Raw genomic sequence first — 57048 nt, forward strand, 5'->3', positions numbered from 1 at the left:
AGACTCTCTGCGCCGATGGTACTGCAGGGGGGACCCTGTGGGAGAGTAGGACACCGCCGGACTTACTTTGGAAGAAAGCCACCCCCCAGGGGGTGGCTTTCTTTCGTTAAGCACCACCGATTGCGGGCGTGTCAGCTCGCCCGACCACCAGCCACCCGCCCGGGTGGCTTCGTGCGTTAACCCGCCATCGCCCGGCGGTGCGTAGACTCTCAGGGTGATACTTCAGGGCTTGTCTCGTGCGCTTTCGCGCGCCTCCACATTCGAAGCGGCCCTCGGGGAGTACGCTCGCGACGCCGATTTCTCGCTCGCGGAAGGTCTCAACCCACCCCTGCTGGCAGCCCTGCTCGAGCGCCGTCGCGAGGCGGGGAAGCCACCCGTGCTCTTCATCGTCACGGCCACAGGACGCGAGTCTGAGACGCTCCACAGTAACCTCGCCGCTTACCTACCGGACGCCGAGATCATCGAGTTCCCCGCCTGGGAGACGCTCCCGCATGAGCGGTTGAGCCCGAGCGCCGAGATCGTCGGCCGCCGACTCTTCGCATTGCGCCGGATGCGCAGCTGGCAGCAGGAGTGGCAGATGGCCGCCGATGCGGGCGGGACCCCGCCGCATCCGCTGGTCATCCTCGCATCGGTCCGCGCCGCGCTGCAGCCCGTCGCCGACAATCTCACCGACTTCGAGCCGATCGAGCTCGTCGCCGGTGGCCGCGGTTATCGTCTGGACAAGCTCGCCGCGCAGCTCGTCGATCTCGCCTACACCCGGGTTGACATGGTCACCAGGCGGGGCGAGTTCGCCGTGCGCGGCGGCATCCTCGATGTCTTCCCCGCCGTGGCGGAGCACCCCGTTCGCGTGGACTTCTTCGGCGACGAGGTCGAACAGATCCGTGCGTTCTCCGTGGCCGATCAGCGCTCGCTGCCCGACGCCGTCAGCCGGGTGCTGCTGCCGCCCAGCCGTGAATTGCTGCTGAGCGAGCCGGTGCGCCAACGCGCCCGCGAGATGTTGCACGAGTTCCCGAGCCTCTCCCAGATGCTCGCGAAGATCGCCGAGGGCATCCCGGTCGAGGGCATGGAGAGTCTGGCGCCGGCACTCGTGGACAAGCTGGTGCCGATGACGAACTACCTGCCGGACGGAGCCGCGGTCGCCGTGCTCTCACCGGAGCGCGTCGCCAGCCGTGCGGTGAGCCTGGCCGAGACGAACCGGGAGTTCCTCTCCGCTGCGTGGAGTGCTGCGACGTTCGGCGCCGAGGCTCCGATCGATCTGGCATCCGGCGACTTCCTCACCCTGAACGCCGTCCGCGATGCCGTGCGGCTCGGGGCGCCGGGCCGAAAGACCCCCGATCACCCGTGGTGGACCCTCTCGGTGTTCAACGCCGGTGACGCGCTGGCGGCGATCGCGGAGGCCGAGGGCACGAGCATCGCCGAGCTCGTCGCCGATCTCGAGGTCGGCAGCGCGGTGCGCGTGCAGAGCCAGGTCGTTCCGAGCTTCCAGGGCAATGTCAGCGGAGCGATCGACCACGTGGCAGCGCGTCTGCGCGAGGGGTGGAGCGTGGCTATCGTGGCCGGCGGTCACGGCCTCGTCGAACGTGCCAACGATGTCCTGGCGGAGCGTGGCCTCGCCGCGCGGATCGTCGACTCCTTCCCCGAGGAGCCCGCCGCGGGCCTGGCCTACATCCTCCAGGCCGAGGCGGCCCACGGATTCGAGATCGAGGAGGCCAAGCTCGCCCTGATCAGCGAGAGCGAGTTCTACGGCCGGGCGGTCGGCTACGACTCCCGGCAGGTCAAGAAGCTCGCCAGCCGCCGCAAGAACGTCGTCGACCCGTTGCAGCTCGAGGCCGGCGACTTCGTCGTGCACCAGACCCACGGCATCGGCAAATTCATCGAGATGACGCAGCGCACCGTCGCCGCCGGCAGCCGCCCGAAGGGGCCGTCGCGCACGGCCGGGATCGCCGCGGCTCCGACGATCGTGCGTGAGTACCTGGTGCTCGAGTTCGCGTCGTCCAAGCGCGGCCAGCCGGGGGATCGGCTGTACGTGCCCACAGACCAGCTGGATCTGCTCTCGCGCTACGTCGGTGGCGAGGCTCCTGCGCTCAGCAAGATGGGTGGCAGCGACTGGAGCAACGCCAAGACGAAGGCCCGCAGGGCCGTGCGCGACATCGCCGTGGAGCTGGTCAAGCTCTACTCGGCGCGGATGTCGGCCAAGGGACACGCCTTCGGGCCGGACACCCCGTGGCAGCGGGAGCTGGAGGAGGCTTTCCCGTACGCAGAGACGCCCGACCAGCTGCAGACCATCGACGAGGTCAAGGCCGACATGGAGCAGCCGATCCCGATGGACCGCCTGCTCTCCGGCGACGTCGGCTTCGGCAAGACCGAGGTCGCCGTGCGCGCCGCGTTCAAGGCGGTGCAGGATGGCAAACAGGTCGCGATGCTCGTGCCGACCACGCTGCTCGTCAAGCAGCACTTCGAGACCTTCCAGGAACGTTTCGCCGGCTTCCCCGTGCACCTGCGCGCGCTCAGCCGCTTCCAGAGCGACAAGGAAGCCGCCGACACGATCGCGGGCTTGCTCGACGGCACAGTGGATGTCGTCATCGGCACGCACCGGCTGTTCTCGTCGTCGATCATCTTCAAGGATCTCGGGCTCGTCATCATCGATGAGGAGCAGCGCTTCGGTGTTGAGCACAAGGACTCGCTCAAGAAGATGAAGACCAACGTCGACATCCTCGCGATGAGCGCGACACCGATCCCGCGCACGCTGGAGATGGCGGTGACGGGTATCCGCGAGATGTCGACGCTCGCGACACCGCCGGAGGACCGGCATCCGATTCTCACCTTCGTCGGGCCGTACTCCGACAAGCAGGTGAGCGCCGCCATCCGCCGCGAGCTGCTGCGCGAGGGCCAGGTGTTCTTCGTGCACAACCGGGTGTCGAGCATCAACAAGGTCGCCGCCCAACTGGCCGAGCTCGTTCCGGAGGCGCGGATCGCCGTCGCGCACGGCAAGCTCTCCGAGGCCGTGCTCGAGCAGGTCGTCGCCGACTTCTGGGAGCGCAAGTTCGACGTTCTCGTTTCGACCACGATCATCGAGACGGGCCTCGACATCGCCAACGCCAACACGATCATCATCGACAGGGCCGACAAGTACGGACTCAGCCAGCTGCACCAGCTGCGCGGCCGCGTGGGCCGCGGTCGGGAGCGTGCATACGCCTACTTCCTGTACGACGAGAACACCCCGCTGAGCGAGACCGCGCACGACCGCCTGGCGACGATCGCCGCGAATAACGAGCTCGGCAGCGGCATGCAGGTGGCACTGAAGGACCTCGAGATCCGCGGTGCCGGCAACCTGCTCGGCGGAGAACAGGCCGGCCACATCGCCGGTGTCGGCTTCGACCTCTACCTGCGCATGATCGGCGAGGCCGTCTCGACGTTCCGCGGCGACGTCGCGGAGGGGCAGACCGAACTGCGCCTCGAGCTCCCGGTGGACGCCCACATCCCTGAAGAGTATGTCGACAGCGAGCGTCTGCGTCTCGAGGCCTACCAGAAGCTCTCCACGGCCAGCTCGCTCGCGGCCAAGGACGAGAACATCGCCCACGTGCTCGAGGAGCTCACCGACCGCTACGGCGAGCCGCCGGCCCCCGTGCAGACGCTCATCGCGGTTTCGACGCTGCGTCGGCAGGCTCAGCGCGCCAGTCTCAGCGAGGTCGTCGCGATGGGTGACAAGCTGCGCGTCGCCCAGGCGACGTTGCCGGACTCGATCCAGGTGCGTCTGCAGCGCATGTACCCAGGCTCGCGGTACTTCGCGCAGCAGGGCGTGCTCTCGGTGCCGCTGCCGGATCTGAGCGACGACGCGAATCCGGATGCGGCGCTGATCGCGTGGGTCAGCCAGCTGCTCACCGCGATCTTCCCGCCGCCCGTCGTGGTGAAAGAGAAGGCAGCGCCCGCCGAGTAGGCTTGGCAACCCGACCCGCAGACACGCTCGGGGCTTCGCGTGCGTCGCTGCTCCTTCGTCGCTGCGCCGCTCGCTCGAGCCATCGTGCAGTCCCACGTTGGCTTGAGGGAGCAGCCGAGGAACGAGGCCGCCCCCGAAGCCCTGACACACGCGGAAACCCCGCTGGTTGAGCCACACAGTTAGTTGAGCCCTCACCCCGCTGGTTGAGCCCTCACCCCGCTGGTTGAGCCCTCACCCCGCTGGTTGAGCTTGTCGAAACCCTGATTTCGACAGGCTCATTCAGCGGGAGTGGTGCGCTCAGTCAGCGGGCGCTGCTCAGCTGATGTGACCCCACTCGGCGAGGAACTCGCCGACCGTCATGGCCTCGAGGTCGAGTTGGATCTGCTGCAACAGGGTGTCGGCCTCGATGAGGTCCCCGGCACTGCTGCGCAACACCTCGTTGCCCGTCGCCGTGCGCACCACGATGATGTCGGCCACAGACGGGCTGCCGAGGCTGAGGCTCGTGCCGACGAGATAGGCGACCGTGTGGACAACACCGCGGATCCCGCGCGGCGTCTCGCGTGGGCGCAGCTCGGCCGAGAGATGGTGCGAGGCGGGCTCGGTCGAATCGGAGTGGTCATCGGGAGTATGCATGTCCATACGAGCTTAGAAGAGCGGAGCCGTCTCGGGGTCCGGCTCCTCCGCGGCGGAGGCCGAGATCTTGCCGGACCGGTACTGGGCGGCACGCCAGCTCACGAAGGCGGCCGAGAACACCATGGCGATGCCGGAGCCGACGAGCACGGCGATCGTTCCCTCGTCGACAACCTCGTGGTTGCTGGCGAAAGCGAGCTCGTTCATGAGCAGCGAGACGGTGAAACCGACTCCGCCGAGCGACGCGACGACGAGAAGATCGCCGATCTTGAGCCCGACGCCGGAGCGTTTGCCCGCGAACAGCCCGCCAAGCCACCCCGCAAGGGTGATGCCGAGGAGCTTGCCAACGGGCAGCGCGACAAGGATGCCCCAGAAGGCAGGGCTCAGCTCGCTCACGCTCACCGCGGGGATCGCGACGAGGGCGGCAGAGAACGCGAACAGCGGAAGGATGATGCCGTTGGAGTACGGCTCGAGGGTGTGCACCGCGCGACCGCCGGGACGCCGCGCCATGACGAGGCCGAGCAGAACACCCGCGATCGTGGCGTGAACGCCGGACTGGAACACGAAGTACCAGGTGAGCACGGCGAGCACCCACATCGCGATGATGAGGGGCCACTGCGGCTTGCGCGCAAGGATGTAGCCGGAGCGGGGGCGGAGCAGCCGGCTCACGCCGGAGAAGAGCAGGAGCGTCACGGCGGCGAAGCCCAGGTAGTTCAGCTCGACGCTGCTGGTGAAGAAGAACGCGATGATGAGGATCGCCACCAGGTCATCGAGCACGGCAAGCGCCATCAGGAACACGCGTACCCGGGTCGGGATGCCCTTGCCGAAGATGGCGAGCAAGCCGAGAGCGAATGCGATGTCGGTCGCGGTCGGCACGGGCCAGCCGTTCTCCCACCCGGAGCCTGCGGTGATGAGCAGGTAGATTCCGGCCGGAACGACAACCCCGCCGAGCGCGGCGACGGCGGGCAGGGCCGCCTTGCTCAGGCTGTTCAGCTCGCCGATCGCGAGTTCGCGCTTGAGCTCGACAGCCACGATGAAGAAGAAGATCGCGAGCAGTCCGTCACTGACGAAGTGCCCGGTCGAGATGTCGAGGCCCAGCCACGGCAGTTCGAGATGTTCGCCCTTGAAGGCCAATAGCGCGGGGCCGACGGCGCTGTTGGCAAGCACGAGGCCCAGCACGGCAGCAGCCAGCAGCAGCATGGCTGCGTAGCGTTCGGAACGGAAAATAGCCACGAAGGGCCCTCCTGATTGGGTTCGGTCGACGTCATTGAGCATTGCTGCCCGCCGACCAGACTTCCCGGCTCACCACTGACGAGTTTAGCGGGGCGGTCGGCGGATGCCGGCTCCGACGTGCAGCTCAGCGTCGAAGTGAACGCCCGCCGCCTAGGCTGGATGCATGACTGAGACGATCGCCGCCACCCCACTCGACGAGTTGATTGCAACGGTGGCGAAGCTGCGCGGACCGGGCGGATGCCCCTGGGACGCCGAGCAGACCCACGCCTCGCTCGTGCAGTATCTCGTCGAGGAGACACACGAACTCGTCGACGCCATCGAGGCCGGCAGTCGTGAGGAGATGATCGAGGAACTCGGAGACGTGCTCTACCAGGTGATCCTGCACAGCGACATCGCGGCAGCCACAGCGGGGGAGGACTTCACGGTTCAGGATGTCGCGGCCGCCCTCAACGCGAAGCTGATCGGTCGGCATCCGCACGTCTTCGGCGATCGGGTGGCCGAGACCTCCGCAGACGTCGTGGCGTTCTGGGACGACCTCAAGGCCGCGGAGAAGCCGGAGCGCTCCAGCGTGCTCGACGGGATCCCGCAGGGCATGCCGTCGCTGGCCCTGGCCGACAAGCTGCTGGGCCGGGCACAGAAGATCGGACTGATCGAGGACGCCGACGGCGGGATCCCATTCACCAGCGAGGACGAGCTCGGCCCCATGCTGCTCGCCATCGTCGCCGGCGCCAAGGCGCGCGGACTCGACGCCGAGCGCGCGCTGCGCAGCACGCTGCGCGACTTCCAGGACGAGATCCGCGAGGCCGAGACCACGCTCTAGCGTGACGCGAAGCGTCACGAAAGGCGGCAGCCCGAACCAAGGCAACCTCAAGAACCGCCGGCGATGCGGGCCGAGATCCTCCGGTCAGGCCACGCGGCTGCCCGTCGGCAGGCGCTTCGCCGGGGTGTCGGTGCGCGTGAACGCCCAGAACAGTGCGCCGGCGCCGAGTAGCAGGTGGATGCTCAGACCGACGAACCACGACGGGACGGCGTCGTTGTACATCTCCTCGGCCGTCGGGTAGTCGCCGCCGCTGCCGTTGAAGTCCTGCGGCGATCCGCCGTCCGCACAGGCGTCGTAGACGGTGTCGAGCTCCGGGGAGTGCTGCGCCGAACGCACGCCGGTGGCGATCCACCCGAACAGGTCGGTGGGGTTGCCGAGCTCGTCGAAACTGCCCGGTGCGGCATCCGCGACGACGACGTAGGGGTTGGCGGCCAACACGCCCCAGTAGTAGTCGAAGCGCGGCACGCTCGACTCGTGGACGACGGGATCGGTGCACGTCCAGCGCCCGTTCGCCTCGTCGGCCGGCGGGTTGTTCCAGTCGAAGTCGCTCGACGTCGTCGTCACCGTCGACTGCGTCGCGAGTCCGGCCAGGCCGAACAGGATGAGCGTGCCGACGCTGAGCGCGGCGATCACCAGGTAGGTGGTCACGATCGAGAACAGCGGCCGGGTCTGGATGCCGCTCAGCCCGACACCGATCGCGGCGATCACGCCGAGTTCCAGGGCGAGCACGAGCGTCGAGATGGCGACGGTGCCGAAGGAGACCTCGCCGAGCACCACCGCCACGAGCAGGAACGGCAGCGCGGCCACGAGGAACGCGAGCGCCGTCAGCCAGGCGGCCACGAACTTGCCGAGCACCAGCTGCCAGGTGGTGATCAACGTCACCTGGGTCGTGGCGAGCACGCCGGAGTCACGGTCACCGTTGATCGCGTTGCCGCTGAGCGCCGGCGAGACGAGGCTGCCGAGCAGCAGCACGAAGAAGATGATCGTGGAGAACATGCCCCCGCCGCCGGATTCGAGGGCGTTCGTGGCGAACCAGAGCAGCACCGTGACGAGGCCGACGATCACGAAGAACACGCCGAGCAGCACGTACCAGGCCACGCCGCGCACGCGCTGGCGCAGCTCGAGGGTGACGATCAACCGGAGGCCGCTCCAGAAGGGTGGGCGGGCGGATGCCGCGACCGTGGCGCTCATGCCTGACCCTCCTGTCCGTTGGTGCCCGCCCGGTTCAGGTCGAGGAAGGTGTGTTCCATCTCGCCGACGGCCGGCCCGAAGTCGCTGATCTGTGCGCCGGCCGCGACCAGGCGCCCGAGCGTCTCGGCCGCTTCCGCCTCATCGGCGAAGGCGATCAATGTGCCGACGTTGTCGACGGCGACGCGCTCGGCGCCGAGTCCGACCGCGCCGATGGCCGCGGCGAGCCGCGCCGGGTCGAGTGCACGCACCCGCCACTGCCGTCGGCTGTTCTGGGCTCGGGCGATCTGCTCGGCGCTCGCCGTGACCCCTCCGGCCAGGTACACCGCGGAGTCCGCCATCTCGTCGAGCTCGGAGAGCACATGACTCGAGACGAGAATCGCCGTGCCCTCACCGGCGAGCCGGCGCACGAGTGCCCGCAGATCGGCGCGCGCCGCTGGATCAAGGCCCGATGCCGGCTCATCCAGCAGCAGCACCTGGGGGTCGTGCACGAGTGCGCGCGCCAGGGAGAGTTTCTGCTTTTGCCCGCGCGAGAGCACCCGCGTCGGCTGCTCGGCCAGGGGCGTGAGGCCGGTGATGGCGAGCAGTTCGACCGCCCGCACGGCGGCCCGCTCGCGCGGCATCCGGTAGAGCCTGCCCGTGGTCTCGATGGCCTGCCGCACGCTGAGCGTCGGCCAGGCTCCGAGGACATCGGGCATCCATCCCATGCGGGCGCGCACCGCGGCGGCATCGGCGAGCGGGTCGTATCCGGCGATGCGGATGCTGCCGGCATCCGGCGCCAAGAGGGTGGCGAGCATCAGCATCAGCGTCGTCTTGCCCGCGCCGTTCGGTCCGATCAACCCGGTGACAGAACCGGGGCGAACCTCGAGCGACGCGTTCCGTACCGCGTGCACGTCGCCGAAGCTCCGGCTCACCCCGCTGACGTTGATCCCCGCCGTGCCGTCGACTGTTGTCACGATCCGCGTACCGCCCCGATGCTCGCCTGACTGAAAGTGGTCTCAGGCTAGCCTGTCCTGCCTAGCCAGCGGGCGTTTGCGGCGCTAGCGTCACAGTTATGAGCGAGAAGACCTTCAACGAACTCCTGACCATCCAGATCGGCAACGAGTTTGCCGCGTCGCAGCAGTACATCGCGATCGCGGTGTGGTTCGACGCCCACGACCTGCCGCAGCTGGCCGCGCATTTCTACCGGCAGTCGGTGGAGGAGCGCAACCACGCCATGATGCTCGTGCAGTACAGCCTCGACCGTGGCGTGCCGATCACGATCCCCGGAATCCCCGCCGTGCAGAACGACTTCGCGAACGTCGTCGAGCCGGTGGCGCTGGCCCTCGGCCAGGAGAAGCAGGTGACGACCCAGATCGAGGAGCTGTTCAGGGCCGCACGCCGCGATGGCGACGCCCTCGGTGAGCAGGCCATGCTCTGGTTCCTCAAGGAGCAGGTCGAAGAAGTCGCATCGATGAGCACGTTGCTCACCATCGCGGAGCGCGCAAAGGACAACCTCTTCGACCTCGAGAACTTCGTCGCCCGAGAGACCATCGGCGACGGCGGCGTCGACTCCGACGCCCCCCAGGCCGCCGGCGGCGCGCTCTAGGGTCCGATCGAGCACACGAACGGTGCCTCCCCGCTTCGGGGAGGCACCGTTCGTCGTTCAGACGCCATGCTCCTCGGATGCCGGGGCGGCCGGTTCCTCAGCGATGCGCTGCTCTGCGACGCGGCGTTCAGGCACGGTGAACGGCAGCGCACCGACATTCGGGGCGATGATCACGCTGAGCGTCACGATCGCGATGGCCGTCGCAGCGAACGGCAGCGCCACAGGCGCGGCCGCCGCGATGGCGAGCGCAACGGCCAGTGCCGCGGCAACCGCATAGCTCGCACGAACGAGCAGCTCCTGCCGGAACCAGCGCTGGGCAGCCATCGGCGAGAGCCGCTCCCACACCGCCTGACGTTCCGAACGGCTGGCATAGAGCGAGTTCAACCAGATCAGCAGCGCAGCGGCCAGGACGACGCCGATCACGGCCGGCCAGACGTCGAGACGCTCCCCGGCGTCGTCCGTGATCGTTGCCACATCGAGCCGTAGCTCGAGCTGGAGCCACGCCAGCACCGAGTTGATCACCGCCACAGCCCAGCTGAGTGCGGCGATCACGGCGGCCTGGACCCCGGGAACGAACGGCAGCATCGCGGCAATCACGACGGAGCTGATGAGGTTCGCGCCGCGACTGCGCCGGATGAGCACGCTCTGCGCAACGCTCGTGCGCGCGGCGGCCTCGTTCTCGGCGGGCAGGCCGTCGCCGAGCAACACCCTCGCCACCGGGTCGATCACCTGGGCCGTGTTCCCCGAGTAGCTCTGGTGGTCGGTCACGGGCATGCTCGTGTTGTGCACGGCGTGCTCGCTCGGCCCCGGCACCTCATCGCCGGCCCCGAGCACATAGCTGCCCTTCCACCGGGCGGCCCGCGCCGCCGTCGAATCGCCGAGCGGCCCGGCCGCGAAGGGGTCCCAGATCGCCCAGTAGTTGTGCCAACGCACGAGGCCGCCATCCGGCAGCGCGGAGTTCGCGAGCCACTCGCGCACCCAGTGCCCCTCGCGGCTCGAGCCGAAGCCACCGCGCGGCGTGCCGAGCAGGGTGTTCGCAGCGCCGACGGTGTGCAGCTGGGTCACGTTGAAGCGGAGCGGCGCCATGTCGACGAAGAGGGTCTCCGCGCTTATCGCGGCGCCCTCCGAGTGTGCCAGCACGACGATCTCCCCGCCGGGGCTCAGCATGCCGTGAGCCTCGACGATGCGGTCCTGCACCGCCATCCGCATGGCGGCGGCGCGCAGCGGCCGCTCACGCCACGTGCCGACATCCCCGACGAACGCCACCAGGGCGTCGACGACGTTCTGAACGTGCTTCTTCACGAAGGGAATGAGCATGAGGGGGCTGAGCAGCGGCAGGATCAGCGTGAGGAGCGCGCCGAGTGCCAGGAGCACAACGGCGAGGCCGGCGGAGAGCAGCACGCCGAAGAGCATGAGCAGGCCCGAGAACAGCCGGCGAAGCAGACCACGCGGCGGATCGACGTGCGCGGCCGCCGTCTGTCTGGTCGGGGGCCTGGTCGCCGCGCTGGCTGCCCGCGTGCCGAAGGAGGGCACGCGCACGAGCGTGCGGGCGAACTGTCGGAACATGCGCCACAACACCCGCCAGAGGAAGCGCGCGCCCCAGCGGAACACCTCGCTGCGCGTCATCGGAACGAACGATTCCGACCAGCGCGCCTCGAGGATGGCGATGCGGCGGCGCTGGCCGGGCGTGCTCGGTGCATCCTCATCGTCGGCTGAGGCATCTCGCCAGACCGCGTCGGCGACGACGTACGGTGTTCCGGGCCCAGACAGCACCGACCCGATCACCGTCACGCCGGGGGCCCAGCCGTCGTCGATCGGCCGCTCGTGCAGGCCGGGCTCGGTGACATGGGCGTACTTGGCGATCCAGTCCGCGCGCCCGAGAAGCGGTTCCGCCCACTCGAGCAGCGTGCTGCCCTGCGTCGCCTGCCCCATGCCGTGCACGACGACGAGAGCAATGTCGGCGTCGACCGCGCGATGCTCTGCCGGCGTCGGAGCGGCGTCGGGTTCCCGCCGTTCGATCATCACGCCGTGCTCGGCGGGGGAGAGGGGCAGCGGCGAAGCGGCCACTGCGGGAGCGGGGGCAGCGGCAACGGGCGCGGTCGCTTGCCTGCCGCGGCGGGAAATTCGCATGGCTGCTCCTGCACTGCTCGATCCGTGCACTGCGTGACCCACGGTGCACAGGCGTGCGCCGGGGGATCCGTGAACGAAAGATATACCCCGGCGGTGTCGTCGGCCAGCGCTCGGCGGTGCTCAAAGAATCGGCGGTGCTGAAAGAATAGGGACATGGCCCAGACTGTGACCCCGCCGCGAGGCATGCGCGACTTCCTTCCCGCCGACAAAGCCCGCCGCGAGCACGCGCTGGGGATCATCCGGGCGAGCTATGCCGCCCATGGTTTCGACGAGATCGAGACGCCGGTCATGGAGGACGCGGCGCGGCTGCACTCCGGGCTCGGCGGCGACAACGAGAAGCTCGCCTTCGCCGTGATGAAGCGCGGACTCGGCCCCGACGACCTTGCAGCAGCGGCGGCATCGGGAGACACCCTCGCCCTGGCCGACCTCGGGCTGCGCTTCGACCTGACCGTTCCCCTTGCCCGCTTCTACGCCACCCACCGCGCGGCTCTGCCCGGCGTGTTCCGGTCGATCCAGATCGCCCCGGTCTGGCGCGCCGAACGGCCGCAGAAGGGTCGCTACCGCCAGTTCATGCAGTGTGACATCGACATCATCGGGGAGGCCGGTCAGCTGGCCGAGATCGAACTGATCGGTGCGACCGCCGGCACGCTGGAGGCCCTCGGCCTCAGCGGGTGCAGCATCCGCATCAACGACCGCCGGATCCTCTCCGCGCTGCTCACGCACTGGGGCGTCGCAGAGACGCTGTTCGAACGGGCGCTCATCACCATCGACAAGCTCGACAAGATCGGTGCAGCAGGCGTGGCCACCGAGCTGGCCGGTCTCGGCGTGACGGTCGACAACACCGACGCCGATGGCATCGCCGAGACGCTCGACGGCATCGCGAACGCGGGCTGGGAGCTGCTGCACGGCGTCACGCCGCCGCCGGCCTGGCTCGACCAGCAGGCATACTCCGAGCTGCTCACGCTTCGGGCGGCTCTGCCCGGCGTCGATCTCGTCTTCGACCCGACACTCGTCCGCGGCATGGGGTACTACACCGGCACCATCTTCGAGATCGCCCACCCCGAACTGGGGTACTCGCTCGGCGGCGGCGGCCGGTACGACGGCATGATCGGTCGTTTCCTCGGCACCGACGTTCCGGCCTGCGGCTTCTCGATCGGCTTCGAGCGCATCGTCGACCTGCTGCCAGAGGACGCGGCCAGCACCGCGGACGCCGTCGTGATCGTGCACGAGAAGGATGCCGCGCCGGCCGAGCTGATGGCGCTCAAGCGTCAGCTCGTGGCATCCGGAACGCGGGTGCGGCTTGAGAAGCGCAGCAAGAACCTGAAGGCGCTGCTGGAGCGGGCCGAGGCCGACGGATTCACCCGTTTCGCCCTGCTCGGGCAGGGCGTGACGGACGCCGGCGCGCTCGAGTTCAAGGCGCTCGGCGGCTGAACGGGCGGCTGAACGGCTGCTGATCGGCGGCCGCTGCCCTGCGTGAGTAGACTGGCAGCGGATCACGACGATGTTTTCCACATCCCCAAAACCCCCCTTACTCAAGGAGATAGTTGTGGCTCTGATCGAGGCTGTTGGCGCTCGCGAAATTTTGGACTCCCGTGGAAACCCGACCATTGAGGTCGAGGTTCTGCTGGAGGATGGCACCGTTGCACGTGCCGGTGTGCCCTCCGGCGCATCGACCGGTGCGTTCGAGGCCTACGAGCTGCGCGATGGCGACCCCGCCCGCTACGGCGGAAAGGGCGTGCTCAAGGCCGTCGACGCCGTGCTCGACGAGATCGGCGACGAGATCGACGGCATCGAGTCCACCGAGCAGCGCGTGCTTGACGCCGCACTGATCGAGCTCGACGGCACCGAGAACAAGAGCCGCCTCGGCGCCAACGCGATGCTCGGCGTCAGCCTGGCCGTGGCCAAGGCATCGGCCGACTCGCTCGACCTGCCGCTGTTCCGCTACCTCGGTGGCCCGAACGCGCACACCCTTCCCGTTCCGCTGCTCAACATCATCAACGGTGGTTCGCACGCCGACAACGATGTCGACATCCAGGAATTCATGATCGTGCCGCTCGGCGCCGAGACCTTCAGCGAGGCACTGCGCTGGGGCGTCGAGACCTACCACGCCCTCAAGGGCCTGCTGAAGTCGAAGGGCCTGGCCACCGGCCTCGGCGATGAGGGTGGCTTCGCCCCCAACCTGCCCAGCAACCGTGCCGCCCTCGACCTCATCGTCGAAGCCATCCAGATCGCCGGCTACGTGCCCGGCAAGGACATCGCCCTGGCGCTCGACGTTGCCGCGACCGAGTTCTTCAAGGACGGCAGCTACCACTTCGAGGGCAAGCAGCTCTCGGCCGAGGAGCTCGTCGCCTACTACGCCGAGCTCGTCGAGGCGTACCCGCTGGTCTCGATCGAAGACCCGCTGGAGGAAGAGGACTGGGACGGCTACGTCCACCTCACCGCTCAGCTCGGCGACAAGGTGCAGATCGTCGGTGACGACCTGTTCGTGACCAACCCGAAGCGCCTGGCCAAGGGCCTGCAGCTCCGTGCCGGCAACTCGATCCTGGTGAAGGTCAACCAGATCGGCACCCTGACCGAGACGCTGGATGCCGTTGCCCTCGCGCAGCGCGCCGGCTACACCGCAATCCTTTCGCACCGCTCGGGTGAGACTGAGGACACGACGATCGCCGATCTCGCCGTCGCAACCGACTGCGGCCAGATCAAGACCGGTGCGCCTGCTCGCAGCGAGCGCGTTGCTAAGTACAATCAGCTGTTGAGGATCGAAGAAGAGCTCGGTGAGGCCGCCGTTTACGCCGGCCGCAGCGCGTTCCCGCGCTTCACCGCGTAACTCGCCTCGAGCGGTTTCTGCCGCGCAGCAAGCACCCGGCCCATTTCGATGGGCGCGTCTCGAAGGGAGGATCAGGGAAATGCCTGACACCTCGACGAAGACGCCGTCTCGGAAGGTTCCGGTGGCCATGGCCACCGGAGAATCCCCGAGCGGGGGCTGGCTGCGCGGCATCCGTTTTTCCGGCTTCTCGCTGATCATGATGGTGATCCTGGTCTTGGCCGTCGTCATCCTCGCCCCCGGCCTGCGCGTGCTCGTCGAGCAGCGCCAGGAGATCGCAGCGCTGAGCGCCGCCGTCGACGCCCAGCAGGAGCAGCTCACCACGCTGCGCGCCGAGCGCGAACGCTGGAACGACAAGACCTATGTGATCACGCAGGCCCGCGACCGGCTCTACTACGTGATGCCTGGCGAGGTCAGCTTCCTCGTGATCAACGACCTCGCCGCACCGCTCGAGGAGACCGAGCAGGCGCCGATCAGCACCGAAATCCAAAACACCCAGCTTGATTGGTTACAGTCGATGTTCGCCTCCGTGATGACGGCGGGCCTTGCAGAAAGCACAGCAACACCATGACGACACCGCCATTTGACTCGGCATCCGAGCGCGACATCGCCATCGTTTCGGCACAGCTCGGCCGCCCGGCCCGCAACGTGATCGGCATCGCCGCGCGCTGCGTCTGCGGTGCTCCGACCGTGGTCGCCACCGCGCCGCGACTGGCCGATGGGACCCCGTTCCCCACGCTCTACTACCTGAGCCACCCCGCAGCGACCGCGGCGATGTCGTTCCTCGAGGCCACACAGGTGATGAACGAGTTCAGCGAGCTCCTGGCCGCCGACGAGGAGATGCGTGCCGCATACGGCCGCGCGCACGAGGCGTATCTGGCGGACCGCGCCAGCATCCTCGTCGTTCCCGAGATCGAGAACTTCTCCGCAGGTGGCATGCCGGTGCGCGTGAAGTGCCTGCACGCCCTGGCCGGGCACGCGCTCGCGGCCGGTCCCGGCGTGAACCCCATTGGCGACCTCGCGCTCGAGCGCTCCACCTGGTCGCCGAACGTGTGCGAGTGCATCGCATACGAGGGCATCGACGCCGCAGAGCCCGGCACCGACGCGTGATGGCCCGGGTCTGATGCGGGCGTGGGGGCGCTGGGGCGGAGTGGTCGCCACGGCGGTGATTGTGGGAGTGACGCTCGGTTCGACGGTGCTCGACGCGCCACCGGCGCACGCCGATCAGATCCGCGACATGGAGTACTGGCTCACCGATTACGGCTTCGACGAGGCCTGGCTGACGACTAAGGGTGCCGGCGTGACCGTCGCCGTCATCGACACCGGCGTTGACGGCAGCGTCGCCGAGCTCAAGGGTGCGATCGTCGGGGGCATGGACGCGTCCGGAATCGGCTCGCCGAACGGCCAGACCCCCGTCGGCGACAATGAGCAGCACGGCACCATGGTGGCCTCGCTGCTCGCCGGCCGCGGGCGCGGTCCCGTGCCTGACAGCGGCGTGATCGGTGTCGCCCCCGAGGCGGAGCTGCTCGCGGCATCCGTCGCGTTCGGCACCGATACAGGCTCGACCGTCAGCAATGACGACCAGATCGCGGCTGCGGTGCGCTGGGCCGTCGACAACGGTGCCGATGTCATCAACATGTCGCTGACCCGCAACACGCCGGACTGGCCGCAGAGCTGGGATGACGCCTTCCTCTACGCCTTCGAGAACGACGTCGTCGTCGTCGCGGCCGCCGGCAACCGCGGCGCGGGAACGACATCCGTCGGCGCCCCGGCGACGATTCCCGGCGTCATCACCGTCGCCGGTGTCGACCGCAACGGCGAGGCGAGCTTCGACGCGTCGTCGCAGGGCATCACGATCTCCGTCTCCGCGCCCAGCGAGGACCTCGTCGGCGTCGTCCCGGGTGGCGGTTACGCAAAGTGGGACGGCACGAGCGGTGCCGCGCCGATAGTCTCCGGCCTCGTCGCGCTAGTCCGGGCGGCCTACCCTGAACTGGATGCCGCCGGCGCGATCAACCGGGTGCTCTCGACGGCCGAGCCGCGCGGACCGACGCAGATCTACGGAAACGGCCTGATCGACGCGGCCGCCGCGATCAACGACGAGGTGCCTGCTGCGACCACCGATCCCGCCACGCTTCTGAAGGACTGGATCCACCTGCACCGGCGCGCTGCCGTCGCCCCCAGCGAGGAGGAACCAGCGCCGCAGGAGCCCATCACGGTGAAGGCCGACCCGGTGGCGCCGGAGCAGGACAGCCTCGCAGCGCTGATCCCGAACAGCTTCACAATGGCCACTGTGACGGTGCCGCTGCTTGTGCTCGGGGGATTTGTTATCCTTATAGTGCTGATGGGCATAGGGGCCACACGGCATTTCAGGCGAATACTGCGCAGGTAGTAGATTGTTCGCACATCTGTGATCACGTAGGAGACCTTTAACTGTGCCCAAAATCCTCATTGTCGGTGGCGGCTACGCCGGTTTTTACACCGCCTGGAAGCTTGAAAAGTGGCTGCGCAAGGGCGAGGCTGACGTCACCGTCGTCGACCCGCTGCCCTACATGACCTACCAGCCCTTCCTTCCGGAGGTGGCTGCCGGCTCCATCGAGCCGCGCCACTCCGTTGTGGCTCTGCGTCGTCACCTCAAGAAGACCACCGTCGTGACCGCCAAGGTCACCGGCATCAACCACGCGGCCAAGCAGGCCACGATCACCCCGCCGGTCGGAGACCCCTACACCTTCGACTACGACGTGATCGTTGTCACGGCCGGTGCGGTCTCGCGCACCTTCCCGATCCCGGGTGTCGCCGATGAGGCCATCGGCCTCAAGACGATCGAAGAGGCCATCGCGATCCGCGACCGCGTGCTCACGAACTTCGACAAGGCTGCGGCAATGCCGGCCGGCCCCGAGCGTGACCGCCTGCTGACCTTCACCGTCGTCGGTGGCGGTTTCGCCGGCATCGAGGTTTTCGCAGAACTGCGTTCCTTCGCCAGCTCGCTGCTGAGCTCGTACCCGGAGCTCACGTTCGACGACACGCACTTCCACCTCATCGAGGCCATGGGGCGCATCATGCCCGAGGTTTCGCTCGAGACGAGCCACTGGGTGCTCAAGAACCTCGCGCAGCGCGGTGCAGAGGTGCACCTCGACACGCAGCTCAAGTCCGCTGTCGGCGGCGTCGTCGAACTCTCCACCGGTGAGAGCTTCGAGAGCGACCTGATCGTCTGGACCGCCGGTGTGATGGCGAACCCCGCCGTCGTGCGTGGCTCCGACTTCCCCGTCGAAGAGCGTGGCCGGCTGCAGGTGCGCGCCGACCTGCGCATCGGAACCGAAGACGACATCGTCGAGGGTGCATGGGCCGCCGGTGACATCACCGCTGTTCCCGACCTCTCGGGCGGTGGCGTCGGTGGCTACTGCGTGCCGAACGCCCAGCACGCTGTTCGCCAGGGCAAGCTCCTCGCGAAGAACATCGTCGCGGTGCTGCGCGGCGAAGGCCCCACGGAGTACCTGCACAAGAACATGGGCGCCGTCGCCGGCCTCGGCATCGGTTACGGTGTGTTCCAGTCCGGCAAGATCGCGATCAAGGGCCTCCCGGCCTGGTTCGCGCACCGCGGCTACCACGGTCTGGCCATGCCCAGCTGGGAGCGCAAGATCCGCGTCATCTGGGGTTGGGTGAACAACTTCTTCCTCGGTCGCGACATCGTCTCGCTCGCCGCCGTCGCGAACCCGCGCGCCGCATTCGAGGAGTTCGCCTCGCGTCCGAAGCCGCCGGTCGAGGCAGCACCCGTTGCCGCCGCTCCGAAGGCCGTCGCCCCGAAGGTTGCCAAGACGGCGGCCGCCAAGGCCCCCGCCGCGAAGGCCGCTGCGACGGATGTCGCCCCGAAGGCCGCCAAGGCCCCGGTCAAGCGTGCGCCCAAGAAGGTTGCCGCCGAGACCGTCGAGGTCGCAGAGGTCGTCGCCGCCAAGTAGCATCGCCGCTCTCCCGCCGGGTTCCGGCGGAGAACAGCGCAGAACAGCCCCGAGGCCATCGCCTCGGGGCTGTTCTGTTCCGCCGATAGACTCGGCACGGTTGTTCGGCACGGCCCCCATAGCCCAATCGGCAGAGGCAGGCGACTTAAAATCGTCACAGTCAGGGTTCGAATCCCTGTGGGGGCACCGGATGCCGGGCCACCTGCGGTCACACGGCGCCCGCGGCATCCGTGGCCGGTCAGCGGATACACGCGCCGACGCGCCCCGTTGGCACGTCGAGATCACGTGCGGACCGGCCCGCATCCGCACACCGGCTGCGATCAGCTGAGGTGGTCGAGATAGCGCAGCAGCACGCCCTCCCGCAGCGCCCACGGTGACACCTCGAGTTCCTTGACCTTGAACGCCGCCATCGCCTCCGAGAGCACGATGCCGCCGGCGACGATCTGGAACGTGCGGTCGGCGGTGATGCCGGGCAGCGCGGGGCGGGCGTCGGCCGGGATCCGGGCCAGGCGGGGGATCCAATCATCCAGTTGTGAGCGGCGCAGCAGGAAGCGGTCCAGGGCCCCGACGCCGTCGACGACCGATCCGGCCAGGCGTGCCAGTGAACGGATCGTCTTGGACGAGCCGACGACGTGGGCCGGGGTCGGCAGATCGGCGAAGGCGGGCAATGCCTCCTCGAGGACCGCGCGTGCGTGCTCGCGCAGCGCATTCATCTGGGCGGCCGTCGGCGGGTCATCGTGCAGGAAGCCGATCGTGCTGCGGCCGGCACCGAGTGGCAGAGACAGCGACACCGCCGGGTACTCGTCCGCTCCGGCCGCGATCTCGAGCGAACCGCCCCCGATGTCGAAGAGCAGCGTGTCTGCGGCCGACCAGCCGTACCAGCGGCGCACCGCGAAGAAGGTGAGCCTGGCCTCGTCCTCGCCGGAGAGGACCTGCAGCTCGATCCCGGTCTCGGCCGTGATCAGATCCAGCACCTCCTGGCCGTTGCGGGCCTCGCGGAGCGCCGAGGTCGCCATGGGCAGCAACTCGTCGATGTTGTTCTGACGGGCAACGGCGCTGGCGGAGCGCACCGATTCCAGGATGGCGTCCACGCCCTCCGCACTGATCGAGCCGTCGGCCTCGAGATAGCGCATGAGCCGCAACACCGACTTGTGCGAGGCCATCGGCACAGGCGCGGCGCCCACATGGGCATCGACGATCAACAGGTGGACGGTGTTCGAACCGACATCGAGAACTCCAAGACGCATGCTGGAACGATAGCGTCTCGGCCGGGCACGGATGCGCGCATGGCGTGAAATGCCCCGGCATGGTGCATACTGTTTCACACTCGGTAAGTGGGTCATTCGACCCACTTCGGAGGGCGCCGCCGATCGTGCGGCGGAATGGACTTGCTCAGCGTTGTGTAAGGAGGCCGTCATGCCACGCATCCCCGCGGCAGAACGTCGCGCCGCCCTCGTTCAGGCCGCCCTTCGCGTCGTTGCAACCCAGGGTGTCAGCGCCGCAACGACCAGGGCCATCGTCGCGGAGGCCGGCATGTCGCTGGCCAGCTTCCACTACGCCTTCGCCTCGCGTGACGAACTGATGCACGAACTCATCGCCTTCGTCGTCGCCCACGAGCAGGCGGCCGTGCTCCCCGCCCCCGACGGTGACGCCTCCCTGCGGGACATCCTCCGGGCCGGCCTGCAGCGCTACGCGGATCACCTGCGCGCCGACCCGCTGCGCGAGCAGGCGATGCTCGAGCTCACCCAACAGGCGCTGCGCTCGACGGGGATGGAACACCTCGCAAAGCTCCAATACGACACCTACTTCGCGCTCGCGGCGACAGCGCTCACCACGGCAGCCGAGCAGACGGGAACCGCCTGGACGCGCCCCGTCGACGAGGTCGCGCGCCTGCTCGTCGTACTGACCGACGGTCTCACCATCACGTGGCTCGTCGAACGCGACGATGCCGCTGCGGCATCCATCATGGACTTTGCGGCGGACGCGCTCGCAGGATTGGGCAGGCAATTGTGAGCGGCACAACCACGACTCCGAACACGAGCGGGGCCGAACTGCCCGGCGTCTTCGCCGAACCGACGCGCCGGGTCTCCGGCGGGTGGATCGCCGCCTTCGGCAGCGCCTGGCTCGGCATCTGGATGGCGCAGCTCACGCCGGTGCAGATGCTGCTGCCGCTGCAGATCGACGCCCAACTCAAGCCGGAGCACTGGGTCGACAGCGTCGTCGCCTTCGGTGTGATCTCCGGCATCGCCGGTCTCATCGCGATGCTCGCGTTCCCGCTGACCGGGGCGTTGAGCGACCGCACCACCTCGCGTTTCGGCCGCCGCCGACCGTGGATCGCCGCGGGCACACTGCTCTTCGCCGTGGCACTGGTCGCCCTCGGCTTCCAGACGGAGCTGTTCGGCATCGCCCTCTGCTGGATCATCGCCAGCACCGGCTTCTGTGTGCTCACCGCGGCGCTCACCGCGACGATCTCCGACCAGGTTCCCGTCGGCCAGCGTGGCTACGTCTCGGGCTGGATGTCGGCGCCGCAGGCCGTCGGCACCATCCTCGGCCTCGTGCTGGTGCTCACCGTCTTCACCGGCCAGCTGCTCGGCTACGTCTCGATGGCCGTGCTGCTCGTGCTGCTGATGATCCCGTTCCTGCTCCGCCCCGACGCCGTGCTGCTGCCGGAGCAACGCGAGCCGCTCAGCACCCGGGGCATCCTCGCGAGCCTGTGGATCAGCCCGCGCCGCTACCCCGACTTCGGCTGGACGCTGCTCAGCCGGGTCCTGGTCAACTTCGGCAACGCCTTCGGGACGAGCCTGCTGCTCTACTTCTTGATGTTCCAGCTGAATGACAAGAACGCCGAAGAGAACCTGATCCTGCTGACGCTGATCTACATGGTCTTCGTCGTGCTCTCCTCGCTCATTCTGGGCCGACTCTCGGACCGGCTGGGGCGGCGCAAGGCCTTCGTCTTCATGTCGTCGAGCGCCCAGGCCTTCGCCGCCCTGCTGCTCGCCTTCTTCCCCAGCCTGCCGATGGCGATGGTCGCCGCCGGGCTGCTCGGCCTCGGCTACGGCTGCTTCCTCTCGGTCGACCAGGCGCTGGCCACCCAGGTGCTCCCCGACCCGGCCACCCGCGGGAAGGACCTCGGCATCATGAACATCGCCACCACCGTGCCGCAGGCGGTCGCCCCGATGCTCGGTGCGGCCACGGTCGCGCTGCTCGGCGGCTTCCAGGGGCTGTTCCTGATGTCGGCCGTCTTCGCCTTCGCCGGTGCGCTCGCCGTCGCACGCGTGAAGTCGGTGCGCTGATGAGCGCGCAGTTGGGTCTCCGCTCCGGCTTCGAACTGACCGACACCGGCGTCTCGGCATCCGCCCTGCCCGCCCGCTTCCGCGGTGCGGAGTACTGGCGCGCGCTCGACGCCGCCACCAGTGAGCTCGACCCGCCCTTCGCTGTGCTGCAACTGGATGCGCTGCGACACAACGCCAGCGACATGCTGCGCCGCGCCGGCGGCATGCCGATCCGGGTGGCGAGCAAGTCGCTGCGTGTGCGCGGCGTCATCGAGGCCCTGCTCGAACTGCCCGGATACCACGGCGTGCTCGCCTACACGCTGGCCGAGGCACTCTGGCTGGCCGAGACCGTCGACGACGTCGTCGTCGGCTACCCGAGCGTCGACCGTGCCGCGATCCGTCGCCTGGCCACCGACCCGGCCCTCGCCGCGCGCGTCACGCTGATGGTGGACTCGCCGGAGCAGCTTGACGTCGTCGACGCGGTGCTGCGGCCGGGGGAGCGGGAGAACGTGCGCGTCTGCCTCGAGCTCGATGCCTCCTGGAACGCCCCGGTGCTCGGCCACCTGGGCGTCTGGCGATCGCCGGTGCACAGCGCAGCGGATGCCGGGGCGCTCGCCGCGTACATCACCTCGCGACCGGGTTTCACCCTCGTCGGCATGATGGCCTATGAGGCGCAGATCGCCGGGGTCGGCAACCAGCCGATCGGCAAGCCGGTCGACGGGGTGATCAATCGCTGGATGCAGCGGCAGTCCATCGCCGAGCTGCACGAGCGTCGTGGGGCGGCGGTGGCCGCCGTCCGCGCGATCGCGCCGCTCGAGTTCGTCAACGGCGGTGGAACGGGCTCGCTGGAGAGCACCTCGAGCGACGCCTCGGTCACCGAGATCGCAGCGGGCAGCGGGGCGTTCGGCGGGCACCTCTTCGACAACTACGGGCACTTCGCCCCGGCCCCCGCCGCTGCCTTCGCGCTGCCGATCGTGCGCAAGGCGACGGAGGACACGGCGACGATGCTCGGCGGCGGATGGGTCGCCTCCGGGCCACCCGCGGCGGACCGGCTGCCCCAGCTCGTCTGGCCGGAGGGTCTCTCCTTCGTCTCGCGGGAGATGGCGGGCGAGGTGCAGAGCCCCCTCACGGGCGAGGCGGCAGTTCGGCTTCGACCGGGGGACAGGGTCTGGCTCCGGCACACGAAGTCCGGCGAACTCAGCGAACACGTCAACGAGTTCGCCCTGATCGATGACAATGCGGTCGTCGGCACGCTGCCGAGCTACCGCGGCGAGGGAAAGGCATTCTTGTGAGCGGCGCGCCAAAGACGACGGTGGGACAGAGCACGGGAAGCGGCACGAGGCGCGCCGGCAGGGGCGCACTGAACGCGACCGGCGCGGTGTGGCGCAACTGGGGGCGCAGCGAAGCGGTGCGCCCGGTACGGGTGGAACGTCCGGCGAGCGTCGGCGCCGTGCAGCGCGCCGTGCTGGCCGCCGCGAAGAGCGGGCTGCCGGTGAAGGCGATCGGCGCCGGCCACAGCTTCACGGGCATCGCCGTGGCACCGGGCGTGCAGCTTGAGCTCTCCGGGCTGCGCGGTGTGCTCGACCACGACGTTGAACGACACCGCGTCACCCTCGCCGCCGGCACCAATCTGCACCAGCTCCCCGGGCTGCTGGCCCCGCTCGGCCTTGCGCTGCCGAACATGGGCGATATCGACCGGCAGACGATCGCCGGCGCGACCTCCACGGGCACCCACGGCACCGGTGGCTCCTTCGGCGGACTCGCCACCCAGATCGTCGGCCTCAGCCTGGTGACCGCGAACGGCGAGCTGCTGCACATCGGGACCAACAGCGCCGGCGTCACGGCAAACGCCGAGCTGCTGCCTGCCGCACGCCTCGGGCTCGGCGCCCTCGGCGTGATCGTCGACGTCACGCTCCAGCTCGTTCCGACCTTCGTGCTGCAGGCCGTCGAACGCCCGGAGCCGCTCTACGGCGTTCTGGCGAACTACCTCGAGCGCTCGGCATCCAAGGACCACTACGAGTTCTACTGGTTCCCGCACACCGAGTCGGCTCTCACCAAGACCAACACGCGGCTGCCGGCGGATGCCGCGCTCTCCCCGATCCCGCCGATCAAGCGCTGGGTCGACGACGAGCTCGTCGCCAACGGCCTCTACCGGGTGATGTGCAACCTCGGGAAGGCCGTCCCGTCGGTGATCCCGCGACTCAGCCAGCTGGCCGACAAGGTGACGGGCACCCGCGACTTCACCGACTTCTCACCGGCCGTCTTCGTCACCAACCGCACGGTGCGCTTCCGCGAGATGGAGTATGCGCTGCCGCGGGAGGCCGTGCCGGCTGCACTCTGCGAGGTGAAGTCGTTGATCGAGAAGAAGGGATGGCGCATCTCCTTCCCGCTCGAGGTGCGCTCGGCCGCCGCCGACGACAACTGGCTCTCCACCGCTTACGGCCGCGACACCGGCTACATCGCTGTGCATCGCTTCTTCCGGGAGGACCCGGAGGAGTACTTCCGCGCGGTCGAACAGATCATGATCGCGCACGCCGGCCGACCACACTGGGGCAAGATGCACTACCGCGATGCCGCATCGCTCCGCACCGTGTACCCGCGCTTCGACGACTTCCTGGCCGTGCGCGACCGCCTCGACCCCGACCGGGTGTTCGGCAACGCCTACCTGCGGCAGGTGCTCGGCGACTGAGCCCTTTCGGCGACAGAGGCACGTCGGCGACTAAGCCCCTTCGGCGCTAGGGCGTCCGGCGGCGCAGGGTCAAGGAACCGAGCACGACGGCGCCGACGGCGTATGCGGCGATGATGCCGATGTCGATCCAGATCGCCGCCGTGTCGTCGGATCCGCTCGCCACCGCGTTCAGCGCGTCGATCGCGTGCGAGAGCGGTAGCCAGTCACCGATCGCCTGCAGCACCTCTGGCAGCTGATCGCGCGGCAGGAAGATGCCGCCGAGCAGGATCTGCGGGAACACGAGCACGGGCATGAACTGCACCACCTGGAACTCGGTACGGGCGAACGCGCTCGCGAGCAGGCCCAGGGTCGTGCCGAGCGCGGCATCCATCACCGCCACGAGCAGCAGCAGCCCGATGGAGCCGTCGATCTCGAGTCCACAGACCCAGACGGCGAACGCGACCGCGATGCTGGCCTGCGCCACGGCGAGCAGACCGAAGGCGATCGTGTAGCCGAGGAGGAAGTCGCCGCGGCCGAGCGGCATCGCCAGCAGCCGCTCCAGGGTTCCCGTGCGGCGCTCCCGCAGGGTCGCGATGCTCGTGACGAGGAACATCACGATGAACGGGAAGAGCGCGATCATCGCCGGCCCGATCGAGGCGAAGACGGGTGTGTCGGAGAAGATCCAGGCCACGAGGCCGATCAGCAGGGTTGGCACGAGCAGCAACAGGGCAATGGTGCGCGGGTCGTGCCGGATCTGGGTGAGCACCCGGCCGGTCGTGGCGAGGGTGCGCCCGGCGTTCATGGGCGAGCCCCCGCATCGCCGGCCGGGTCATCCGGCGTGCGGGCGTGGCGCCCGCCATGCGACTCCCCGCGTCGGGTGATGACCTCGAGGAACGCGCTCTCGGCGTCGCCGGCCCCGGTGCTGGCGAGCAGCCCGGCCGGTGTGTCGTCGAAGAGGATCTCGCCGTCCCGCATCAGCAGCAACCGGTCGCAGCGGGTGGCCTCATCCATGACATGGCTCGAGACGAGCAGACTCACCCCGGATGCCGCGAGCCGATGGAACAACTCCCACAACTCGACCCGCAACACCGGGTCCAGCCCCACGGTCGGTTCGTCCAGCACGAGCAGCTCCGGCGAGCCGAGCAGGGCCGCGGCCAGCGACACCCGACTACGCTGCCCGCCCGAGAGCTCGGCGACCAGCTGCCCGGCCTGATCGGCGAGCGATGTGGCATCCAGAACCCGGTCGACATCCGTCGACGGCGCCCCGAGCACCCGGCGGAAGTAGTCGATGTTCTGGCGCACCGTGAGGTCGTCGTAGACGCTCGCGGCCTGGGTGACGTAGCCGACGCGGTGCCGCAGTGCGGCGCTTCCGCCCGGCAGGCCGAGCACGGTCACCGTGCCGGACTGGATGACCTGCACGCCGACGATCGCACGCATCAGCGTCGTCTTGCCGCAGCCGCTCGGACCGAGCAGGCCGACGACCTGGCCGCGCGGCACATCGAGGCGCAGGCCGTGCAGCACCGGGATTCGCCCCCTCCGCACACGCAGATCGTCGATGCGGATCGCAACAGCCGTGCTGTTCATCATGAGATGCATTATTCGCCACTTCCGGCCCCCGTGATAGTCCCGAAACGAGGCAAAACGGAGGGGTGGCACCGGGCGATGCAGGGAGTCGCCGCCATGCTGGCTTGGAGTCTGGTGAGAACGCCATGAATGCGCGAAGCTGCCACCTAGGATGGAGGAGCACCCAGGCTGTACCCGCCACACAATCACGCGTTCTACAAGGAGCATCTGCCATGGAATGGCTCATCCCGATTCTTATCGTCGTCGTCCTCGCTGCCATCATCGGCATCTACCTGTGGGCGACGTACAACGCGCTGGTGACGCTGAATGTGCGTGTCGATGAGGCCTGGAGCGACATCACGGTGCAGCTGAAGCGTCGTGCCGACCTGATCCCGAATCTGATCGAGACGGTCAAGGGCTACGCCGCCCACGAGAAGGGCGTCTTCGAGAGTGTGACGAAGGCCCGCGCCGAGAGCCTGTCCGTGCAGACCCCCGCCGATGCCTCCGTCGCCGAGAACCACATGCAGAGCGCCCTGAAGAGCATCTTCGCCGTCGCGGAGGCGTACCCGCAGCTGCAGGCCAGCCAGAACTACCTGCAGTTGCAGGGCGAGCTGGTCGACACCGAAGACAAGATCCAGGCCGCACGCCGCTTCTACAACGGTGGCGTGCGTGAACTGAACACGAAAATCCAGGTGTTCCCGAACAACGTCTTCGCCAACAAGCTCGGTTTCAACGGGCGTCAGTTCTTCGAGGTTGCGGATGCCGCAGCGATCGCCGAGCCGCCCCGCGTGCAGTTCTAGCCTGAACCGTTCTCACGCCCTCCGGCCCCACACTGACCAGGAACCATGTATAGCGCGATAGCCCGCAACAAGCGCAACACCGTCTTCATCATCATCTTCTTCCTGCTGATCATCGGCGCGCTTGGCTGGTTGGCAGGCTACATCTACGAGAGCCCGTCGATGGTTGTGACGACGCTCGTCGTCGCGACCCTCTACGCCGTGTTCCAGTACTTCATGGCCGGGCGCCAGGCCGTCGCGATGAGCGGCGGCGTCGAGATCACCTCGGTGACCGACCACCCGCGGCTGTGGCGCGTCGTCGAGAACCTCTCCATCACCACGGGGACGCCGATGCCGAAGATCTACGTGATCAGCGACCCGGCACCGAACGCCTTCGCGACGGGCCGTGACCCGGAGCACGCCATCGTCGCGGCGACGACGGGTCTGCTCGAGATCATGGACGACGCCGAGCTGGAGGGCGTCATGGCGCACGAGCTCGGTCACGTGCGCAACTACGACATCCGGGTGTCGATGATCGTCTTCGGACTCGTCGTCGCCGTCGGTTTCATCGCCGACATGTTCATGCGGATGGCGTTCTTCGGCCGGAACAACAACAACGGCAACCCGCTCGTGATGGTGTTCGGACTCGTCGCGATGCTCGTCGCGCCGCTCGTGGCCGGCATGGTGCAGATGGCGGTCTCCCGCCAGCGCGAGTACCTCGCAGATGCCACCGGCGCGCTCACGACCCGCCACCCGGAGGCGCTGGCGAGCGCGCTGCTGAAGCTCGAGGCCTACTCGCGCCCGATGCAGCGACAGAACTCCTCAATGGCGCACCTCTGGATCGCCGACCCGCTGAAGCCCGGCATCATGGACCGCCTGTTCAGCACCCACCCTCCGATCGCCGAGCGCGTCGAGCGGCTGCGCACCATGGGCGGCAGTTTCTAGGTTGCCGACGCTCGCTGCGCCTCGCAGCGTTGCACGGAGACAGTGCGGTTGCAACGACGGCTGCGGCCGAATCGTCCTTGCGAACGCGCTATGTCCTTTTTGGCGGATGCCGCTGCGCGGCTAGGCGCGGGCGAGCTCGGCGGCCAGCGGCCCGGCCAGCGTGCCCCAGTCGCTCACCGTGATGTCGTCCAGGCCCTGCCAGACTGCGGCCGAGCGCACCAGCGGGGCGACGCGTTCCGCGATCTCCTGGCCGACACCGGCCTCGTGCCAGGCCGACTGCACCCGCAGGACGCCGGCTTGACGGTCGTTCTTCAGGTCGATGCGGCCGACGACGCTGTCGTCGATGAGGATCGGCAGCGAGTAGTAGCCGAAGACGCGCTTCGGCGCCGGTGTGTAGATCTCGATGCGGTAGTGGAAGTCGAACAGCCGCTCCGCCCGCTTCCGGTCCCAGACGACCGGGTCGAAGGGGGAGAGCAGGGCGCCGGTGTTGATGCGCCGCGGCTTCTGGGCATCCCGGTGCAGCCAGGCCTGCTGCTTCCAGCCGGGCACGGTGACGGGTAACAGCACCCCCTCATCGGCGAGCGACTGCACCGCGGTGAGAGTGTCGGCGCGGCCCATCCGGAAGTAGTCGGCGAAGTCGCCGGCCGTGCCGATGCCGTGCGCCTCGGCCGCGTGCCGCACCAGCTGACGCTGCGCGTCGTCCCGCGGGATGTGGCTGTGGATGACGGCATCCGGCAGTACCTGCTCCGGCAGCGCGTAGCTGCGCTCGAAGCGGGTGCGGCCGGCCGAGACGAGCTCACCCCAGCGGAAGAGCACCTCGAGCCCGGTCTTCACGTCCGACCAGCCCCACCACGGGCCGGAACGCTTGTTGGCGTCGTGTTCGATGGCGCTGGCCGGCATCGGCCCCTTCTCGGCGAGCTCGGCCTTGAGCCAGTCGATCATCGAGCGGTTGCTGTGCGCCCAGGCGTCGAGGTCGGCCGCGTGCCTCTGACGGTACTCCTCCATACGCCAGCGCAGCAGCGGCCAGGTCTCCACGGGGATCACCGCGGCCTCGTGCGCCCAATACTCCACGTAGCGGCCGCGCCTGGCGAAGGTCAGCGCGTCGAGTGAGGCCTTGTCGTAGTGGCCGAGCCGCGCGAAGACGGGCAGGTAGTGCGAGCGTTCGAACACATTCACCGAGTCGAGCTGCAGCAGCCCGACCCGCTCGATCAGGGCGTTCAGCTGCCGGGCGCCGACGGTGGCCGGGTGCGGGCGGGCGAAGCCCTGGGCGGCCAGGGCAATGCGGCGGGCGGATGCCGCCGAGACTGTATCTACCATCGACATGACGATACCGCCGCGCACCGACACCCGCACTCAGCGGCGTCCCGACGTGAACCGCACACCGCGACTTCACCGCCCATTCACCCGCGCGGCGGCCGGCGGACACGCGTGTTCCCTACTGTCGCAGAGGCTCGTGAAGGTTCCAGACGTCTCGCACTGCAGGGGCGGCCGACACGGCCCAACGGAGGATACGTGTTTACCAAGCGCACTCTGGTCGCGGGCATCGCAACCGCTGCCGCACTGACCATGGCCCTCACCGCGTGTGCGGGCGAGAGCAGCACACCGGCCGCGGGCGGGACGGATGCCGGGGCGGCCACCAGCCTCGCCGACTTCGGCACGCTCGCAGACCTCGAGGCCGCCGCGAAGGCGGAGGGCGCACTCAACGTCATCGCCCTGCCGCGCGACTGGGCCAACTACGGCGCGGTGCTCGACGCCTTCAGCGCCAAATACCCCGAGATCACGATCACCGAGCAGTCGCCGGACGTCTCCAGCGCCGAGGAGATCCAGGCGGCCAAGACCAACGCCGGACTCGACACGGCCCCGGACGTCTTCGACCTCGGCCTCACCGTCGCCCTGCAGAACACCGATCAGTTCGCCCCGTACCAGGTCGCCACCTGGGACGACATCCCTGACGCGCTCAAGGAGGCCTCCGGACTGTTCGTCGGCGACTACGGCGGATACATGTCGATCGGCTACGACTCCTCGAAGTACGCGGCGCCCGCCGCCATCGATGATCTCCTCGGCGCCGACTACAAGGGCGCGGTCGCCATCAACGGTGACCCGACCCAGGCCGGAGCGGCCTTCGCCGCCGTCGGCCTCGCCACCGTGCAGAGCGGCGGAACGCTCGACGACTTCCAGCCCGGCATCGACTTCTTCAGCGAGCTGAACGCCGCGGGCAACATGCTCAAGCTCGACGTGACCACCGCAACCGTGGCATCCGGTGAGACCCCCGTCGTCTTCGACTGGGACTACCTCAACGCCGCGCACCAGGCCGACAACAAGAACTGGAAGGTGACGATCCTTCCCGGAACCGGTTACGCCGGCTACTACAACCAGGCGATCAACAGGGAGGCGCCGAACCCGGCCGCCGCCCGCCTGTGGCAGGAGTTCCTCTACAGCGACGAGGGCCAGAACCTCTGGCTCGCAGGCGGCGCCCGCCCGGTGCGCGCCGAGGCGATGGCCGAGGCCGGAACGATCGACGAGAAGCTCTTCGCCGCCCTGCCCGACGCGCCGGAGGACACCGTCGTGCCGAGCGAGGAGCAGAGCACGGCCGCCGGCGAGCTGCTCGGCGAGAAGTGGGCGGCAGCCGTCAACTGACGCGCTGGCACCCCATGGCACTACTCACATCGGCGCCCGTCGGGGCGGACCACAGCGGTCCGACCCGGCGGCGCGCCGCGCCCGCTCGGCCCGAGGCTCGAGCGCCACGGCGGCTTCGGCTCGACATTCTGGGCCTGATGCCGTTCGCGTCCTACGTGCTGCTCTTCCTGGCGGTGCCGACGCTGCTCGCTGTCGGAAGCGGCTTCGTCGGAGCGGACGGTGCCCTCACCCTCGACAACGTCGCGGCGCTGGCCGACCCCGTCATCATCGCCACCTTCGTCAACTCGATCGGACTCTCGCTGCTCACCGCGGTGATCGGGGCGATCGTCGGCGCCCTGCTCTGCTACGCGTTGCTCGCGTTCCACGCGGAGGGCGCCGTGCGCGCGACGGTCGCGGCCATCAGCGGGGTGCTCGCCCAGTTCGGCGGGGTGATGCTCGCCTTCGCCTTCATCGCGACGATCGGCCTGCAGGGCGTCGTCACGGTCTGGCTGCGCGACGTCTGGGGCATCGACATCTTCGCGAATGGCGCGTGGATCTATGGCCTCCCCGGGCTCGTGCTGCCCTACATCTACTTTCAGGTGCCGCTGATGGTCATCACCTTCCTGCCGGCCCTCACGGCGCTGAAAGCGCACTGGCTGGAGGCCACCCTGACGCTCGGCGGCACGCGCGGCGCCTTCTGGCGCCGGGTGGCGATGCCGGTGCTCGCGCCCTCCTTCCTGGCCAGCTTCCTGCTGCTCTTCGCCAACGGCTTCTCCTCGTATGCCACGGCGGCCGCGCTGGCCAGTCAGGGCTCCCAGATCGTGCCGCTGCAGATCCGCACGGCACTCACCAGCGAGACGCTGCTCGGCCGCGAGAACCTGGCTGGGGCGCTCGCGCTCGGCATGATCGTGGTGATGGCTCTCGTGATGTGGGGCTACGCCGTGGTGCAGGGCAAAGCCGCCCGGTGGCAGAAGTGAGTCTGCCGGTGCGGCAACGCGCCGCGACGCTCGCGCCCAGCCCGCTCGGTGGCCGCGTCATCCTTGCCGGTGTCGGGCTCATCTTCGCGATCCCGATCATCTCGATGCTCGAATTCACCCTGCGTGGCGCCGATGGCGGCCACAGCGCCGAGCACTGGCTCGCACTGTTCGACCCGCAGAACGCGAAGAGTTACGCGCCGATCTGGGTCGGTCTCGGCAATTCGCTGGTGCTCAGCATCGGCACGGTCGCGATCGTGCTCCTCCTGTTGGCGCCGACGATGGTGCTCATCGCCCTGCGCTTCCCGACGCTCCGCCGCCCGTTCGAGTTCCTCTGCCTGCTGCCGCTGTCGATCCCGGCGATCGTTCTCGTCGTCGGGCTCGCGCCGGTGTACCTCGTCATCGGGCGCACCATCGGCACCGGCATCTGGCCGCTCTCCCTGGCCTACGGCGTCACCGTGCTGCCCTATGCGTACCGGTCGATTCAGGCCAGCATCGACGCCGTCGACATCGGAACACTCGCGGAGGCCGCCCGCTCGCTCGGTGCCGGCTGGGGCACCGTGCTGCTGCGCGTGCTCGGGCCCAACCTCCGCACCGGCATCCTCGCGGCCTGCCTGCTCTCGGTGGCCGTCGTGCTCGGGGAGTTCACGATCGCCTCCCTGCTGAACCGGCAGAACCTGCAGACGGCGCTCGTCGTCGTCAACAAGCAAGACCCGTATGTGGCGGTGATCCTCTCCCTGCTGGCCCTCGCCTTCGCGTTCGTGCTCCTGCTCGTGATCGATCGCGGCGCGGTCGCCCGGCGCGGCATCCGCTCAAGAAAAGGACAACAATGACCCGCCAGCGAAGCAGCACCGTCGAATTCGTGGAGGTCGTGAAGGACTACGGCGCCCACCGGGTGCTGCACGGACTGAACCTCGACATCGGTGCGGGGGAGTTCGTCTCCCTGCTCGGTCCATCCGGCTGCGGTAAGACGACGGCGCTGCGTGTGCTGGCGGGGCTCGAGGATGCCAGCGGTGGCGCCGTTCTGATCAACGGCAGCGACGTCTCGCGGGTGCCGACGAACAAGCGCGACATCGGCATGGTGTTCCAGTCCTACTCCCTGTTCCCGCACCTGAGCGCGCTGAGCAACGTGATGTTCGGGCTCTCGATGCGGCGTGTGCCCGGCCGTGAGGCCGAGAGCCGGGCGCGGGAGATGCTCGAGCTCGTCGGCCTCGGCGCGCTGGCCGAGCGCTACCCGCACCAGCTCTCGGGCGGTCAGCAGCAGCGCGTCGCCCTGGCACGGGCGCTCGTGACGGAGCCGCGGGTGCTGCTGCTGGACGAACCGCTCTCTGCGCTGGACGCGAAGGTGCGGGAGCAGCTGCGCGAGGAGATCCGCCGGATCCAGTTGCGCCTCGGCATCACGACTGTCTTCGTCACGCACGATCAGGAGGAGGCGCTCGCCATCTCCGACCGCATCGCCGTGATGAACGCGGGCGACATTGAGCAGATCGGAACACCGGAGCAGCTCTACACGCGGCCGAGCACCGCGTTCGTCGCGGGCTTCGTCGGCCAGAGCAACCGGGTCCCGGGGCTCGCCGGGCACGGCTACGTCGAGGTATACGGGCGGGCTCTGCCACTTCTCGACGCCGGCGAGCACGACGGTGCCATCGAGGTCCTGCTGCGCCCAGAGGACATCCGCTTCGCCGCGGAGGGCGTCCCGGCCGAGGTGGTGTCGTCCAGCTTCCTGGGTTCGATCAGGCGCACCAGCGTGCGCCTGACGGACGGATCGGTGCTGAGCGTGGAGCACCCCGTGGCTCAGAATCCGCAGCCGGGGGAGCGGCTGTTCCTGGAGTGGTCGGGGCAGCCGGTCGCGAGGGCCTCTACTACCGCAACGGCATATACACGGCCATAGACTGGGCGAGTGACCGAGTCAACGGGTAAGCGCAGGGGTGGACGTTGGTTTCCGTGGCGTGCCGCGGAGCGGACAACGGCACCGAAGAGCACAACGGAGATCGCCGAGCGCCTCACGGAGAGTGAGGAACAGCTCGCGGCGTCGCTTCCGCGCGGCGTTCGGCTCGGGGCGGCCTGGGCGTGGCGCCTGCTGTTGATCGGCGCCCTCGTCGCCGTCGCCATCTTCCTCGTCGTGCAGTTGCGTCTGATCGTGATCCCCGTGCTCGTCGCGGTGCTGCTCTCGGCGTTGTTGGTTCCGCTCGTCTCGTTCCTGGTGAAGCACAAGTGGCCGCGTGGTCTCGCCATCGCCGTCGCGATGGTCGGCATGTTGGCCGTCGTCTCGGGGCTCCTCGTACTCGTGATCACCCAGATCGCGCGTAACTCGAGCAACCTCAGCGACCGCGCGGTCGAGTCCTTCGAATCGATCAAGGCGTCGCTGCTCGACTCCCCGCTGCAGCTCACCGAGACCCAGATCAACGAGTTCCTCGCGCAACTCGTCTCGGCGATCCAAGAGGACAGCCAGGTCTTCATCAGCGGCGCGCTGAGCTTCGGCTCCTCGCTCGGGCACTTCCTCGCCGGAATGTTGATCACCCTCTTCGCCACGCTGTTCATGCTGATCGACGGCAAGGGCATCTGGAGCTGGGTCGTGCGCATCTTCCCGCGCCGTGCCCGTGCGGCCGTCGACGGCGCGGGCAAGGCCGGCTGGACCACCCTCGGCAACTTCGTCAAGGTGCAGATCCTCGTCGCGTCGATCGACGCGGTCGGCATCGGCCTCGGCGCCGCCCTCCTGCACGTGCCCCTGGCGATCCCGATCGCGGTGCTCGTCTTCCTCGGCTCCTTCATCCCGATTGTCGGTGCCGTCGCGACCGGCGCGGTCGCCGTGGCGATTGCCCTGATCTACAACGGCTGGCCGATCGCCCTGGCCATGCTCGGCGTCGTGCTGCTGGTGCAGCAGATCGAGGGGCATGTGCTGCAGCCGCTCATCATGGGCACCGCCGTCAAGGTGCACCCGCTCGCCGTCGTGCTCGTCGTCGCCGCCGGCTCGATGCTGGCCGGCATCGCCGGCGCGCTCTTCGCTGTCCCCGTCGCCGCCGTGCTCAACGTCATGGTCCACTACATTTCCAGCGGGGTCTGGAAGCACACGCCGGCGCCGCCCCTGCCGCCGCAGGGCTCGCCGCTATGGAGCACCGTTCCCCAGGCACGACCCGGATACCGGAGGGATGCCGCGACCGCGCCGTCCCCGAGAAACCCCTGATCGACTCCGACACCGCGGAAACCGCCACAGCGGCATCCGTCATCGCCGCCCCTCGCTGGCCACCACCACAGGCCCGCCGCAGGCCAGGCACACTTTACTTCCGCATCGCACGTTAGAGAATCGACGCAATGACTGACACGCCAACCACCCCAACCCTGATCGGGCCGAAGCTGGCCGAGATGCGGGCCGCGCGAGCCACGGTCGCCGCCGTCGCGCAGATCACGCCGATCGAGACCTCACGCTTCCTCTCCGACATCATCGGCTCACCGGTGCTGCTCAAGTGCGAGAACCTGCAGCGCACGGGTTCGTACAAGATCCGCGGGGCGTTCAACCGCCTCTCGGCGTTGACCGCCGAGGAGCGCAGCCACGGCGTCGTCGCGGCATCCGCGGGCAACCACGCCCAGGGCGTGGCGCTGGGTGCACGGGAGCTCGGCATCGCGGCCACGATCTTCATGCCGACGAATGTGCCGCTGCCCAAGCTCGAGGCCACGCGTGACTACGGCGCCGACGTCGTGCTCTCCGGCGCGATCATCAGCGAGACCCTCGCAGCCGCCGCCGCATTCGCGGAGGAGACCGGCGCGATCTTCATCCCGCCGTTCGACCACCCCGACGTCGTCGCCGGGCAGGGCACGATCGCCCTCGAACTGCTCGAGCAGGTTCCGGACATCGACACCGTCATCGTGCCGATCGGCGGCGGCGGGCTCATCTCCGGCGTCGCAAGCGCCTTCAAGCAGCACGAGGCGGCCGGCGGACGGCCGGTGCGCGTCATCGGCGTCCAGGCCGAGAACGCGGCCTCCTACATCGCGTCACTCGATGCCGGTGCGCCGATCAACATCCCGGTGAAGCCCACGATCGCAGACGGCATCGCCGTGTACCGCCCGGGCGAGCTCAACTACGCCATGATCCGGGATGCCGTCGACGAGATCGTCACGGTGAGCGAGGACGACGCCGCCCGTGCGCTGCTCGTGCTGATGGAGCGCGCGAAGCTCGTCGTCGAGCCGGCCGGTGCCGTCTCGGTCGCGGCAATCCTCGCGGGCAAGGTCACGGGCACGGGCACGACGGTCGCGATCCTCTCCGGTGGCAACATCGACCCGCTCCTGATGCAGCGCGTGATCAGCCACGGCCTCGCGGCATCCGACCGCTACCTCACCATGCGCGTCATGCTGATGGACCGGCCGGGCGAGCTCGCGCGCGTCGCCGCGATCCTCGCGGCCGTGAAGGCCAACGTCATCGAGGTGCTGCACACCCAGCACGGCCCCGATCTGCAGATCACCGAGGTCGAGCTCGACATCACCGTGGAGACCCGCGGACCGATTCACGTCGAAGAGGTCATCGCGGCACTGCGTGCAGAGGGCTACGAACCCAAGCTCGACAAACGCCGCAACTAGCCAGAGCATGCCCGCACGGTTGCCCAATCACGAGCCCGGCCAGCCCGTCGGCATGCCCCTGCCCAGAGCCGTGCCGATCCGCCGCCTCGGCGACGAGACGATGCCCGAGTGCCTCGCACTCGCGGTCGACCGGGAGTGGCAACCGGATGGCCACAAATGGCAGCTGCTCTTTGACCACGGTGAGGTGTGGGGTGTGCGTGATGATGACGGCTCCCTCGTCGGCACGGCGACAGCGACCCGATTCGGCGATGTCGTCGCGATCGGCAATGTGCTCGTCGCGCGGCGGGTGGAGGGCAGGGGCATCGGGCGCCGGCTCATGGAGCACGTTCTCGCGCGGCACAACGGAGCCGTTGTCGTACTGAACGCCACGGTGTACGGGCGCCCGCTCTACGAGAAATTGGGCTTTCACGCGGTCGGAAGCACGCACACGCATCGCGGCCTCTTCGTTCCGGATCCCGGCGGGCCGGGCTTCACGACCCTCGACGCCGCGGAGCCGAGCACACGCCCGGCGACGCCGGCTGATCTCCCCGCCATCGCCCGGCTCGACGCCGCGGCGTACGGGGCGAACCGCGAGCCACTGCTGCGCCGCGTCGCGACGAGTTTCGCCGATGCCGTCGTCGTGAGCGAGTGCGGGGGCGCCGTGACGGGCTTCGGGGCGCGGTGGAGCAATGGCGGCCACTCACAGATCGGCCCGCTGCTGGCCGGCGGCGAGGCGGAAGCGGCGTCCGTCATCGCGGCCCTCGCGCAGGGGCTCGACGGCGAATTGCGGGTCGACCTCAACGATCGGGACGCCGCACTGCGAGAATGGGCGACCGCCCGCGGGCTCACCGAGACGGGTGCATCCGCCCTGATGGTGCACGGCGCGGACGCCTTTCCCGGCGCCCGTGCGAGCTGGTACTCCGGGCTGATGCAGGCGATCGGGTAGCGCGCGTCAGCCATCCGCCGGATCCGGTGGATGTGGCATCCGGCACATGCCGCGAACGGCATGCAGTGCCGGCCCGGCAATGCAGAACGGGCGGCCTCCCGAAGGATGCCGCCCGTCCTTATGTGCGTGGAGCCTACTGGCCTGCCCAGGTCTCGACGTTGCTGATGGAGACGCTGATCTGCTTGCCGTTCGGGGCGGTGTAGCTGCCGCTCTCGCCGATCCTCATGCCGAGGATCGCTTCGCCGAGCGGACTCTGCGGGCTGTAGACATCGAGCTCGCTGTCGCCGGCGATCTCGCGGTCGCCGATCAGGAAGACGGTCTCGTCGCCGGCGATCACGGCGGTGATGACGGTTCCGGTCTCGACGACGCCCTGGCTCTCGGGGGCGTGGCCGACCTCGGCGCGCTTGAGCAGATCCTTGAGCTGGCGGATCCGGGCCTCCTGCTTGCCCTGCTCGTCTTTGGCGGCGTGGTAGCCGCTGTTCTCCTTGAGGTCGCCCTCTTCGCGAGCGGATTCAATCTTGGAGGCGATCTCCACACGGCCGGTGGTCGAGAGAGCCTCGAGCTCGGCGCTGAGCCGGTCGAATGCCTCTTGTGTCAGCCAGGTGACGCTCGTGTCCTGTGCCATCGCTTCTCCTTGGATTGCGCGACGTGGACTGGGTCACACGATCGCCGTGGATACTGCTCGTGATAAAGCCGACGCCCCGACTGTCAGCCGGGGCGAAACCCCCATTTTAGGTGAGCCAGCAGCGGAAAATCAAGCCTGTGTTGGCGGGCAGCGACGTGCGCACGGTCTCCGTGAACGCCCGCGTGTAGCGATCGGATGCCGGGATATCGACGATCTTCCAGCCGACGACGATGAAGTCCTCGTTGAGCGCCTGCACGGCGCAGCTGGCCTGTTCACCGGCGGGCATCGAGACCTCGTAGTCCACCCGGACGGTCTGATCGTCGACGATGGTGTGCGCGACATCCCGGGCCTCGACCATCGGCTTGCTGCCGTCGAGGCCGGCCCAGACGACCCACGCCACCAGAACGACCGCGAAGACCGCCGCCGAGATGATCAGGATCAGCCGCTCGTTCCGGCCGCGCTTGCGCGTGCGGCCATAGCGCTGATCGAGATCGGTCGGCTGGGCGGGATCGGTGCTCATGCTGCGGGGGCTCCTGCTCGGCGTGGTGGTGTGCCGCTTCCCCTGCCGTGAGGGCGCAGAACGGCGCGGCGGGGGAAGCTGAGTGGCTTAAGCTTGTACGACAAGGCTATCCGGCAATCCTGAGGAGTTCCGCACGTGCACACGACCATTCTGGAGCTCGTGACGCGCTTCGCCCAGGCGAGCAACGACGCCGAGTTCGACCCGGACACGGTCACGCCCGGCATCTGGGGTTTCGTGGCCACGGCGCTCGTCGCCGTCGCGGTCGTCTTCCTCGGCTTCGACATGGTCCGCCGTATCCGCCGCACCAACTACAAGGCCGAGATCAACGAGAAGCTCCAGGCCGAGCTGGCCGCGCGCGACGCAGGGGAGCAGCCGGCAGCGACGGACGCCTCCGCGGACCCGGACGCCCCGGCATCCGGCCCCGACACGAAGCCCTAACCCCCGCAGCCTTCTCTGCAGTCCATGTGACCGCTCGCAGGCGTCAGCCTGCGTGGTAGGCGGGGTTGACCGCGATGATCAGCATCGCCGTCCAGTGGCAGAAGAACGCCAGAACCGTGCAGGCGTGGAAGATCTCGTGGAATCCGAACACACCGGGGATCGGGTTCGGCTTCTTCAGCGCGTAGACGACGGCGCCGCCGCTGTAGAGCAGCCCGCCGACGATGACGAGCACAACCATCGCAACGCTCACGGCGAGAAGGTCGGGGATGTACATCACGGCGGCCCAGCCGAGGGCCAGGTAAAAGAAGACGTAGAGCCAACGCGGCGCATTGATCCAGAACACGCGGAAGCCGATGCCGAGCAGCGCGACGCCCCAGACGATCGCCAGCAGCAGGAAGCCCTTCTCCGGCGGCAGCGCGAGCACGGCCATCGGCGTGTAGGTGTCCGCGATCAGCAGAAAGATGTTGGCGTGGTCGATGCGCTTCAGCAGCAGCTTCGTGCGCGGCTTCCAGTCGAAGCGGTGGTACAGCGCCGAGGTGCCGAAGAGCAGCATCGAGGTGAGCATGAACACCGCGCTCGACCATTTGGCGGCCGGGCCCTGCGCCGCGACGATCAGCACGATTCCGGCCACGATCGTCAGCGGAAAGGTGCCGGCGTGAAGCCAGCCACGCCACGTCGGCTTCACATCGACGGGACTGTCCACGGATGGATCGTGCAGTGTCATGCGCTCAGGATACGACACACATCCCCATCTGAAATGTGGGGGAGCGCAGGCAAGTGCACTAACGTGAATCTGTGCACGACCGCGATGAATCACTGGGCAGGGGCATTCTCTACCGCCTCTACCAAAACCGGCTGCGCCGGGGACTGACTGCGGAGACCCTTCCGCGCCACGTCGCCATGATCATCGACGGTAACCGCCGCTGGGCCAAGCAGCTCGGCTTCGACACCGCAGCCCATGGCCATCGCGCCGGGGCCGCCAAGATGCGCGAGTTCCTGGAATGGTGCGATGATCTGGGGATATCCACGGTCACGCTCTACCTGCTCTCCAGCGACAACCTCAGCAACCGTTCGGGGGAGGAACTCTCGGCGCTGATCGAGATCATCGCCGAACTCGCCGACGACCTCTCCCGCTACCGCGACTGGCGTGTGCAGCACGTCGGTTCCAGCGCCGGCCTGCCCGAGCCCCTGGTTGCCGCGCTGGATGCCGCCCAGGCCCGCACCGCGAGCAAGACGGGCCTGCACGTGAACCTCGCCGTCGGCTACGGCGGGCGCAAGGAGATCACCGACGCCATGCGCAGCATCGTCGCCGATCACCACGCCGGCGGTGGCAGCCTCGAGGACCTCGCGGAGCGGCTCACCCCCGACCTCATCGGCGAACACCTCTACACCGGCGGCCAGCCGGACCCCGACCTCGTGATCCGCACCTCAGGCGAGCAGCGCCTCAGCGACTTCATGCTCTGGCAGAGCGCGCACAGCGAGTTCTACTTCGTCGAGGCGCTCGGACCCGATCTGCGCAAGGTCGACTTCCTGCGCGCCCTCCGTGACTACGCCACGCGCAACCGCCGCTTCGGCGGCTGAACAGCACTCGATCCCGCGCCCCCGCGCAGATCCGAGAGGAACCCATGACCACCTGGCAGCAGTACGTATCCGGCTTCAGCGAGGAGCCCGGTTACCTCGACTACGGGCGGGTCGGGCCGATCTCGGCGACGGCAGCCGCAGAAACGCTCGGCTTCACCGACATCCTCAGCCGCGCCCGCTTCGGCAGCCTGCAGGCGATCGTCGACCAAGATCAGCGCCTGCGTGAGGCAGCCGGCACCCTGCTCGGCCGGCCCGCTGATCAGATCGTGTCGATCCCGAACACGACGACCGGACTGTTGCACGCCATGTTCGGCCTCACCGGCGATGTGCTGCTCTCTCCCGGCGAGTTCCCCAGCCTGCCGATCGCGGCCTCCCGCGCCCACGAGGCGTTGCACGTGACGCGCCCGCTCTGGCTCGAGACCGACCACGGCACGGTGACGCCGGGCCAGATCAAGGCACAGCTCGGCTCGAACACGGCCGCGGTGGCGGTCAGCCTCGTCGACTCGCGCACCGGCTACCTCGCCGACCTCGAAGGCATCCGCCAGGTCATCGGCGACCGTCTGCTCATCGTCGACGCCATCCAAGGCTTCGGCGTTGTGGATGCGCCCTACGAGCTCGCGGATGTCGTCGTCAGCGGCGGCCAGAAGTGGTGCCGCTCCGGCTGGGGCACCGGCGTCATGGCGCTCAGCGAGCGCGCGCTCGGGCGCCTCACGCCCGTCTTCTCCGGCTACACCGGCACAGAGGGCGACGAAGTCTGGGACCAGATCCCGACGCCGCCGCCCAGCACGGGCGCTCGTGCCTTCCGCACGTCCAACCCCGACGGCATCGCGCAGGCTCGCATGGCCGCCGCCCTCGAGGAGATCATCGACGTCGGCGTCTCCGAGATCCACTCTGCGATGGCCACGAACGTCAGCCGCCTGATCGACCTGGCCGACGAGTTCGCAATCCCGGTCGCCTCGTCACGGCACGAACGGGAGCGCGCGGGCATCATCGTGTTGCAGCCGCCGACCGAGCACCTCACCGTGCTCACCGCCTCGCTGTTCAACCACGGCGTCACGGCAACCTCACGCGAGGGGAGCGTGCGCCTCTGCGTGCACGCCGTGCTCGATGAGTCCACGGTCGACATGGTGCGTGGAGCCTTCACCTCCTACGCCAGCGCGGCGGCGTTCTAGCGCCGATCCCGCCGGGGCGTCGCAGCCGTCGCGGACGCCGTCAGCGGCATCCGCCCAGCTGATCTTGGTTTCACCTTGGTAAATCTTGCGCGCCGCAATGGCGTGTCGTTCGCTCTTTCGGCGCAACGGTCGTAGCGTCACTCTCATCAGGCATCGCGCCTGATCGAGACGGCCACATAAGTTCGACTCGGGACCACATGGCCGTATTCGCAAAACTGGGCAGGAATGCCGGGGCGGGAGTGGTTGTGACTTCAGTTCGTCAGAATTCAACGGAACAGCAGGGGCCGGGAGCAGCGGCCAGAGCGGGCGAAGGCCACTCAGATCAGCGCGAACAAGCCGAGCGTATCTATGTATTGGATACCTCGGTTTTGTTGTCTGACCCCTCGTCCATGTTCCGCTTCGCCGAGCACGCCGTCGTTCTGCCGGTGATCGTTGTCGCCGAGCTCGAGGCCAAACGGAACGACCCCGAGATCGGATTCTTCGCCAGGCAGGCGCTCCGCAACCTCGACCAGCTGCGCATCAAGCACGAACGGCTCGACTTCCCGATCCCCGTCGGCGACGGCGGAACGCTGCGCGTCGAACTCAACCATTCGAGCATGGGCATCCTGCCCAGCGGGCTCCAGCTGAACGACAACGACTCGCGCATCCTCGCCGTGGCGATGAACCTCGCCGCAGAGGGCCTCGCCGTGACGGTGGTCTCGAAAGACCTGCCGTTGCGTGTCAAGGCGGCATCCATCGGGCTCGCGGCCGAGGAGTACAAGCACGAACTCGCCGTCGACTCCGGCTGGACCGGGATGGACGAGATCACGCTGAGCGGCGAGCAGATGGCCGCGCTCTATGACAATGAGCGGATGTCGACGCGACTGGTCGGCGACATGCCGGTCAACACCGGGCTCGTCGTGCACTCCGAACGGGGCAGCGCGCTCGGCCGCGTCACCTCGCGCGGTGAGTTCAAGCTCGTCCGCGGCGACCGCGACGTGTTCGGCCTGCACGGCCGCTCGGCGGAGCAGCGTCTGGCAATCGACCTCCTGCTCGACCCGGAGATCGGGATCCTGTCGTTGGGAGGGCGAGCCGGGACGGGGAAGTCGGCGCTCGCACTCTGCGCCGGCCTCGAGGCGGTGCTCGAGCGGCAGCAGCACAAGAAGATCATGGTGTTCCGCCCGCTCTACGCCGTCGGCGGCCAGGAACTCGGCTACCTGCCGGGCGACGCGGCCGAGAAGATGAACCCGTGGGGGCAGGCGGTGTTCGACACCCTCGGCGCCCTCGTCTCCGACAACGTGCTCGAGGAGGTGCTGGACCGGGGCATCCTCGAGGTACTGCCGCTCACGCACATCCGAGGCCGCAGCCTGCATGACGCCTTCGTGATCGTGGACGAGGCGCAGTCGCTCGAGCGCAATGTGCTGCTGACCGTGCTCAGCCGCATCGGACAGAACTCTCGAGTCGTGCTCACCCACGATGTCGCCCAACGCGACAACCTCCGGGTCGGCCGCCACGACGGTGTCGCCAGCGTGATCGAAACGCTCAAGGGCCATGCGCTGTTCGCACACATGACCCTGACCCGATCGGAGCGCTCGGCGATCGCCGCCCTCGTCACCGAGATGCTGGAGGGCAACGAGTTGGCCTAGCAAACAGCCACTTCATCGACGGTGCGCGGCCTGTCGTTCGGGATCCCTGGACGACAGGCCGCGGCGTGTGATGGCCAGGGGATATGGTTCGGAGGGGGAATGGGGGTTGTGCCAATGAGTGATGCGACCGAACGGATGCTGCGACAGCTGCGCCTGGGCTTGGCGCTCGTGATCTGCGCACCCGTGGTCGTGGCGACGATCTGGATGTCGGGTCTCGTGTCCGTCGCCGCCGACAGCGACCTCGTGGCACTCGCGGTGGCTGTGCTCTCGGGTGCGACGGTGCTCGCGCTCGGCATCGGCCTCGTGCTGCTGATCGCGGCCGCCCGCACCGCCAACGCGCAGGCATTGCTCGGGGCGGTGCTCTCGGCACTGGGACTATTCCCGCTCTGCTGCGCACTGCTGCTGCCGCTGGCACTGCCGTCACTGGGCGGTCCCGGCCACGAGATCGCCACCTTCGGAGTGCCGGCGCTGCTCGTGCTGCTCGTCGTCGGTGCGCTGCTCGCGCTGATCGGATTCACCCGTGCGCTGTCCAACGTGCAGCTGCCGGCGCGGCGCGAACACGGGCCGACCACCTCCGCCCAGCGGGCACGCGCGGGTGTCACTGCATTCCTCTGCCTGCTGGTGCTGCTGGCGTTTGGCACCTACGAAACGCTCGTGCTCAGCCCGGAACAGATGGCGCCGGACTACACACTGGCCGAGATCTACGCGATGCTCACGCCAGCCGACCGCGGCTACGGCATTGCCATGGCGCTGATCTGGCTCGTGTTCTGGGTGCTGGCCGCGCTACTGTTTTTCACGCTCTGCCTGCTGCGCGGGCGTCTCGCGCCGCCACTGAACGTGTTGCTCACCCCGCGCCGGGTGCTCATCTACGCGCTGCTTCTCGGCAGCGTAATCCAGTTCTTTCAGGGTTGGTCGGGCTTGTCGCTCGGCATGAGCATCTCCGACACTGTGCCGCCGATGGTGGGCGGGCGCTCCTGGCAGGGGCAGCTGCTGACCGTTGCCGGGGCGGCGATGTTCGTGGCTGGCGTGCTGGTAGCGCTCGCGCCCGGCCGTGCTCGGCCCCTGGCACCCACGACATCCGCCGCCCCCGCCTCGCGATCCGCGTAGCCACCGCTTCCGTGCTCTGCGCCACTTCGTGCGGTTGGGCGCCACATCCGGTGGCGCGGAGCCGCATCAGGTGGTGCAGAGGCGCGCCCGACCAGGATGCCAGAGCAAGCCGCAACGCGAAACGCGCCGCCCACGAGATCGTGGACGGCGCGTCGGGTGCTGCGTGTGCAGAGTGACTAGCCGGGGGTCGTCATGCTCAGCAGGTCGAGCGAGGAGTCCAGCTGCTCGAGCGTGATCGCACCGCGCTCGACGTAGCCGAGCTCGATCACGGCCTCGCGCACGGTGACACCCTGCTTCACGGAGTACTTGGCGATCTTCGCCGCCTCCTCGTAGCCGATGATCTTGTTCAGCGGCGTCACGATCGACGGGGACATGCCGGCGAGGGCGGCGGCTCGCTCGAGGTTGGCCTCAAGGCCGTCGACGGTCTTGTCGGCGAGCACGCGGGCGGCGTTGCCGAGCAGTCGGATCGACTCGAGCAGCGCGGTGCCCATGACGGGGATCTGCACGTTGAGCTCGAAGGAACCCGATGCACCGCCCCAGGCGATGGCCGCGTCGTTGCCGATCACGCGCGAGCAGACCATGAGCACGGCCTCGGGGATGACGGGGTTGACCTTGCCGGGCATGATCGAGGAGCCCGGCTGCAGGTCGGGGATGTTCAGTTCGCCGAAACCGGTGTTCGGGCCTGAGCCCATCCATCGGATGTCGTTGCAGATCTTGGTGAGGCTGACGGCGATGGTGCGGAGGGCGCCGGATGCATCGACGAGGCCGTCGCGGTTGGCCTGGGCCTCGAAGTGGTCCTTCGCCTCCGTGATCGGCAGCTCGGTCTCGGCGGTGAGCAATTCGAGCACGAGCTGCGGGAAGCCGAGCGGCGTGTTGATGCCGGTGCCGACGGCGGTGCCGCCGAGCGGGACCTCTGCGACGCGGGGGAGGGCGGAGCGCACGCGCTCGATGCCGAGGCGCATCTGGCGCGCGTAGCCGCCGAACTCCTGGCCGAGGGTGACGGGGGTCGCGTCCATCAGGTGGGTGCGGCCGGCCTTGACGGCGGTCGCCCACAGCTCGGCCTTCGCCTCAAGGGAGACGGCGAGGTGATCGAGCGCCGGGATGAGCTCGTCGATGAGCGCGCCGGTGACGGCGATGTGCACCGAGGTGGGGAACACGTCGTTGGAAGACTGCGAGGCGTTCACGTGGTCGTTCGGGTGCACCGGGCTGCCGAGACGCGCGGTGGCCAGGCTCGCCAGCACCTCGTTCATGTTCATGTTCGAGGAGGTTCCGGAGCCGGTCTGGTAGACGTCGATCGGGAACTGCTCGTGGTGACCGCCCTCGATGACCTCGTCCGCTGCCGAGGCGATGGCGTCGGCGATGCCCTGGTCGAGGCGTCCGAGCTGCGCGTTGGCGAGTGCCGCCGACTTCTTGATGCGCGCCAGTGCGACGATCTGGGCCGACTCCAATGTCGACCCCGAGATCGGGAAGTTCTCAACGGCACGCTGCGTCTGTGCGCTGTAGAGCGCGTTCGCGGGAACGCGCACCTCGCCCATGGTGTCGTGTTCGATGCGGAATTCCGCGTCAGCTGAGTTGCTCACGGTTGCCCTTTCGGTGTGATGGTGTGAGGCGGTTATTGCCGCCGGTAATGGAGAAGATGTGGAGGCGTGAAGAGCGGATGCCGCTCAGACGACGCCGACGATCACGTCGGTCTCTGCGCGGCCCTCGAGGAGGCGGTAGTTGGCGCCGACGACGGCGAGGGTGCCGGCCGCGACGGCATCGCTGATCATCTCGGAGGAGGCGATCAGCTCGGCCACGGTGTCGCGGAGGTGTTCGCGCCCGACGAAGCCGGCGTCGACCTGTTTGGCGTTGGTGATCTCGCGGTTGCCGGTGACGCGCTGCACCGCGGGAACGATCTTCTGCACGAGGCCGTCGATGTAGTGCGGCAGCGGTGCGGCATCCGGAAGACGGGACTCGATCGCCGCCTGCACAGCGCCGCAGGAGTCATGGCCGAGCACGACAATGAGCGGAACGTGCAGCACTCCGACGGCGTACTCGAGGGATCCGATGATGGAATCGCCGATCACCTGGCCGGCGTTGCGCACAACGAAAAGGTCGCCGAGGCCGACGTCGAAGATGATCTCGGCGGCGAGGCGGGAGTCGGCGCAACCGAAGAGCGCAGCGCGGGGGCCCTGAGCCTTCGCCAGGGAGCGTCGGCTGGCGACATCCTGGTGCGGGTGCAGGGGGGCGCCGGCGACGAAGCGCTCGTTGCCCGCGCGCATCTCTGCCCACGCCTCGGCGGGGGTCAGGTTTGGAGAGGTTGCGTGCGTGGCGGTTGTGCTGGCAACGGTCATCGAGCGTCCTCCTGTGCGGCCCGCACATCGGGGGCCAGTTCTTGGGCAATGGTGTCGAACACCTCGGGCGAGGGCTCGCCGAGCATCACGATGGTGCTCGGACCGGCCTCGGTGACGAGGGCGTAGTGGAAAAGCCCGCGGTCCTCGACGGGCTTCGGGTTCGAGTAGACATCCCACTCGATGCCGTCCACCGTGACGGTGGACACGGGATCGGTGCCGTCGACCAGGCCGGAGAGCCAGCTGGCGTCCGCGTCGATGGCCTGGTGGATGCCGACGTACTGCTTCTCGGGGCTGATCAGTCCGACGTACCAGCTGGTGATGCCGGCCTTATTGGTGCTGAGCGTCGCCGAATTCGAGGTCCACCCGAGGGGGAGTTCCGGATCGACGAGCGTCACATCGACGGAGGGCTGCACCGCGGCGGCGGCGGCCGACCAGTCGATGTCCCGTTCGATCGGCTTGTCGCTGCGCGGCACGATCAGCACGATCACGACGACAACGGCGAGGGTCGCGAGCAGCGACAGCACGAGGTTGTTGATCGTCTGCTTCGCGCGGTGCTTGCGAGAATTCTCGGCCTTGCGCGCCGCGGTCTCCTCCGGAGTCTCCGGGCGACCGAGCTCGGCGACGACGCGGGGCGCCTTGCCCGGCTGCTTCATGGTCGGCACGCTCATTCGGCGGATGCCGCGGCTTCTGCCCCGGCCCTGGCCGCCTCGAGGCGCGCCTTGGCCCCGATCAACCACTCTTCGCAGCGACGCGCCAACGCTTCACCGCGCTCCCAGAGGGCGAGGGACTGTTCCAGCGTCGAGGAACCCTGTTCGAGTTCGCTGACGACACGGATCAGTTCATCGCGCGCCTGCTCATAGCTCAGTTCTGCGAGGTCATCGTTCACGGGCATGTCTCGATTCTACGCGGCAACACTGTGCTCACCGTCCGCGGCCGCAGAGCGCTCAGCGGCGCTCCGTCTGGCCCGTCGACCGCGCCGTCACGGCGCCGCTCGAGAGGGTGAGGCGCAGCTCTGTGCCCTCGGGTGCCTGTGCCGCTTCCCGCAGCACTCCGCCGTCCGGCAGCTGCACGATCGCATAGCCGCGGTCGAGGGTTGCCTGCGGCGAGAGCGCACGCAACTGGGAGCGCAACTCAGCGGTCTGGTCGCCTGCCCGTTCGAGGCGGCGTTCGACCAGCTCGACGCCGCGCGCGACGAAGCGCGTCAGGTCCTGAGCGCGGGAGTCGAAGATCCACGCCGTGTCCGCGAGCACGGGCCGGCTGCGCAGTTGCGAGAGCCGGTCGATCTCGGCCGCGAGGATACCGGTGAGGCGGGTTCCGATGCGGGCACGGGCCTGCTGCACCCTGGCCAGCTCCTCTGCGACATCCGGCACGACGCGCTTGGCGGCATCGGTCGGCGTCGACGCCCGGAGGTCCGCGACCTCATCGAGCAGGGGGCGGTCGGCCTCGTGCCCGATTGCGCTGACGATCGGGGTCCGCGCCGCTGCGGCGGCGCGCACGACGCGCTCGTCGCTGAAGCCGAGCAGGTTCTGGAAGTCACCGCCGCCGCGCGCGACGATGATCACGTCGACCTCTGGGTCGGCGTCGAGTCTCTCGATCGCGGCCGCGACCTCGCCCACCGAACGGTCGCCCTGCACCGCAGCGTGCACGACGCGGAAGTTCACGGCCGGCCAGCGCAGCTGGGCATTGCGGATGACGTCTTTCTCGGCATCCGAATCTTTGCCCGTGATCAGGCCGATGCAGTGTGGCAGGAACGGCAGCGGCCGCTTGCGCGAGACGTCGAAGAGGCCCTCGGCGGCGAGCTGCTTGCGGAGGCGTTCGAGGCGCTCCAGCAGATCGCCGAGGCCGACGTGGCGCAGCTCGAACACCTGCATGGTGAGCGTTCCGCCCTTGACCCAGTAATTCGGCTTGACGAGGGCGATCACGCGGTCGCCCTGCTTGAAGTCGGCGTCGAGCTTGGCGCGCACCGACGACCAGACGTTGAAGCTGACAGTCGCGTCTTCGTTCAGGTCCTTGAGCTTGCCGTAGACATTGCCGCCGGAGACGCCCCACTGCGTGATCTCGCCCTCGACCCACGCCGTGCCGAGCCGCTCGATGTACCCGCGGATCTTCTGCGAGAGCACGGCGACCGGCCACGGGGCATCGAGGGTGGGTGTTGCATCGCTCACGCGCGGATCCTCCAGAAACCTCGACGGCGCGCACCACCGGGGTGCGGCGCTTCTTCACAGGCTCCCAGCCTAGACTTGGGCTGTGACGATTAAGACGGATGCCCCCACCATCGGCCTCGGGATGCCCCGCATTCCCAGCCGCCGCGGGCACTTGAAAAACAATCCTGTGTCCGGTGAGAAGAAGGTCCTGCTCGCCGCCCCGCGCGGGTACTGTGCCGGCGTTGACCGGGCCGTGATTGCCGTCGAGAAGGCGCTCGAGCACTACGGGGCCCCCGTCTACGTGCGCAAGCAGATCGTGCACAACATCCACGTCGTGACCGAACTCGAGGCGCTCGGCGCCATCTTCGTCGAAGAGGTCGACGAGGTCCCGAGGGGATCACACCTCGTCTTCAGCGCGCACGGCGTCTCGCCGGCCGTCGTCAACGCCGCCGCCGACCGCGGCCTGCAGGCCATCGACGCGACCTGCCCGCTGGTCACCAAGGTGCACCGCGAGGCCGTGCGCTTCGCCCGAGACGACTTCGAGATCTTGTTGATCGGGCACGAAGGGCATGAGGAGGTCGAGGGCACGGCAGGCGAGGCGCCTGACCACGTGACGATCGTGAACAGCCCGGACGATGTCGAGAACATCGAGGTCAAGGATCCCGACAAGGTCGTCTGGCTCTCGCAGACCACGCTCAGCGTCGACGAGACCATGGAGACGGTCCGCCGACTCCGGGAGAAGTTCCCCAAGCTGCAGGACCCGCCCAGCGACGACATCTGCTACGCCACGCAGAACCGCCAGGTGGCCATCAAGAAGGTCGCCCGCGACGCGGAACTCGTGATCGTCGTCGGCTCGGCCAACAGCTCCAACAGTGTGCGCCTGGTTGAGGTCGCACTCGAGTACGGTGCCTCGGCCGCCTACCGTGTCGACTACGCCAGCGAGGTCAAGCAGGAATGGCTCGACGGTGTCGCAACGGTCGGCGTCACCAGCGGCGCCTCCGTGCCGGACGAACTCGTGCAGGAACTGCTGCGTGATCTGGCGGATGCCGGCTACGGCACGGTGCAGGAAGTCAAGACGGCGGAGGAAGACCTGATCTTCAGCCTGCCGAAGGAGCTCCGCACGGGGCGCTCGGGCAAGCAGGACCCGCGGGCGCTCGGCGGGCGCAACACCCCCGCAGTCGACTCTGACTGCAACACCAAGTAACCCGACCCGCTAGTTCGGCTCGTGCCAGCCGTCCCCGTGTGACCAGCTGACGGCGGTGGGGCGGATCTCGATCGTGCCCCACTGCGCGGCCGGGCATTTCTCCGCCCAGCCGAGTGCGGCAGCCGGGTCGTGTGCGTCGATCACGAAGAAGCCGCCCAGTTTCTCGGGATCATCGCTGAGCACGCCGACCAGGTCTTCGCGCTGCCCGCTGCGCACCCGGTAGATCGCCGACTCGGATGACGGTTGCAGCACCTCGGCCGCAATCAGGATTCCGGCGTCATCCAGTTCTCTGCCGTAGCGGTCGAAGGCATCGCGCCATGGCGCCATGTCTTCCTCGCTGAGACCGGTGTCGCCTTGTTCCGCGTAGTACATCAACAGCGTGAATCGCATGGGGATCGCCTCCGTGCCCCCGATTGTGCCACCCGCATGAGTCGAATGCCAGCGCTCGGAGGTTCGAACGCCGAACTCGGAGAAACGGCCCCCTCCCGAGCGGGGAGGGGGCCGTTTCCACAGCGTCGACGCGCTGCCAGGTCAGACGGCGCCCGGAAGCTGCATGAGCAGTGGGTCGCTGGCCGCCACCATCGAGACGACGACGAACAGCAGGATGACCGACAGCACGCCGCCGGCCAGCGGCACCCAGAAGGCACGTCGGGCGTGCTGCATCCGAAGCACCGCCCAGATGGCCGTGGCCACCCAGAGCACCCCCTGCACGACATTGCCGATCAGGATGGTGCGCATGTCGGATTCGCTGGCGACATAGTCGGCCAGCCCCTGCTGGGTGTGCAGCAGCTGCAGCGCCTCGGGGATGGACGACAGCGTATTGATCGCCATCCACAGGCCGAAAAGGCCGAAGATCAGCAGTGCGATCGTGATGCGTCGGTCCGTGCGCAGTGCCTCAGCCGGTGTGCGGGGCGCGGTCGGTGCGGCGAGCCCGGCCGACGGAGGGCCGGTGGGCGCCGGGTTCCAAGGCGCAGCCGATGCGGCCGGCGGTGCCGCGGCGGGTGCCGCCGGTTCGCTGGGGGCCGGAGGCGCTGGCGGCTTCCATTCCCAGCCCTCTGGCGCGAGTTCGCCATAGCGAGGACGAGGCCGCTCGTCGGCCCTCGAAGTCTCTGGCTTCGATCCTTCAGGGCTGGCGGCGGCCTCGTTCTCAGTCATGACGATTCGACTAGCTGTTCGAGTGACCGTAGGAGCCGAGCTGCTTCGTCGACTCGAGGACGCGGGCGGCCATGGCGGTCTCGGCGACCTTGCCCCAGGCGCGGGGGTCGTAGAGCTTCTTGTTTCCGACCTCACCGTCGACCTTGAGCACGCCGTCGTAGTTCTTCAGCATGTAGTCGGCGATTGCACGGGTGTAGGCGTACTGGGTGTCGGTGTCGATGTTCATCTTGATGACACCGTTGGCGACGGCCTCGGCGATCTCGGCATCGGTCGAGCCCGATCCACCGTGGAAGACGAGGTCGAGGGGCAGCGCGCCGGTGCCGTACTTGGCCTGGATGCCGTCCTGGATCTCCTTGAGCAGGGCGGGGCGCAGCTGCACGTTGCCCGGCTTGTACACGCCGTGCACGTTGCCGAAGGTGAGAGCCGACATGTAGCGGCCGTTCTCGCCGAGGCCGAGGGCCTCGACCGTCGCGATGGCGTCGTCGAGGGTCGTGTACAGGCTGTCGTTGATGTCGTGGCTGACACCGTCTTCTTCGCCGCCGACGACGCCGATCTCGACCTCGAGGATCGCGTTGATGGCCTTGAGGCGGGGGAGGATCTGCTGGGCGATCTCGAGGTTCTCGGTCAGCGGCACGGCCGAGCCGTCCCACATGTGGGACTGGAAGATCGGGTTGCCACCGGCTGCGACGGCCTCTTCGGATGCGGCGATCAGCGGCATCACGAAGTCATCGAGGGCGTTCTTCGGGCAGTGGTCGGTGTGCAGAGCAACCGTGATGGGGTAGTTGTCGGCAACGGCGTGCACGAACTTGGCCATGGCCAGGGCGCCAGCGGCGCGGTTCTTCACGGTGTGGCCGGCGAAGTAGTCTGCACCGCCGGTGGTGACCTGGATGATGCCGTCGGAGCCGGCCTCGGTGAGTCCCTGCAGCACGGAGTTGATCGTCTGCGAGGAGGAGACGTTGAAGGCCGGGTAGGCGAAGCCCTTGTCCTTGGCCTTGTCCAGCATTGCGGCGTACTGCTCGGGGGTTGCGATGGGCATGGAAGCTCCTTGGCGTTGATCTTGGGTGTGAGGAAAGTCTATCCAGCCGAGGGCCCTCTGCACATTTGCTCAGCGCCGAGCGTGGCCGCCGCACGAAGGTGCAGCGGTTTCTTGCCTGATCCGTTAAGGAATGCGATTCTTTCGCGATATTTCGGCGAGTTTCTTGCGACGGGCGCGGGCACGCTGCCTACGCTGAAATTGGCGGCCCGTTCAGGCCGCTGTAAGCGCGCAGGACTGCGCCGACGGCCATTCAACCCGCGTCCGGGAGGACCCACCATGATGAGCACCGACACCTCCAGCCTTTACCGCCACCCCGACCGCAACTTCGCGATGGAGCTGGTGCGGGCAACGGAGGCGGCCGCGATCCGCGCCGTGCCGTGGATCGGGCGGGGCGACAAGCTCGGCGCCGATGGGGCGGCGGTCGACGCGATGCGCGCGTTCCTCGGAACGGTCAGCTTCGACGGCGTCGTCGTCATCGGCGAGGGCGAGAAGGATGCCGCCCCCATGCTCTACAACGGGGAACGCGTCGGCAACGGCCGCGGCCCGGCCTGCGACATCGCGGTCGACCCCATCGACGGCACGAGCCTCACCGCCGCCGGTCGGCAGAATGCGCTCTCCGTGATCGCCGTCTCGGACCGCGGCACCATGCTCGACGCCTCGAGCGTGTTCTACATGGACAAGATCGTGACGGGCCCGGAGGGAATCGGTGTCATCGACATCCGCCGCCCCATCGCCGACAATATCCACGCCCTGGCCAAGGCCAAGAACATTGACGTCGGCGACATGCGGGTCGCCGTGCTCGACCGCCCGCGGCACGAACAGCTCATCGCCGAGATCCGCGAGGCCGGAGCCGGCACCCGGTTGATGAGCGACGGCGATGTCGCTGGCGGCATCAACGCCGCCCGCTACGACTCCCGCATCGACATGTGCGTGGGCATCGGCGGCAGTCCTGAGGGCATCACAACCGCCTGCGCGATCAAGGCGATCGGCGGATTCATGCAGACCCGCATGGCGCCGAAGGATGCCGCAGAGCGCGCCCGCGGCGAGGCGGCCGGCCTCGACTGCGACCGCATCTACGAGGTCGACGACCTGGTGCAGGGCGGCAACACCTTCTTCGTCGCCACGGGCGTGACCGACGGCGGGCTGCTCGCCGGGCCGCGCAAGATCGGCCGCACGCACATCCGCACCGAGAGCATCATCCTGCGCGCGAAGTCGGGCACGATCCGCCGCGTGACCGCCGACCACCTCGTTTCGAAGTGGCAGTAACCCGCACCGTCTGAGTGGCGCCCGCTGGTTGAGCTTGTCGAAACCTGGATTTCGACAAGCGCAATCGGCGGGCGCTCGTTGCTCAATCGGCGGGAGTGGCCAACCGGCGGCAGTGGGCTGCTCGACCGGCGGACCGGACTCCGCCCGCTACGCCGCGACCAGCTCGAGGCCGTGCGCCGCGGCGACGGCCGCGTTCACGACCTGGCCGCCCCGCACGTTGACACCGAGCGCGAGGGCGGGGTCGGAAGCGACCGCGCCCTCCCAGCCGCGGTCGGCGATGGCGACGGCGTAGGGGAGCGTCACATTGGTCAGCGCGATCGTCGAGGTCTGCGGCACGGCACCGGGCATGTTCGCGACGCAGTAGTACGTGGAGTTGTGCACGCGGAAGACCGGCTCGTCGTGCGTCGTCGGGCGCGAGCCCTCGAAGCAGCCGCCCTGGTCGATGGCGATGTCGACGAGCACCGAGCCGGGCTTCATCGACGCGACCATCGCGTCGGTCACGAGCTTGGGTGCTGCGGCCCCCGGGACGAGCACGGAGCCGATCACGAGGTCGGCCTCGGCCAGCAGTGCGGCGATCTCGAACGCGCTCGAGCGACGGGTGTCGACGCGCCCGCCGAAGTGGGCGTCGAGCTGGCGGAGCCGGGGCACCGAGATGTCGACGACGGTCACGTGCGCCTGGAGGCCGACGGCCATGGCGGCAGCGTGCTCACCGGCGACGCCGCCGCCGATCACGACGACATTGCCGCGCGGAGTTCCCGGCACGCCGCCGAGCAGAAGTCCGCGTCCGCCAGCGGGGCGGAGCAGCTCCTGTGCGCCGGCCTGCACCGAGAGGCGCCCGGCGATCTCACTCATCGGGGAGAGCAGCGGCAGGGAGCGGTCGGGCAGCTGCACGGTCTCGTAGGCGATGGCGGTGGCGCCGGATGCGATGAGCGCCTCGGTGAGTGGCCGGTCGGCCGCGAGGTGCAGATAGGTGAACAAGACCTGCCCGTCTCTGATCAGCGGGTACTCGCTCGCGACGGGCTCCTTGACCTTCAGGATGAGCTCGGCTGCGGCCCAGACATCGCTCGCGGCCTGGACGATCTCGGCGCCGGCGATGGAGTACTCCTCGTCGCTGAACGACGAGCCGGCCCCAGCCCCGCTCTGCACGAGCACGCGGTGCCCGCGGCTGACGAGTTCATTCACCCCGGAGGGCGTCGCCGCGACCCGGAATTCGTTGTTCTTGATTTCAGTGGGAACTCCGACGAGCATCCGTGTCTCCTTCGACGTGCTGCGGTTGGGGGAAAGTGCGTTGACTATTTGCCCACGGATGCGAGCTGCGCACAAGAAATCCGTATTATCGAACAGGAATCAGCGTTCTGCTGTGCAAAAATTCGGTAGGAGGTGCCGAGATGGCCCGTGTGCAGAATGATTCCCCCGAGTTCGTCACGCTCGATGACACCGATCGCTTGCTCATCGCCGCGCTGCGCGAGAACAGCCGCGTCCCCAACAACCGCTTGGCCGAGATCGCCGGGATCTCGCCGTCGACGTGCCTGCAGCGCGTGCGCGCGCTGGTCGACACCGGCGTCCTCCGGCGCTTCACCGTGGACGTCGACGCGGACGCGCTCGGCTTCGGGATGCAGGCCCTGGTCTCGGTGCGCATCCGCCCCGGGGCCCGGGACCGGCTGGACACGTTCGCCGAGCAGCTGCGGGAGCTGCCGCAGGTGGCGCAGTACTTCTATCTCGCCGGCGCGGAGGACTTCGTCATCCACTTCCGCGGGCGCAACACCCAGGACCTCCGCGACTTCGTGACCGACCACCTCTCGACCCAGCCGATCGTCGCGTCGACGAACACGAGCGTGATCTTCGATCACGAGTACGGGCCGCTGCGCGGCTGACGGGGCGAACCCCGCACGGTGAGGAAACCCAGCTGGTTGAGCCTGTCGAAACCCCGGTGGTTGAGCCTGTCGAAACCTCGTTGGTTGAGCCTGTCGAAACCTGTTTTCGACAAGCTCAACCAGCGTTAGGAAGCGGCGTCGCCTAGCTGGCGTGTTCCTCGCGTTCGACGGCGGATGCCGGCAGCTCCAGCTCCACGGCGGTGAGCTTGCGCGGCACCTCGTGGATCGGCGCCGGCTCGATCAGCAGGTCGAGCTTCGTCTCGTCGATGCCGGGGAACTGCCTCGCCGTCACGAGCACGCGCGTCTCGAGGGAGTTCGCGAACTTGTTGTAGCTGTCGACGGTGCGTTCGATCGCCTTGCGCAGGCCGTCGGCGTGCGTGCTGAGAGTGCCGAGCCGAGCGTAGAGCGCCTTGCCGAGCTCGAACAGCTTCTTGGCGTCATCCGTCAGCGCCTGCTCCTGCCAGGTGTAGGCGACCGTCTTCAGCACAGCCCAGAGGTTCACGGGGGAGGCGAGCGCGACCCGCTTGCCGAAGGAGTACTCGAGGATCGCCGGGTCGGCCTCGAGAGCGGAGGAGAGCAGCGACTCGCTGGGGATGAAGGCGACGACGAACTCGGGGCTGGCGTCCAGCCCCTCCCAGTAGGTCTTCTTCGCGAGGGCGTCGATGTGCCCACGCACGGCCTTGACGTGCCGGTCCACGAGCGCCTTGCGTCGAGCGCCCTCCTCGCCGCTCGCCGTGATGGGGATCTGACTCGCCTCGATGTAGTGCTCGAGCGGCACCTTCGCGTCGACGGCGATGGACTTGCCGCCGGGCAGGCGGATCACCATGTCGGGGCGGCCCGCTCCGGCATCCGTCGTGATCGACTGCTGGGTGTCGAAGTCGACGTACTGGGCGAGGCCAGCTGCCTCGACGACGCGGCGCAGCTGGGTCTCGCCCCAGACGCCGCGGGTGCTGTTGGAGCGCAGCGCGCTGGCCAGCGACTCGGTGGCGCCGCGCAGCTGCTCGTCGGAGAGCTGGGCCTGCTTGAGCTGCTCGGAGAGCGAGCCGAACTGCTCGCTGCGCTGCTTCTCGAGCTCGGCCACGGTGCTCTGCATGGTCGTGAGAGTCTCGCGCACCGGCCCGAGCGCCTGCAGCACCGCGCTCTCGCGCTTCTCCCGCTCGGATTGCTCGATCCGGTCGGCCCTGTGCCGTTCGGCCAGCTCGGAGAACTGCAGCTTCTGGGCCTCGATCTGGGCGAGCAGGCTGTCGACGGTGGCGTCCGCCGCAGCCAGCTCGGCTCGAAACTCGGCATGGGCGGATGCCGCGCTCGCCCGGGTCTCGGCCAGCTGCAGCGCGTGCTGCGCGGCCAGCACCTCGGGCGACGCGATGGCCACGCCGTCGCCTGCTCCGGCCGTGCGGCGCGCGAAGAGCCAGGTGCCGATCACGCCGAGGGCGGCGCCGAGCAACAGACCGAGCACGAGCATCAGAAGTGGTTCCATGCTGCAAGTGAATCAGCTGCCACCGACACCGACGGTTGCCGCACCGGAGAGTCGGGTCGCGGGTGGGACGAGCGTTACTGCAACGCCATCGGGCCGTGCGTGCTCGCGTGCTCTGCGACGGCGACGGGTCCGATCACGCCGACCTTCACCCGGGTGATGTGGGCGAGGCGCTCGAGGTCTTCCGCCTCGTGCCTGGCGGCGGCGTGCACGATGATCGCGGCGCACGCCTCGGCGTCGGCGAGGGCGTCGTGGTGGCGGAAGTCCTCGAATCCAGCGGCCATCGCCGCGACGGGCAGGCGGTAGGAATCGAGGTGGTAGGTGCGCCGGGCCACCTGCAGGCTGCAGACGTAGCGGAGGTCGGGCACCACGAGCCCGCTGGCGGTGGTGGCGGCCTTGATGACGCCGAGGTCGAAGCCGGCGTTGTGGGCGACCAGGTGGTCGCCGTCGACGAAGTCGAGCAGATCGGGCAGTTGTTCCGCCCAATCGGCGGCGTTCGCGACATCCGCCGCGACGATGCCGTGGATGCGTGTGTTCCACGACACGAACTCGTCGTGCGGGGGTGCGGGCTTGATGAACCAGTTCGCCTCGTCGACGACGCGACCGTCGCGCACCTTGACCAGGCCGACCGAGCAGGCCGATGCGCTGGAGGAGTTGGCGGTCTCGAAGTCGATCGCAGTGAAGTTCAATGGCACATTTCCATGGTCTCACGCCGCGGTGACAGTGGGCCGCGAACGCACCGGAGCGCCATAAGCTGGCACGGTGAAGCACGCCAAGGTCTACCTCTTCCTCGTGCTCGCCAACCTCTTCTGGGCCGGCAACTTCGTCTTCGGCGCCCTGGTCGTCACGCAGATCTCGCCGGTGTCGCTCACGTTCAGCC

54 protein-coding genes and 1 tRNA gene (1 of these 55 only partly in view) are annotated in these 57048 nt (G+C 68.5%); 32 read left to right on the top strand and 23 right to left on the bottom strand.

Features of this window, described 5'->3' with window-relative positions; genetic code table 11:
* Positions 1–214: 214 nt before the first annotated feature.
* Positions 215–3937, top strand: coding sequence for a transcription-repair coupling factor (gene mfd / locus ASC66_RS15775; RefSeq protein WP_055841823.1), 3723 nt, complete (start codon positions 215–217; stop codon positions 3935–3937).
* A gap of 315 nt (positions 3938–4252) precedes the next feature.
* Here mfd and ASC66_RS15780 read toward each other — a convergent pair whose 3' ends face one another.
* Together ASC66_RS15780 and ASC66_RS15785 are read right to left on the bottom strand one after the other, a co-directional pair.
* On the bottom strand, positions 4253–4570 hold the full coding sequence (locus ASC66_RS15780; RefSeq protein WP_157509827.1) for a hypothetical protein: 318 nt from the start codon (positions 4568–4570) through the stop codon (positions 4253–4255).
* Positions 4571–4582: 12 nt separating this feature from the next.
* Positions 4583–5800, bottom strand: coding sequence for a Na+/H+ antiporter NhaA (locus ASC66_RS15785; RefSeq protein ID WP_082492421.1), 1218 nt, complete (start codon positions 5798–5800; stop codon positions 4583–4585).
* Between the two features lie 163 nt (positions 5801–5963).
* Between ASC66_RS15785 and ASC66_RS15790 the strand changes: the two genes are divergently transcribed.
* Positions 5964–6620 carry a nucleoside triphosphate pyrophosphohydrolase gene (locus ASC66_RS15790; RefSeq protein WP_055841832.1) on the top strand — a complete coding sequence of 219 codons (657 nt, stop codon included), beginning with the start codon at positions 5964–5966 and terminating at the stop codon, positions 6618–6620.
* 84 nt (positions 6621–6704) lie between these two features.
* Here ASC66_RS15790 and ASC66_RS15795 read toward each other — a convergent pair whose 3' ends face one another.
* On the bottom strand, positions 6705–7811 hold the full coding sequence (locus tag ASC66_RS15795; protein WP_055841836.1) for an ABC transporter permease: 1107 nt from the start codon (positions 7809–7811) through the stop codon (positions 6705–6707).
* Positions 7808–8764 carry an ABC transporter ATP-binding protein gene (locus ASC66_RS15800; RefSeq protein WP_055841839.1) on the bottom strand — a complete coding sequence of 319 codons (957 nt, stop codon included), beginning with the start codon at positions 8762–8764 and terminating at the stop codon, positions 7808–7810. The genes ASC66_RS15795 and ASC66_RS15800 overlap by 4 nt, the downstream gene beginning before the upstream one ends.
* A 98-nt stretch (positions 8765–8862) precedes the next feature.
* Between ASC66_RS15800 and ASC66_RS15805 the strand changes: the two genes are divergently transcribed.
* On the top strand, positions 8863–9396 hold the full coding sequence (locus ASC66_RS15805; protein ID WP_055841842.1) for a ferritin: 534 nt from the start codon (positions 8863–8865) through the stop codon (positions 9394–9396).
* A gap of 57 nt (positions 9397–9453) precedes the next feature.
* On the opposite strand, the gene ASC66_RS15810 is transcribed toward ASC66_RS15805, so the two are convergent.
* The gene (locus ASC66_RS15810) at positions 9454–11526 is read right to left on the bottom strand and encodes a hypothetical protein (protein ID WP_157509828.1); all 2073 of its coding nucleotides are present in this window, start codon (positions 11524–11526) and stop codon (positions 9454–9456) included.
* 153 nt (positions 11527–11679) lie between these two features.
* Between ASC66_RS15810 and hisS the strand changes: the two genes are divergently transcribed.
* The 7 genes from hisS to ASC66_RS15845 all read left to right on the top strand — a co-directional run bounded on the left by hisS (position 11680) and on the right by ASC66_RS15845 (position 18489).
* Entirely contained in the window at positions 11680–12957 is a 1278-nt protein-coding gene (hisS, locus tag ASC66_RS15815; protein ID WP_055841851.1) for a histidine--tRNA ligase, read from the top strand.
* 115 nt (positions 12958–13072) lie between these two features.
* Entirely contained in the window at positions 13073–14353 is a 1281-nt protein-coding gene (gene eno / locus ASC66_RS15820; RefSeq protein WP_055841855.1) for a phosphopyruvate hydratase, read from the top strand.
* Between the two features lie 79 nt (positions 14354–14432).
* Positions 14433–14921, top strand: a complete 489-nt coding sequence (locus tag ASC66_RS15825; protein WP_235496969.1) for an FtsB family cell division protein — start codon at positions 14433–14435, stop codon at positions 14919–14921.
* A complete protein-coding gene (locus tag ASC66_RS15830; protein WP_055841858.1) occupies positions 14918–15460 on the top strand; it encodes a DUF501 domain-containing protein in 543 nt (180 codons plus the stop codon). Before ASC66_RS15825 ends, ASC66_RS15830 begins: the two co-directional genes overlap by 4 nt.
* Before the next feature lie 61 nt (positions 15461–15521).
* Positions 15522–16739, top strand: coding sequence for a S8 family peptidase (locus tag ASC66_RS15835; protein ID WP_235496970.1), 1218 nt, complete (start codon positions 15522–15524; stop codon positions 16737–16739).
* A gap of 43 nt (positions 16740–16782) precedes the next feature.
* Positions 16783–18303: an NAD(P)/FAD-dependent oxidoreductase gene (locus ASC66_RS15840; RefSeq protein WP_055841865.1), complete on the top strand. Its 1521-nt coding sequence runs from the start codon at positions 16783–16785 to the stop codon at positions 18301–18303.
* Between the two features lie 112 nt (positions 18304–18415).
* A tRNA-Leu gene (locus tag ASC66_RS15845) sits at positions 18416–18489 on the top strand.
* A gap of 134 nt (positions 18490–18623) precedes the next feature.
* Here the strand turns inward: ASC66_RS15845 and ASC66_RS15850 are convergent.
* A complete protein-coding gene (locus ASC66_RS15850; RefSeq protein ID WP_055841868.1) occupies positions 18624–19550 on the bottom strand; it encodes a Ppx/GppA phosphatase family protein in 927 nt (308 codons plus the stop codon).
* 169 nt (positions 19551–19719) lie between these two features.
* Between ASC66_RS15850 and ASC66_RS15855 the strand changes: the two genes are divergently transcribed.
* The 4 genes from ASC66_RS15855 (at position 19720) to ASC66_RS15870 (ending at position 24264) form a co-directional block, all read left to right on the top strand.
* Positions 19720–20316, top strand: coding sequence for a TetR/AcrR family transcriptional regulator (locus tag ASC66_RS15855; RefSeq protein ID WP_082492422.1), 597 nt, complete (start codon positions 19720–19722; stop codon positions 20314–20316).
* Positions 20313–21596, top strand: a complete 1284-nt coding sequence (locus tag ASC66_RS15860; protein ID WP_235496971.1) for an MFS transporter — start codon at positions 20313–20315, stop codon at positions 21594–21596. Before ASC66_RS15855 ends, ASC66_RS15860 begins: the two co-directional genes overlap by 4 nt.
* On the top strand, positions 21596–22867 hold the full coding sequence (locus ASC66_RS15865; RefSeq protein ID WP_082492423.1) for an alanine racemase: 1272 nt from the start codon (positions 21596–21598) through the stop codon (positions 22865–22867). The genes ASC66_RS15860 and ASC66_RS15865 overlap by 1 nt, the downstream gene beginning before the upstream one ends.
* A gap of 68 nt (positions 22868–22935) precedes the next feature.
* On the top strand, positions 22936–24264 hold the full coding sequence (locus ASC66_RS15870; protein ID WP_055842358.1) for a D-arabinono-1,4-lactone oxidase: 1329 nt from the start codon (positions 22936–22938) through the stop codon (positions 24262–24264).
* Between the two features lie 46 nt (positions 24265–24310).
* Here ASC66_RS15870 and ASC66_RS15875 read toward each other — a convergent pair whose 3' ends face one another.
* Entirely contained in the window at positions 24311–25045 is a 735-nt protein-coding gene (locus tag ASC66_RS15875) for an ABC transporter permease (RefSeq protein ID WP_055841871.1), read from the bottom strand.
* Positions 25042–26034 (bottom strand): ABC transporter ATP-binding protein, encoded by a 993-nt coding sequence (locus tag ASC66_RS15880; RefSeq protein WP_502691629.1) that lies wholly within the window; start codon positions 26032–26034, stop codon positions 25042–25044. Before ASC66_RS15880 ends, ASC66_RS15875 begins: the two co-directional genes overlap by 4 nt.
* Before the next feature lie 5 nt (positions 26035–26039).
* Here ASC66_RS15880 and ASC66_RS15885 point away from each other — a divergent pair, with 5 nt between their 5' ends.
* Together ASC66_RS15885 and ASC66_RS15890 are read left to right on the top strand one after the other, a co-directional pair.
* The gene (locus ASC66_RS15885) at positions 26040–26606 is read left to right on the top strand and encodes a LemA family protein (protein ID WP_055841874.1); all 567 of its coding nucleotides are present in this window, start codon (positions 26040–26042) and stop codon (positions 26604–26606) included.
* A gap of 45 nt (positions 26607–26651) precedes the next feature.
* A complete protein-coding gene (locus tag ASC66_RS15890) occupies positions 26652–27527 on the top strand; it encodes a M48 family metalloprotease (protein WP_055841877.1) in 876 nt (291 codons plus the stop codon).
* 120 nt (positions 27528–27647) lie between these two features.
* On the opposite strand, the gene ASC66_RS15895 is transcribed toward ASC66_RS15890, so the two are convergent.
* Positions 27648–28844 (bottom strand): winged helix-turn-helix domain-containing protein, encoded by a 1197-nt coding sequence (locus ASC66_RS15895; protein ID WP_055842364.1) that lies wholly within the window; start codon positions 28842–28844, stop codon positions 27648–27650.
* 249 nt (positions 28845–29093) lie between these two features.
* Between ASC66_RS15895 and ASC66_RS15900 the strand changes: the two genes are divergently transcribed.
* The 7 genes from ASC66_RS15900 (at position 29094) to ASC66_RS15930 (ending at position 36614) form a co-directional block, all read left to right on the top strand.
* Positions 29094–30164: an ABC transporter substrate-binding protein gene (locus ASC66_RS15900; protein ID WP_082492463.1), complete on the top strand. Its 1071-nt coding sequence runs from the start codon at positions 29094–29096 to the stop codon at positions 30162–30164.
* A 137-nt stretch (positions 30165–30301) separates the two neighbouring features.
* Positions 30302–31120 (top strand): ABC transporter permease, encoded by an 819-nt coding sequence (locus tag ASC66_RS15905; RefSeq protein WP_235496972.1) that lies wholly within the window; start codon positions 30302–30304, stop codon positions 31118–31120.
* Positions 31108–31950: an ABC transporter permease gene (locus ASC66_RS15910; RefSeq protein ID WP_235496973.1), complete on the top strand. Its 843-nt coding sequence runs from the start codon at positions 31108–31110 to the stop codon at positions 31948–31950. Before ASC66_RS15905 ends, ASC66_RS15910 begins: the two co-directional genes overlap by 13 nt.
* A complete protein-coding gene (locus ASC66_RS15915) occupies positions 31947–33008 on the top strand; it encodes an ABC transporter ATP-binding protein (RefSeq protein WP_055841892.1) in 1062 nt (353 codons plus the stop codon). Before ASC66_RS15910 ends, ASC66_RS15915 begins: the two co-directional genes overlap by 4 nt.
* A 9-nt stretch (positions 33009–33017) precedes the next feature.
* Positions 33018–34301 (top strand): AI-2E family transporter, encoded by a 1284-nt coding sequence (locus ASC66_RS15920; RefSeq protein WP_082492424.1) that lies wholly within the window; start codon positions 33018–33020, stop codon positions 34299–34301.
* Between the two features lie 128 nt (positions 34302–34429).
* On the top strand, positions 34430–35689 hold the full coding sequence (ilvA, locus tag ASC66_RS15925; RefSeq protein WP_082492425.1) for a threonine ammonia-lyase: 1260 nt from the start codon (positions 34430–34432) through the stop codon (positions 35687–35689).
* Positions 35690–35741: 52 nt separating this feature from the next.
* On the top strand, positions 35742–36614 hold the full coding sequence (locus ASC66_RS15930) for a GNAT family N-acetyltransferase (RefSeq protein ID WP_055841897.1): 873 nt from the start codon (positions 35742–35744) through the stop codon (positions 36612–36614).
* A gap of 133 nt (positions 36615–36747) precedes the next feature.
* On the opposite strand, the gene greA is transcribed toward ASC66_RS15930, so the two are convergent.
* Both greA and ASC66_RS15940 read right to left on the bottom strand, forming a co-directional pair.
* A complete protein-coding gene (greA, locus tag ASC66_RS15935) occupies positions 36748–37239 on the bottom strand; it encodes a transcription elongation factor GreA (protein ID WP_055841900.1) in 492 nt (163 codons plus the stop codon).
* A gap of 106 nt (positions 37240–37345) precedes the next feature.
* Positions 37346–37759 carry a DUF4307 domain-containing protein gene (locus ASC66_RS15940; protein ID WP_055841904.1) on the bottom strand — a complete coding sequence of 138 codons (414 nt, stop codon included), beginning with the start codon at positions 37757–37759 and terminating at the stop codon, positions 37346–37348.
* Between the two features lie 135 nt (positions 37760–37894).
* Here ASC66_RS15940 and ASC66_RS15945 point away from each other — a divergent pair, with 135 nt between their 5' ends.
* Positions 37895–38197 carry a hypothetical protein gene (locus ASC66_RS15945; RefSeq protein WP_055841907.1) on the top strand — a complete coding sequence of 101 codons (303 nt, stop codon included), beginning with the start codon at positions 37895–37897 and terminating at the stop codon, positions 38195–38197.
* A 43-nt stretch (positions 38198–38240) separates the two neighbouring features.
* Here ASC66_RS15945 and trhA read toward each other — a convergent pair whose 3' ends face one another.
* Entirely contained in the window at positions 38241–38921 is a 681-nt protein-coding gene (gene trhA, locus ASC66_RS15950) for a PAQR family membrane homeostasis protein TrhA (RefSeq protein WP_055841910.1), read from the bottom strand.
* 71 nt (positions 38922–38992) lie between these two features.
* On the opposite strand from trhA, the gene ASC66_RS15955 reads away from it, so the two are divergent.
* From ASC66_RS15955 to ASC66_RS15970, 4 genes are all read left to right on the top strand, one after another.
* On the top strand, positions 38993–39778 hold the full coding sequence (locus ASC66_RS15955; RefSeq protein ID WP_055841912.1) for an isoprenyl transferase: 786 nt from the start codon (positions 38993–38995) through the stop codon (positions 39776–39778).
* A 44-nt stretch (positions 39779–39822) separates the two neighbouring features.
* The gene (locus tag ASC66_RS15960) at positions 39823–40950 is read left to right on the top strand and encodes an aminotransferase class V-fold PLP-dependent enzyme (RefSeq protein ID WP_055841915.1); all 1128 of its coding nucleotides are present in this window, start codon (positions 39823–39825) and stop codon (positions 40948–40950) included.
* 197 nt (positions 40951–41147) lie between these two features.
* Positions 41148–42575 (top strand): RNA 5'-3' helicase PhoH2, encoded by a 1428-nt coding sequence (phoH2, locus tag ASC66_RS15965; RefSeq protein WP_082492427.1) that lies wholly within the window; start codon positions 41148–41150, stop codon positions 42573–42575.
* Between the two features lie 114 nt (positions 42576–42689).
* On the top strand, positions 42690–43682 hold the full coding sequence (locus ASC66_RS15970; protein ID WP_157509829.1) for a hypothetical protein: 993 nt from the start codon (positions 42690–42692) through the stop codon (positions 43680–43682).
* Positions 43683–43858: 176 nt separating this feature from the next.
* Here the strand turns inward: ASC66_RS15970 and ASC66_RS15975 are convergent, their stop codons facing one another.
* The 5 genes from ASC66_RS15975 to xseA form a co-directional block, all read right to left on the bottom strand.
* Positions 43859–45262: a class II fumarate hydratase gene (locus ASC66_RS15975; protein ID WP_082492428.1), complete on the bottom strand. Its 1404-nt coding sequence runs from the start codon at positions 45260–45262 to the stop codon at positions 43859–43861.
* Between the two features lie 84 nt (positions 45263–45346).
* Positions 45347–46015, bottom strand: coding sequence for a carbonic anhydrase (locus ASC66_RS15980; protein ID WP_055841924.1), 669 nt, complete (start codon positions 46013–46015; stop codon positions 45347–45349).
* The gene (locus tag ASC66_RS15985; protein ID WP_082492429.1) at positions 46012–46683 is read right to left on the bottom strand and encodes a DUF4245 domain-containing protein; all 672 of its coding nucleotides are present in this window, start codon (positions 46681–46683) and stop codon (positions 46012–46014) included. The genes ASC66_RS15980 and ASC66_RS15985 overlap by 4 nt, the downstream gene beginning before the upstream one ends.
* Positions 46680–46907, bottom strand: a complete 228-nt coding sequence (locus ASC66_RS15990; protein ID WP_055841930.1) for an exodeoxyribonuclease VII small subunit — start codon at positions 46905–46907, stop codon at positions 46680–46682. The genes ASC66_RS15985 and ASC66_RS15990 overlap by 4 nt, the downstream gene beginning before the upstream one ends.
* A 52-nt stretch (positions 46908–46959) precedes the next feature.
* Entirely contained in the window at positions 46960–48180 is a 1221-nt protein-coding gene (xseA, locus tag ASC66_RS15995; protein ID WP_353612535.1) for an exodeoxyribonuclease VII large subunit, read from the bottom strand.
* Positions 48181–48301: 121 nt separating this feature from the next.
* Here xseA and ASC66_RS16000 point away from each other — a divergent pair, with 121 nt between their 5' ends.
* A complete protein-coding gene (locus tag ASC66_RS16000; RefSeq protein ID WP_082492430.1) occupies positions 48302–49363 on the top strand; it encodes a 4-hydroxy-3-methylbut-2-enyl diphosphate reductase in 1062 nt (353 codons plus the stop codon).
* Positions 49364–49372: 9 nt separating this feature from the next.
* Here the strand turns inward: ASC66_RS16000 and ASC66_RS16005 are convergent, their stop codons facing one another.
* The 3 genes from ASC66_RS16005 to fbaA all read right to left on the bottom strand — a co-directional run bounded on the left by ASC66_RS16005 (position 49373) and on the right by fbaA (position 51554).
* On the bottom strand, positions 49373–49753 hold the full coding sequence (locus ASC66_RS16005) for a YciI family protein (protein ID WP_082492431.1): 381 nt from the start codon (positions 49751–49753) through the stop codon (positions 49373–49375).
* Positions 49754–49894: 141 nt separating this feature from the next.
* The gene (locus ASC66_RS16010; RefSeq protein WP_055841938.1) at positions 49895–50518 is read right to left on the bottom strand and encodes a DUF6264 family protein; all 624 of its coding nucleotides are present in this window, start codon (positions 50516–50518) and stop codon (positions 49895–49897) included.
* A 10-nt stretch (positions 50519–50528) separates the two neighbouring features.
* The gene (gene fbaA / locus ASC66_RS16015) at positions 50529–51554 is read right to left on the bottom strand and encodes a class II fructose-bisphosphate aldolase (protein WP_055841941.1); all 1026 of its coding nucleotides are present in this window, start codon (positions 51552–51554) and stop codon (positions 50529–50531) included.
* 276 nt (positions 51555–51830) lie between these two features.
* On the opposite strand from fbaA, the gene glpX reads away from it, so the two are divergent.
* Positions 51831–52820 (top strand): class II fructose-bisphosphatase, encoded by a 990-nt coding sequence (glpX, locus tag ASC66_RS16020; RefSeq protein WP_055841944.1) that lies wholly within the window; start codon positions 51831–51833, stop codon positions 52818–52820.
* A gap of 147 nt (positions 52821–52967) precedes the next feature.
* On the opposite strand, the gene ald is transcribed toward glpX, so the two are convergent.
* Positions 52968–54068: an alanine dehydrogenase gene (gene ald / locus ASC66_RS16025; RefSeq protein ID WP_055841947.1), complete on the bottom strand. Its 1101-nt coding sequence runs from the start codon at positions 54066–54068 to the stop codon at positions 52968–52970.
* Positions 54069–54208: 140 nt separating this feature from the next.
* On the opposite strand from ald, the gene ASC66_RS16030 reads away from it, so the two are divergent.
* The gene (locus ASC66_RS16030; RefSeq protein WP_055841949.1) at positions 54209–54694 is read left to right on the top strand and encodes an Lrp/AsnC family transcriptional regulator; all 486 of its coding nucleotides are present in this window, start codon (positions 54209–54211) and stop codon (positions 54692–54694) included.
* Positions 54695–54836: 142 nt separating this feature from the next.
* Here ASC66_RS16030 and ASC66_RS16035 read toward each other — a convergent pair whose 3' ends face one another.
* Together ASC66_RS16035 and ASC66_RS16040 are read right to left on the bottom strand one after the other, a co-directional pair.
* On the bottom strand, positions 54837–56171 hold the full coding sequence (locus ASC66_RS16035) for a DNA recombination protein RmuC (RefSeq protein WP_055841952.1): 1335 nt from the start codon (positions 56169–56171) through the stop codon (positions 54837–54839).
* A 74-nt stretch (positions 56172–56245) separates the two neighbouring features.
* The gene (locus tag ASC66_RS16040; RefSeq protein ID WP_055841954.1) at positions 56246–56863 is read right to left on the bottom strand and encodes an exonuclease domain-containing protein; all 618 of its coding nucleotides are present in this window, start codon (positions 56861–56863) and stop codon (positions 56246–56248) included.
* Positions 56864–56930: 67 nt separating this feature from the next.
* Here ASC66_RS16040 and ASC66_RS16045 point away from each other — a divergent pair, with 67 nt between their 5' ends.
* On the top strand, positions 56931–57048 hold the beginning of the coding sequence (locus ASC66_RS16045) for a DMT family transporter (protein WP_055841957.1). The gene runs 794 nt beyond the window's last position; only the first 118 of its 912 coding nucleotides appear in the window; its start codon is at positions 56931–56933; the stop codon falls past the right edge of the window.

It is taken from the genome of Leifsonia sp. Root4 (assembly GCF_001425085.1).
Lineage (GTDB): Bacteria > Actinomycetota > Actinomycetes > Actinomycetales > Microbacteriaceae > Microterricola.

Bases quoted from the DNA above. Each gene is read 5' to 3' on its own strand.
- ASC66_RS15780 (WP_157509827.1), bottom strand. From the start codon at position 4,570: ATGCATACTCCCGATGACCACTCCGATTCGACCGAGCCCGCCTCGCAC.
- ASC66_RS15790 (WP_055841832.1), top strand. From the start codon at position 5,964: ATGACTGAGACGATCGCCGCCACCCCACTCGACGAGTTGATTGCAACG.
- ASC66_RS15795 (WP_055841836.1), bottom strand. From the start codon at position 7,811: ATGAGCGCCACGGTCGCGGCATCCGCCCGCCCACCCTTCTGGAGCGGC.
- ASC66_RS15805 (WP_055841842.1), top strand. From the start codon at position 8,863: ATGAGCGAGAAGACCTTCAACGAACTCCTGACCATCCAGATCGGCAAC.
- ASC66_RS15810 (WP_157509828.1), bottom strand. From the start codon at position 11,526: ATGCGAATTTCCCGCCGCGGCAGGCAAGCGACCGCGCCCGTTGCCGCT.
- hisS (WP_055841851.1), top strand. From the start codon at position 11,680: ATGGCCCAGACTGTGACCCCGCCGCGAGGCATGCGCGACTTCCTTCCC.
- ASC66_RS15825 (WP_235496969.1), top strand. From the start codon at position 14,433: ATGCCTGACACCTCGACGAAGACGCCGTCTCGGAAGGTTCCGGTGGCC.
- ASC66_RS15830 (WP_055841858.1), top strand. From the start codon at position 14,918: ATGACGACACCGCCATTTGACTCGGCATCCGAGCGCGACATCGCCATC.
- ASC66_RS15850 (WP_055841868.1), bottom strand. From the start codon at position 19,550: ATGCGTCTTGGAGTTCTCGATGTCGGTTCGAACACCGTCCACCTGTTG.
- ASC66_RS15855 (WP_082492422.1), top strand. From the start codon at position 19,720: ATGCCACGCATCCCCGCGGCAGAACGTCGCGCCGCCCTCGTTCAGGCC.
- ASC66_RS15865 (WP_082492423.1), top strand. From the start codon at position 21,596: ATGAGCGCGCAGTTGGGTCTCCGCTCCGGCTTCGAACTGACCGACACC.
- ASC66_RS15875 (WP_055841871.1), bottom strand. From the start codon at position 25,045: ATGAACGCCGGGCGCACCCTCGCCACGACCGGCCGGGTGCTCACCCAG.
- ASC66_RS15880 (WP_502691629.1), bottom strand. From the start codon at position 26,034: ATGCTCCTTGTAGAACGCGTGATTGTGTGGCGGGTACAGCCTGGGTGC.
- ASC66_RS15885 (WP_055841874.1), top strand. From the start codon at position 26,040: ATGGAATGGCTCATCCCGATTCTTATCGTCGTCGTCCTCGCTGCCATC.
- ASC66_RS15890 (WP_055841877.1), top strand. From the start codon at position 26,652: ATGTATAGCGCGATAGCCCGCAACAAGCGCAACACCGTCTTCATCATC.
- ASC66_RS15895 (WP_055842364.1), bottom strand. From the start codon at position 28,844: ATGGTAGATACAGTCTCGGCGGCATCCGCCCGCCGCATTGCCCTGGCC.
- ASC66_RS15900 (WP_082492463.1), top strand. From the start codon at position 29,094: ATGGCCCTCACCGCGTGTGCGGGCGAGAGCAGCACACCGGCCGCGGGC.
- ASC66_RS15905 (WP_235496972.1), top strand. From the start codon at position 30,302: ATGCCGTTCGCGTCCTACGTGCTGCTCTTCCTGGCGGTGCCGACGCTG.
- ASC66_RS15915 (WP_055841892.1), top strand. From the start codon at position 31,947: ATGACCCGCCAGCGAAGCAGCACCGTCGAATTCGTGGAGGTCGTGAAG.
- ilvA (WP_082492425.1), top strand. From the start codon at position 34,430: ATGACTGACACGCCAACCACCCCAACCCTGATCGGGCCGAAGCTGGCC.
- ASC66_RS15930 (WP_055841897.1), top strand. From the start codon at position 35,742: ATGCCCCTGCCCAGAGCCGTGCCGATCCGCCGCCTCGGCGACGAGACG.
- greA (WP_055841900.1), bottom strand. From the start codon at position 37,239: ATGGCACAGGACACGAGCGTCACCTGGCTGACACAAGAGGCATTCGAC.
- ASC66_RS15940 (WP_055841904.1), bottom strand. From the start codon at position 37,759: ATGAGCACCGATCCCGCCCAGCCGACCGATCTCGATCAGCGCTATGGC.
- trhA (WP_055841910.1), bottom strand. From the start codon at position 38,921: ATGACACTGCACGATCCATCCGTGGACAGTCCCGTCGATGTGAAGCCG.
- ASC66_RS15960 (WP_055841915.1), top strand. From the start codon at position 39,823: ATGACCACCTGGCAGCAGTACGTATCCGGCTTCAGCGAGGAGCCCGGT.
- phoH2 (WP_082492427.1), top strand. From the start codon at position 41,148: ATGGCCGTATTCGCAAAACTGGGCAGGAATGCCGGGGCGGGAGTGGTT.
- ASC66_RS15970 (WP_157509829.1), top strand. From the start codon at position 42,690: ATGAGTGATGCGACCGAACGGATGCTGCGACAGCTGCGCCTGGGCTTG.
- ASC66_RS15980 (WP_055841924.1), bottom strand. From the start codon at position 46,015: ATGACCGTTGCCAGCACAACCGCCACGCACGCAACCTCTCCAAACCTG.
- ASC66_RS15985 (WP_082492429.1), bottom strand. From the start codon at position 46,683: ATGAGCGTGCCGACCATGAAGCAGCCGGGCAAGGCGCCCCGCGTCGTC.
- ASC66_RS15990 (WP_055841930.1), bottom strand. From the start codon at position 46,907: ATGCCCGTGAACGATGACCTCGCAGAACTGAGCTATGAGCAGGCGCGC.
- ASC66_RS16000 (WP_082492430.1), top strand. From the start codon at position 48,302: ATGCCCCGCATTCCCAGCCGCCGCGGGCACTTGAAAAACAATCCTGTG.
- ASC66_RS16005 (WP_082492431.1), bottom strand. From the start codon at position 49,753: ATGCGATTCACGCTGTTGATGTACTACGCGGAACAAGGCGACACCGGT.
- ASC66_RS16010 (WP_055841938.1), bottom strand. From the start codon at position 50,518: ATGACTGAGAACGAGGCCGCCGCCAGCCCTGAAGGATCGAAGCCAGAG.
- fbaA (WP_055841941.1), bottom strand. From the start codon at position 51,554: ATGCCCATCGCAACCCCCGAGCAGTACGCCGCAATGCTGGACAAGGCC.
- glpX (WP_055841944.1), top strand. From the start codon at position 51,831: ATGATGAGCACCGACACCTCCAGCCTTTACCGCCACCCCGACCGCAAC.
- ald (WP_055841947.1), bottom strand. From the start codon at position 54,068: ATGCTCGTCGGAGTTCCCACTGAAATCAAGAACAACGAATTCCGGGTC.
- ASC66_RS16030 (WP_055841949.1), top strand. From the start codon at position 54,209: ATGGCCCGTGTGCAGAATGATTCCCCCGAGTTCGTCACGCTCGATGAC.
- ASC66_RS16035 (WP_055841952.1), bottom strand. From the start codon at position 56,171: ATGGAACCACTTCTGATGCTCGTGCTCGGTCTGTTGCTCGGCGCCGCC.